This is a genomic window from Alkalihalobacterium sp. TH-98, from assembly GCF_057473385.1.
This window is the reverse complement of the sequence record NZ_JBYCKM010000048.1, coordinates 1-56,674: the sequence shown is the minus strand read 5'-3', so window position 1 is coordinate 56,674 and position 56,674 is coordinate 1. Positions and strand designations below refer to the sequence as shown.

Below are 56,674 nucleotides of genomic sequence, written 5' to 3'. Positions count from 1 at the left end.
AGAACCCTTTTAGCGTTGTTAATGGATTTCTAATTTCATGCGCTATTGAGGCAGATAGTTGTCCTACTAATGACAGCTTCTCTGTATTCTCAATACTTTCCTCAGCAGCTTTTTGCAATGTAATATCTTTACAAATACCGTACATACCGGTTATTTTACTTTCTACTGTAATCGGAATATTTGTCACCTTACAATGAATGACTCTCCCACTTTTATGGATGACTCTGCAATTATAGGTTTGCGGAACGCCCTTAGCTGCTTCACCGAAATAATAAATAACTTTTTGTAAATCGTCATCTGCAACAAAAGGATAAAACGATTGATTCACTAATTCTGCTTCGCTATAACCTATTAATTTTTCTAAGGCCTTATTCACACTCACGTATCTACCCGCCAGATCGAATGAATAAACTGCATCTAAATTATTTTTAAAAAGTGATTGATAATGTTGGTCCCTTTGAATATTATTTCTCTTGGACTCAGTAATGTCTAGAAAATAAACCGATAGCCCCTCAAGCGAAGGATAAGCCCGCACGTCAAACCATTGCTTCATCGAAGGATAATAAAAATCAAAATTGACAGATTTTTGACCTTCCATTGCTGAAACGTAGTGGGCATAGATCGGTAATTCTAAAGCATCATCAAATTCCTCCCATACACACTTTCCTAACAGCTCTTCTTTTGAACGACTTAATATTTTCTCGGCTTCATTGTTTAAGTAAATAAAGTTCCAGTTAGAGTCTAGCGCATAAAAGCCATCCGTAATTTTATCTAATATATCGAACGTATCTAATTTGGTTATATTCATTTCATAGGGCTCCCATCGCATGTCTTGAAGTGTCAAATTACCTGCTCTACATACTTCTCTAACTTTATTAGAAACCCTTTTACTTTTTAATTAAGCATTTATATAAAAATTTTTTCAAATATTAAAACCTATGTTTGGAACATATTTACCAATATAAAAGCACCTGAATTCCTCCAGATGCTTAGTAAGATCAATCTTTTCCCCTTTGATAATACCTATTAAAAATCATTCCAAGTCCCGTTAGAGGGTTCAACTAATGACGTATTCAACCATACAGGTGTGAGATTGTTCGTTTGTCGTCGTTGACTACCTGTAGCATTTCGCGCAAGCTGAATTGCTCTCATAGCATCTATTCTGCCATATCGAATGGTTCCTCCTGAAACGGATTGGATGGAAGCTCGTTGAATGATCGATCTAATATCTCTATTACTTAACACTGGATTGGTCGACTTCATTAGTCCTGCTAGCCCACTAATAAAGGCAGCTGCTTGTGATGTTCCTGATAGAACCTTATACCCAATCAAATCTCCTGAATCCCCAGGAAAGGTTGACAGAATATCTTGACCCGGAGCAGCGACTTCCACCCATGAGCCATAGTTGGAGAATGATGAAAGCTCATTGCTTTGATTCGTGGCAGCTACCGCAAGGACTTGATTGTATGCCGCTGGATATTGCCCGCTATTTGAGGAGTTATTCCCTGCTGCTCCAACTAGTAAAACTCCGTTATTATGTGCATACTGGACCGCACTTCTGAGCGTCTCGTTTCTATCCGGTGCACCTAAACTTAAGTTGATAACATCAGCGCCATGGCTTGCAGCGTAAATAATACCTTGGGCAACATTGCTGTGTGTCCCACTGCCTGTGTCTCCTAAGACTTTTATATTCATAATGCTGGCTGAATTATAGCTCATCCCTGCCATTCCAATTCCGTTGTTTGTCGAGGCGGCAGCAATCCCAGCGATATGAGTTCCATGTCCATGAACATCTTCCACGGTTGGGGAACCTGAGAAATTCATATTATGAATGACCTTCTCCCTCAAGTCTGGGTGATGTCGGTTTACACCAGTATCTAAGATGGCAACCCTTGCTGAGGCAGGAGAAATACGTGCCAGCTCCCACGCACCTTGTGCGTTGACATTTGCTAGTCCCCATTGCCTTTCCAATAACGGATCGTTCAATGTAATAGCTGAACCATCTACTGTTTCCAATGATGAAAAATCTGTTGCACTTGTAATCGGTTCAAGCTGTATCTCGTGATCCTCCTCCACAAACCGAACATCCCGAGATGAAGCATATTTCGAGAGACATGATGTCAGCTCTTGGGTTGGTACGGTGACGACATGTATGCCAATTTCTTTGATCTCATTAATAAGCTTCACTTTCATCTCTTTGTGCATTTTCAAACAACTAGACCTTTTTGTCCCAGGCTTAAAGCATACGACTAGCTGCTTTGTTTTAGCCATTAACACCATCCCCTTTTTGAAAAATTACTATCAATGTATTCAATCATAGGAATGTATGAAGCGGTAGCTGTCCTAGAAAGCTGAAAAACAAAAAAGACCCCCAAGCAAAATAGCTTGAGAGCCTTGAAACGTAAGTATATTAACGTTTTGAGAACTGAGGTGCACGACGTGCTGCTTTAAGACCGTATTTCTTACGCTCTTTCATACGAGCATCACGAGTTAAGAAACCAGCAGCTTTTAATGACCCACGGTATTCAGGATCTACTTCTAATAACGCACGAGAAACACCATGACGGATTGCTCCCGCTTGTCCAGTATATCCACCACCAGTAACGTTAACAATAACATCGTATTGTCCAACTGCTCCTGTTTCTTGTAATGGTTGCTCAATAATTAATTTTAATACTTCTTTGTTACCGAAGTATTCATTGAATTCACGATTATTAATAACGATACGACCGTCGCCTGGCACTAAACGAACACGTGCAACAGAGTGCTTACGGCGACCTGTACCATAATATTGTACTTGTGCCAAAGTAATACCCTCCTTATTAATTAACCACGAAGCTCATATGCTTCTGGTTTTTGTGCTTGGTGCTTATGTTCGCTACCAGCGTAAACGTGTAATTTCATTCCTTGTTTACGTCCAAGTGTGTTCTTTGGAAGCATGCCTTTGATAGCAAGCTCTAACATACGCTCTGGCTTGTTTTGAAGCATTTCGCCAGCAGTCGTTTGCTTAAGTCCACCTGGGTGATTTGTGTGACGGTAGTAAATTTTGTCCTGTAATTTTTTCCCTGTAAGAACGATTTTAGATGCGTTGATGATGATTACGTGATCACCTGTATCTACATTCGGTGTAAAAATTGGTTTATGTTTACCACGAAGGATAGACGCAACTTCACTTGAAAGACGACCTAATGTTTGGCCTTCTGCATCAACTACATACCATTTACGTTCAACTTCATTTGGCTTTGCCATAAATGTTGTACGCATGATTTTCCCTCCTATTTAAAGCTTTCATAATTTTAGTTTCATTTTATGGTAATTGCATTGTTTATAATAACAAGCCTAAACAACCCGGGGCTAGTGGGTTTCATTTAGAAATACCATCTAACATCTTATAATATATATCAGCTAATGTCAACAACTTGTTACACGGGGATGAGTTGTTTTGTAAATTTCTTTTCTACTTCTTTTATTTACAGAAATTCAATAACTCATACCTTCTCATTGATAATCCACTTTCCATAAGTATAATCCGTGTCCTGGTGCTGTTTTACCAGCTTCTGTTCGATCTTTTGCAAGAATGAGATCTTTCATTTCATCGACTTCGCGTTTTCCTGTCCCTGCTTCCAATAATGTTCCGACAATAATCCGCACCATGTTATAAAGAAAGCCATTCCCAATAATGCTAAATATCAGTTCATCGTCTTGTTGTATAATATTAAGCTCATAAATGGTACGGACTTTATCAACAACAGGAGAGCCAGCCGAACAAAAAGACGTAAAATCATGTGTTCCTAGCAGTACTTTAGCAGCATCTCTCATCTTATGAACATTAAGCTCCTGTGGAAAATGGTACGTATAGTGGCGTCGAAATACATCAGGTACCTTACGATTTAACACACGATAACGATATTCTTTACGAATGACATGAAACCGCGCATGAAAATCAGCTTCTACTTCAGCTACTTGTTGGACGACAATATCATTTGGCAGATTAGCAGAAAGAGCTCGCCCCCACTTCTCTGCTGGGATATTGAGCGGTGTATCGAAGTGAATGACTTGTCCAACGGCGTGAACAGTTGCATCTGTTCTTCCGGAACCGTACACTTGAATGATTTCATTCTTATGAATTTTTTTGAGAGCTTTCTCTAACTCCCCTTGAACTGTCCTCGTTTGGGGTTGTATTTGAAATCCAGAAAACTCCGTACCATCATATGAAATGATGCATTTATAGCGTCGCATGAAATCACCTCACCTTATGCTCTTAAAAGGAATAACCCAACACCAAAACAAATGACCACGACAACCATACTTGTATCAAGCAATGACCAGTATAGCTGTCGAAGCTTTGTACGACCTTCACCGCCGCGGTAGCCTCTTGCTTCCATCGCCAAAGCTAAATCTTCAGCACGTTTAAACGAGCTGATAAACAGTGGAATAAGAAGAGGTATAAAAGCTTTCATCCGTTCTTTAAGAGGACCGCTTGTAAAGTCAACACCTCGAGCCATCTGAGCTTTTGCAATCTTTTCTGTTTCTTGAAGAAGCGTTGGAATAAACCGAAGTGAAATTGACATCATTAATGCTAATTCATGTGCAGGCAATCCAAAGCGCTTAAATGGCGATAAAATGCTTTCTAAACCATCGGTTAAGTCCATCGGTTTTGTCGTTAACGTTAAAAGTGAGGTAAAGATGACTAAAATAAGAAGTCGAAGAGAAATAAAAACACCCTGCATTATCCCTGACTCATAGATCTTAAACGGCCCCCACTGAAAAACGAGTGGTCCTTCTTTATTTAATAATAGATGAATAATAAGTGTAATAAGAACGAGTAAAAAAATAGGTTTTAAACCTTTATATATAAAACGAATAGGGACTTTTGAAATTAGAATGACAGCCAAACAAAAGCTTACGACCATCGCATATGATTCCCAGCCGTTTGCAAAGAAAACGATGATGACAAGTAAAAAAACAGCTAATAGCTTTGCGCGTGGATCTAGACGATGCAAGACTGATTTGGCTTCTACGTACTGACCTATTAAAATGTGTTGAAACATAGTGTCACCTTTTTTCAAGCATGAACTGCTTAATAAATTGCGCGACTTGATCAACAGTAAACAAGTCACGAGGCATAGGTTGTTGAAAAACTTTTTCCAATTTATTCATAAAAGCTAATGTTTCAGGGACGTCTAATCCGATTTCTTGTAAGTGATTTAAATTTGAAAACACTTTCTCGGGGCGGCCTTTAGTGACAATTTCCCCTTGATTCATTACAATGATCTGATCGGCATACAACGCAGCGTCTTCCATGTGATGGGTAACAAGTACCGTAGTGAGCTGATTTTCTTGATGCAGACGATAAAACATATCCATAATTTCACGTCGACCTTTTGGGTCTAAACCAGCTGTAGGCTCATCTAATACAAGTACTTTAGGCTCTAAGGCAAGTACGCCTGCAATCGCTACCCGGCGCTTTTGTCCGCCGCTTAATTCAAACGGAGAACGTTGTAGAAATTCTTCAGATAAACCAACAAGCGGCATAAGCATTTTTGCACGCTGTTTCGCTGCTCTTTCTGGCACACCAAAATTCATAGGACCAAAGATAATATCTTTTTCGACCGTCTCTTCAAACAATTGATGCTCAGGATATTGAAACACAAGCCCGACATTTTTGCGAAGAGTCTTTAAGTCTTTTGCCTTTTGGTTTGCGATAATCTCAGTATTTCCAATTTTAATTCGGCCTTGCGTGGGTCGAAGCAACCCATTTAAATGTTGAATTAACGTTGACTTCCCAGACCCTGTGTGACCGATAATCGCCGTATATGAGCCTGTTGGAACTTGAAATGACACTTGTTTAAGAACTTCCTTGACAAAAGGGGTTCCTTGCATGTACGTATGCCCTAACTGTTCGACTTTAATTTCCATAGTTCCTCCACAAGATCATCCATCGACAATGTCACATGATTTAAGTTGATGCCTTCTTTCAATAAGTACCGCTGTAATTTCACTGAGAATGGAACATCGAGGCTTTGATCATTCAAAAATTCTTCATCCGTTAATATTTCGTCAGGAGGACCGTCACGAACAATCTCCCCTTCACTCATAACAAGAATACGATCTGCTAGAGATGCTTCATCAATATCATGTGTAATAGAAATAACCGTAATGTTTTCTGTTTCTCTTAAATGTAAAACAGTTTGTATCACTTCTTTTCGACCTTGTGGATCTAACATGGATGTCGACTCATCTAAAACGATAACAGAAGGCTGAATCGCTATAATACCAGCAATAGCTAATCGCTGTTTCTGTCCACCAGAAAGTCGATGCGGCTCTTCGGTTAATAGGTGAGCAATTCCAACTTTTTCAGCGCTATGTTGAATTCGTTCTTCCATTTCCGTGGTTGGCACCCCGTTATTCTCAAGTCCAAAAGCAATATCATCTTTGACTGTCGTACCAACTAATTGATTTTCAGGATTTTGAAAAACAAGTCCGACATACTTACGGATTTCCCACATCTTATCTTCGTCTCTAGTATCCATTCCATTTATAATTACTTCTCCCTCTTCAGGAATAAGTAATCCATTTAAAAAACGAGACAGTGTTGACTTGCCTGAGCCATTATGGCCAATGATGGCAACCCACTCTCCCTTTTTTACAGTCAGTGATAATTTCTTTAATACTTCTTCTCCATCAGTATCATACTTATAAGTAAGGTCCTTAATTTGGATTGGATCTCCCATGAACATCACCCTAACGTTCTCTCTATATAAAAAAAGGGCTGTGAGTGGGAGCTATTCGCTCACAACCTGTCACGCCCTTTGTCGTCAAATATATATGTTGGATCAGAATTAAACTAGCTCAATAATAGCCATTGGTGCACCATCACCACGGCGAGGACCTACTTTAAGAATACGAGTATATCCACCTTGACGCTCTTCATAACGAGGAGCGATATCAGCGAAAAGCTTTTGAATTGCATCTTCACCTGTCTCTTGATTAGCTACTTCACGACGTACGAAAGATGCTGCTTGACGACGTGCGTGAAGGTCACCACGTTTACCAAGAGTGATCATTTTCTCAATGATAGGGCGAAGTTCTTTAGCTTTTGCTTCAGTAGTTTCAATTCTCTCGTTGATAATTAAATCTGTAACTAAATCACGGAATAATGCTTTACGACCAGCACTATCACGACCTAATTTTGCATATGCCATGTCTGTTTCCCTCCTTTGTAACGCTTATATGTTTGCCTAAACAGGCACGACGATTTATGGTAAAACACAAGAAAAACAGAGAACAGCACAGTGCTAAGCGTTCCCTATTAGTACCTACTCTTCTTTACGAAGACCTAAGCCTAATTCAGCAAGCTTTTCTTGAACTTCTTCAAGAGATTTGCGTCCAAGGTTACGTACTTTCATCATGTCTTCTTCTGTTTTTTGTGTTAATTCTTGTACGGTATTAATTCCAGCACGCTTTAAGCAGTTGTAAGAACGAACAGAAAGATCAAGTTCTTCAATCGTCATTTCAAGTACTTTTTCTTTTTGATCTTCTTCTTTTTCAACCATAATTTCAGCATTTTGTGCTTGATCTGTTAGACCGACAAAAATGTTTAAGTGCTCAGTTAAGATCTTTGCACCTAAGCTTACTGCTTCTTCAGGACGAATGCTTCCATCAGTCCATACATCTAAAGTGAGTTTGTCATAGTTGGTAATTTGACCGACACGTGTATTTTCGACTTGATAATTCACTCGAGATACTGGTGTGTAGATCGAGTCAATTGGGATTACTCCAATTGGTTGATCTTCAGACTTATTATCTTCTGCAGGAACATAACCACGTCCACGTTTAGCAGTTAAACGCATATGTAGTCTAGCACCACTAGATAGAGTCGCAATATGAAGATCAGGGTTTAATACGTCTACATCACTATCATGTGTTAGATCACCAGCTGTAACAACACCTTCACCTTGTGTATCAATTTCTAAAACCTTCTCTTCATCCGAGTAGATTTTTAGAGCCAGTTGCTTCAAGCTAAGAATGATAGTCGTCACATCTTCTACTACACCTTCAATGGTTGAGAATTCATGTAAAACACCGTCAATCTGAACACTCGTTACGGCAGCTCCTGGTAAAGAGGATAAGAGGATACGACGTAAGGAGTTCCCTAAAGTTGTTCCATACCCACGTTCAAGTGGCTCAACTACGAACTTCCCGTATTTAGCATCTTCGCTAACTTCAATCGTTTCAATATTTGGCTTTTCTATTTCAATCATTCAACAAACCCTCCTTCAAAACGTCGAACTCCGGTTGACCCGTAAGGATTGCCTAACCGGATTCCCCATTAGGCAGTTCCCATACGCATTACCATCGTTAATAAAAGCAAGAACCGTTTCATAGGGAAAATCTCGTCTTAACCATTATTAACACTTTTAGGAAATCTATACAAGAAATTGGATTTCTTTTATTAAACTCTACGACGTTTTGGTGGACGGCAACCATTGTGAGGAACAGGCGTAACGTCACGGATCATGCTAACTTCTAATCCTACTGCTTGAAGAGAACGAATAGCTGCTTCACGTCCTGCACCAGGACCTTTTACAGTTACTTCGATCGTTTTCATGCCGTTTTCCATTGCTGTTTTACCAGCAGCTTCAGCAGCCATTTGAGCAGCAAATGGAGTAGATTTACGTGAACCTTTAAATCCTAGGTTTCCAGCACTAGCCCATGAAATTGCGTTTCCATGTACATCAGTAATCGTAACGATCGTATTGTTGAAAGTTGATTTAATATGTGCTACACCACTTTCAACATTTTTACGTTGACGACGTTTTGTACGTGTATTAGTCTTTTTAGCCATGTTTTAACCTAACCTCCTTTACTATTTCTTCTTATTAGCTACTGTACGACGTGGACCTTTACGTGTACGAGCATTGTTTTTCGTGTTTTGTCCGCGAACTGGTAAGCCACGACGGTGACGGATACCACGGTAGCAACCGATTTCGATTAGACGCTTAATGTTTAAAGAGATTTCACGACGAAGATCTCCCTCTACTCGATATGCATCGATTACTTCACGAATTTTACCTAACTCATCTTCAGTTAAATCACGAACTCGAGTATCTTCAGATACGCCAGCTTTTTCTAGGATTTCAGATGAAAGTTTTCTTCCGATTCCATAGATGTATGTTAATGACACTACTACTCGTTTGTCACGAGGAATGTCAACACCTGATATACGTGCCATGAATTACAGCACCTCCTTGTTATTAGCCTTGTTTTTGTTTATGCTTAGGGTTTTCACAAATTACCATAACTGTACCTTTTCTACGAATAACTTTACATTTTTCGCAGATCGGCTTAACTGATGGTCTGACCTTCATTATATTTACCTCCTTATATTACGGAGTGCTCGTATCAAGCTCTCATTTGAGCATAGTAAACTATATCTAAACCGACAAATACCTAAGGATTATTTATAACGATATGTGATTCGGCCACGCGTTAAATCATATGGAGATAATTCAACAGTCACTTTATCACCTGGTAAGATGCGGATAAAGTGCATACGAATTTTACCTGATACATGAGCCAATACTTTATGACCATTTTCTAACTCGACACGGAACATTGCATTTGGTAGTGGCTCAATTACGGTACCTTCAACTTCAATTACATCCTCTTTCGCCATGAATTTACTCTCCTTCCTTCAGTAAATGATATTGTTCTAAGAACTTTTGTATCGCAAACCGCAGCTTGGCATTGGTAACACGACCAGTTTCATTAATGCTACTTTTCACTTCATCTGAGATATAATCAATGACTTTTAGGTGTTGGATATTCTTTTTCTTAGCTTTATCGTATTTGCGATAATCACCATCTGCAATCAAAACAAAGCGATGGTCTATTATACCAACTACTATACAAAACCGTTCCCGATCACGACCTCTTATTACTTCAACGACTTGACCAATAACTGGTAGCGATTCAGGATCTTTCATCTTCCATCACCTTCATAATTACACTTTTGTCAGTATTTCATACCCAGTTTCTGTGATAGCAATCGTATGCTCAAAGTGCGCACAGTTTTTTCTATCGGTAGTAACTACAGTCCAATTATCTGCTAGAGTTCGTACATAGCGAGTTCCAGCGTTGACCATTGGTTCAATGGCAAGGACCATACCAGGTTTTAATCGAGGGCCTTTACCTGGCGGACCATAGTGTGGAATTTGTGGATCTTCGTGTAAGTTTTGACCTACACCATGACCTACATATTCTCTTACTACTGAATATCCATGAGCTTCTACATATGTTTGTATCGCATGTGAGATATTCGAAAGTCTTTCTCCTGGTTTAGCTTCCTCTAACCCTTTGTATAGAGATGTTTCTGTTACATCCATTAGGTTCTGGTCACTTTCTGTAATTTCACCGACAGCATAAGTCCATGCAGAGTCACCATGATATCCATTGTATTGAGCACCTATATCAATACTAATAATATCTCCAGCCTTGAGAACACGTTTCCCTGGTATACCATGCACCAACTCTTCATTTACTGAAGCACAGATACTACCCGTAAATCCATTGTAACCTTTAAAGGATGGTACCGCATCATAGGAACGAATCAATTTCTCGGCAATGTTATCTAATTCCTTGGTAGTAATACCAGGTTGGATATGCTTTTTTAGCTCCTGATGTGTGAGGGCAACGATCTTACCCGCCTCGCGCATAATGGCGATCTCACGTTCAGTCTTACAAATAATCATGCATTTATTCCTTTCAGAAGTTGGTCAATGTTTTCAAACACTTGCCCAATCTCTTGTAACCCATCGATATCACGAAGTACACCTTTTTCTGAGTAGAAATCAAGAAGTGGTTTACTTTGCTTAATATTAACTTCAAGGCGTTTCTTTACCGTTTCTGGTTTATCATCATCTCTTTGAATCAATTGGCTACCGTCAACGTCACAGATTCCTTCAACCTTTGGAGGGTTGAATATAACATGATATGTTCTCCCTGATGTAGGTGAAACTCTTCTTCCCGTAAGTCGGTCCATAAGAATCTCTTCTGGAACCTCGATATTAATAACATAGTCAATTCTTCTCTCGAGAGATGCTAGCATCTCATCTAAAGCTTCTGCCTGAGCGACTGTACGTGGAAATCCATCTAATAGAAAACCTTTTTCGCAGTCTGCTTGACTTAAACGCTCACGAACAATACCGATAGTAACTTCATCAGGTACTAACTCGCCTGCATCCATAAATGACTTTGCTTTCATACCTAGTTCAGTTTCATTCTTAATTGCTGCACGGAACATATCTCCTGTAGAGATGTGTGGAATTCCATAGTTCTCAACAATTCTTTCTGCTTGAGTACCTTTCCCAGCACCCGGAAGCCCCATTAATATTAAATTCATTTTCTTCCCCTCCATTACCGAATTGATAACTATAACACTAAGGGAAACTACTTTTTCCCTTAGTTTCTAGTTACTTTATGAATCCTTTGTAATGACGTTTAATTAACTGACTCTCAATTTGTTTCATCGTATCTAATGCTACACCAACGACAATTAATAATCCAGTTCCGCCAATTTGAATCGCAGGAGGTAATCCCATGAAAGCCGTAAAGAAGACTGGAATAATTGAGACAACAGCTAAGAATAATGCTCCAACTAGTGTCAGTCGATACAGGATACGTGTAATATATTCCTGCGTCGTCTTTCCTGGTCGTATACCAGGGATATAACCGCCTTGCTTCTTCAGATTGTCTGCTAATTGCTCAGGATTAACCTGAATAAACGTATAGAAATAAGTAAACCCAATGATGAGCAATGCATAAAGTATCATGCCGTACGGGTTATTAATATCAAAAATAGTTGCAACCCAATGAGCTACTGTATTTTCGCCACCAAAGAAACCAGCGATCGTTGGTGGAAACATAAATAATGATAAAGCAAAAATTACAGGAATAACCCCAGCTGCATTTACCTTAATTGGTAGATGCGTTGACTGTCCGCCAACAGGACTTCTTCCAACAAGACGCTTTGCATACTGAACTGGTACTTTACGTAAAGCCTGTTGAACGTATATTACTCCTACAATAATCGCAAGCACTGCAAGAAGTAAAAGTAATACTGTGACAATGCTTAAAAACAGTTGTTCGCCAGCATTTTCAATTTGTATAGCATAAATTTGGTTCACAGCATTTGGAATACCAGCAGCTATACCTGCAAAGATGATAATCGATATACCGTTACCGACTCCTTTTGCAGTGATTTGTTCCCCAAGCCACATTAGAAATGCCGTTCCCGCCGTAAGTACGAGTGCAATAAATAAATAGGTAGGAACAGTTGGGTTAGGAATTAATCCTGGGAAGATCGTATTGAAACCAATAGACATTCCTAGTGCTTGTATAAAACCTAACACAATTGTTCCATAACGAGTGACTTGAGCCAATTTCCGACGACCTGCTTCACCCTGTTTTGCCCATTCTGCAAACTTAGGCACTACATCCATTTGAAGTAACTGTACAACAATGGATGCGGTGATATACGGCATAATTCCCATAGCAAAAATCGAAAAGTTACCTAATGCTCCACCGCCAAATGTATTTAAAAATCCAAAAGCATTTGCTTGATCGTAGAAATTTAAAACATCTTTATTCGAACCCGGTACAGGAATAAATGTACCGATCCGAAATACAATAAGCATTAATAGTGTGAAGATAACCTTTCGTCTTAAGTCACCAACGCGCATAATGTTGGAGATCGTCCGGAACATTAAATCACCTCAGTTTTTCCGCCAGCAGCTTCGATAGCTTCTACAGCAGTAGCAGAGAACTTATTAGCTTTAACTGTAAGTTGCTTCTCAAGCTTGCCGTTACCAAGGATCTTAATACCATCCTTAACGTTCTTAACTACACCAGTTTCGATTAATAGCTCAGGTGTAACTTCAGTTCCTGCATCAAAACGGTTTAGCGTCTCAAGGTTTACAATCGTAAACTCTTTGCGAGTAGGGTTTGTGAATCCTCGTTTTGGTAAACGACGGAAGATTGGGTTTTGCCCACCTTCAAATCCTGGACGAACTCCTCCACCTGAACGTGCATTTTGCCCTTTGTGTCCACGACCAGCTGTTTTACCGTTACCAGAACCGATACCACGTCCAACGCGGTTACGTACCTTGCGAGACCCTTCTGCAGGTTTCAACTCATGAAGTTTCATGTTGCCACCTCCTCTTAAGTAAGTTTCAATTACGCATCGATTTCTTTAACTGTTACTAAATGTGCTACTTTGTTAACCATACCACGAATAGCAGCGTTATCTTGTTGCACTACAGTTTGATGCATCTTGCGTAAGCCTAAAGTTTTTACAGTAATACGTTGGTCCTCAGGACGTCCGATAACACTTCTAGTGAGGGTAATCTCTAACTTTTTAGCCACGTCTTTTCCCTCCTTATCCTAGCAGTTCTTCTACTGATTTACCACGTAATTTAGCAACCTCTTCAGCGCGCTTAAGTTCTTTAAGACCTTCCATAGTTGCACGAACCATATTAATAGGGTTATTTGATCCTAATGATTTAGATAGAATATCACCAACACCTGCAAGCTCTAGTACTGCACGTACAGGTCCACCAGCGATAACCCCAGTACCCTCTGATGCTGGCTTAAGTAATACACGTCCTGCACCGAAGTGACCTAAGATTTGGTGTGGAATTGTTGTACCAACTACAGGTACTTCAATTAAGTTCTTCTTTGCATCTTCAATTGCTTTACGAATCGCTTCAGGAACTTCTTGAGCTTTACCCATTCCAAAGCCGACATGACCGTTTTTATCACCAACAACTACTAATGCAGCAAAGCGGAAACGACGTCCACCTTTTACTACTTTAGCTACGCGGTTAACGGCAACAACTTTTTCTTCAAGCTCCAACGTATTTGCATCGATACGCATTTAGTTTCCCTCCTTTTTACATTAAAATTGTAATCCAGCTTCACGAGCTGCATCAGCTAATACTTGAACACGTCCGTGATATAAATAACCCCCACGGTCGAATACGATAGTCGTGTGCCCATTTTCAACTGCACGCTTAGCTACAAGTTCTCCAACAGCTTTAGCTGCTTCTTTATTTCCACCGTTCTCTAAGTTAAGTTCTTTATCTAAACTTGACGCAGATGCTAATGTTACACCGTTCACATCATCAATTAGCTGTGCGTAAATGTGTTTAGAAGAACGGAAAACATTTAAACGTGGACGTTCAGGAGTACCTGTGATCGTGCGACGAACGTGAGCATGTCTTTTCTTACGCGCCAAATTTTTGTCAGGCTTCGTAATCATTGAACGTCATTCCTTTCCGTTAACTATTTATTATTTACCAGTTTTACCTTCTTTACGACGTACATATTCACCCTCATAACGGATTCCTTTTCCTTTATAAGGCTCAGGTAAACGTACAGAACGGATGTTAGCTGCAATAGCACCTACACGCTCTTTATCGATACCTTTAACAAGTACTTTTGTATTAGAAGGAACTTCGATTTCGATACCTTGCTCAGGCTCGATCTCTACTGGGTGAGAGTAACCTACGTTTAATACTAATTTCGAGCCAGATTTGGTTGCACGGTAACCTACCCCGATTAACTCTAGTCCCTTTTCGTATCCTTTTGTTACACCTTCAACCATGTTACTAACGATACTACGAGTTGTTCCGTGTAAAGAGCGGTGTTCCTTGTTATCACTTGGACGTTCGATAACAATTTGGTTCTCCTCTACTTTAACATCCATTTCTGGGTGTACATTACGGCTAAGTTCACCTTTAGGTCCTTTAACTGTAATTACGTTGTCGTTAAGAGTAACTGTTACTCCACTTGGAACTTCAATTGGTTTCTTACCAATACGTGACATATCTTACACCTCCAATCTTACCTTTATTGATTACCAAACGTAAGCTAAAACTTCTCCGCCTACTTGTTGTTGACGTGCATCTTTATCTGTCATAATACCTTTAGATGTTGAAACGATAGCAATACCTAAACCGCCTAATACGCGTGGTACTTCCGTAGCTTTTGCGTATACACGTAGTCCAGGCTTACTAATACGTTTTAATCCAGTAATAACTCGCTCGTTGTTTGCACCGTATTTTAAGAAGATACGAATAACACCTTGCTTGTTATCTTCGATATATTCAAAGTCACGGATGAAACCTTCACGCTTTAAGATTTCAGCGATTTGTTTTTTGATGTTAGAAGCAGGTACTTCTAATTTCTCGTGACGAACTACGTTCGCATTACGGATGCGAGTTAGCAAATCTGCAACAGGATCTGTCATGACCATCTATATTACCTCCTTCCCATTTAAGGGTTTACCAGCTAGCTTTTTTAACGCCAGGAATTTGACCTTTATAAGCAAGTTCTCTAAAGCAAATACGGCATAATTTAAACTTTCTCATTACAGAATGCGGGCGTCCGCAACGTTCGCAGCGAGTGTACTCTTGTACTTTGTACTTCTGCTGGCGTTTCTGTTTTGCGATCATTGATTTCTTCGCCAAAGTTTTCCCTCCTCTTCGGCTTAGCCGATTATTTTTGGAATGGCATGCCCATTTGTGTTAATAACTCACGAGCTTCTTCATCCGTGTTAGCAGTCGTTACAATAACGATATCCATACCACGTACTTTATCAACTTTATCATAATCGATTTCAGGGAAGATCAATTGTTCTTTCACACCTAGTGTGTAGTTTCCACGACCATCGAAAGCTTTTTTCGAGATCCCACGGAAGTCACGTACACGTGGTAATGAAACTGTAATTAATTTATCTAAGAAATCGTACATGCGCTCACCGCGTAGTGTAACTTTCGCACCGATCGGCATACCTTCACGTAACTTGAATCCTGCGATTGATTTTTTTGCTTTTGTAATTAACGGCTTTTGACCAGCGATTTGTGTAAGTTCTTCAACTGCTTTGTCTAAAGCTTTAGGGTTAGCAACAGCATCACCAACACCCATGTTAATAACGATCTTTTCTACTTTAGGCACTCCCATTACTGATGGGTAGTTGAACTTTTCAACTAAAGAAGAAACGATCTCACTTTTATACTTCTCTTTTAAACGAGTCATACGATTGACCTCCTTTCAACACTGACTACTTATCTAGTGCTTCGCCAGATTTTTTCGCAATACGTACTTTTTTACCATCTTCTACTTTATAACCAATACGAGTTGGTTCGCCCGTTTTAGGGTCAATAATCATTACGTTAGAAACGTGAATTGCAGCTTCTTTGCTTACAATCCCACCCTGAGGGTTATCTTGAGAAGGTTTAGCATGTTTTTTAACAATGTTAACACCTTCAACAAGTACACGGTCCTTCTTAGGGTATGCTTCTAAAATAACGCCTTGTTTACCTTTATCTTTACCAGATATCACTTTTACTGTGTCGCCTTTTTTAACGTGCATGTAATCATCGCACCTCCTTATAAAAGGGATGATGTATATTATAGTACTTCCGGAGCTAAAGAAACGATTTTCATAAATTGCTTTTCACGAAGCTCACGTGCAACTGGTCCGAAGATACGAGTTCCACGAGGACCTTTGTCATCACGTACAATTACCGCTGCGTTTTCATCAAATTTAATGTAAGATCCGTCTGTACGACGTACGCCGCTCTTAGAACGAACGATAACCGCCTTAACAACGTCACCTTTCTTGACAACGCCGCCTGGTGTTGCTTGTTTTACAGAACAAACGATAATGTCACCGACGTTAGCAGTTTTACGGCCTGAACCACCTAAAACTTTAATACATAGAACTTCACGAGCTCCAGAGTTGTCAGCAACTTTTAAACGACTCTCCTGTTGAATCATACGATCTTACCTCCCTTCAGGTTAAAAAGAATAAGTTAGATAATAACTGCTTCTTCTACTACTTCTACTAAACGGAAGCGTTTGTCTTTAGATAATGGACGAGTCTCCATAATCTTAACAATATCGCCAACTTTAGCTGTGTTTTCTTCATCATGGGCCTTGAACTTTTTAGAGTACTTTACGCGTTTCCCATATAAACGATCTTTCTTATATGTCTCAACAAGAACACTAATTGTTTTATCCATTTTATCTGAAACTACGCGTCCGATGTACACTTTGCGTTGGTTGCGTTCCATTTAAGCAAACCTCCTCTCAAATTAGCCGTTGTTAATCCCAAGTTCTCTCTCGCGCAACACTGTTTTTGCACGAGCAATTGCCTTACGAACTTCACGAATGCGGGTTGGATTATCCAACTGGCCAGTCGCTAATTGAAAGCGAAGGTTGAATAATTCTTCTTTAAGTGACTTCGTTTTTTGTTCAATTTCAGATGTCGTTAGGTTACGAAGATCATTAGCTTTCATTTGCGTCACCACCCACTTCTTCGCGTTTTACAAATTTACATTTAACAGGTAACTTGTGAGAAGCTAAACGTAATGCTTCACGTGCTACCTCTTCAGATACTCCAGAAATCTCAAACATAATCTTCCCTGGCTTTACTACTGCTACCCATCCTTCAGGAGCACCTTTACCAGAACCCATTCGAACCTCTAAAGGCTTTGCAGTATAAGGTTTAGAAGGGAAAATTTTAATCCAAACTTTACCGCCACGTTTCATGTAACGTGTCATTGCAATACGCGCTGCCTCAATTTGACGGTTAGTAATCCATGAAGCTTCTAGCGCTTGTAAACCATATTCACCGAAATGAACTTCCGTTCCGCCTTTTGCACGACCACGCATTTTACCACGGTGTTCACGACGGTATTTTACACGTTTTGGCAATAACATAATTATTTGCCCCCTTCCTCTTTTTTCGTTCCTTTCGTTGGAAGGACTTCACCACGATAAATCCAGATCTTAACGCCTAATTTACCGTAAGTTGTATCTGCTTCTGCAGTTCCATAATCGATGTCTGCACGAAGCGTGTGAAGTGGAACAGTACCTTCGCTATAGTGTTCTCCACGAGCGATATCAGCGCCACCTAGACGACCTGATACTTGTGTTTTAATTCCTTTAGCACCAGCACGCATAGTACGTTGTAGTGCTTGCTTCATTGCACGACGGAAAGAAACACGGTTTTCTAATTGACGAGCAATGTTTTCAGCTACTAATTTAGCATCTAAATCAGCATTTTTAATCTCAAAGATATTGATATGAACTCTTTTACCAGTTAGTTCATTTAAAGCTTTACGAAGTGCTTCTACTTCAGAACCACCTTTACCGATAACCATTCCAGGCTTAGCCGTATGAACAGTTACATTTACACGGTTTGCAGCACGTTCGATTTCGATCTTAGATACAGATGCATCTTTTAAACGTTTTTCGATGTACTCACGAATTTTAATATCTTCGTGTAGTAAGTCTGCATAGTCCTTTTCAGCGTACCATCTTGACTCCCAGTCACGAATGACACCGACACGAAGTCCTACCGGATTGACTTTTTGACCCACGCTTATCCCTCCTTCTTTTCTGAAACGACGATTGTAATGTGGCTTGTGCGCTTGTTAATACGGCTAGCGCGACCCATTGCACGTGGACGGAAGCGTTTCAAAGTAACGCCTTCATCAACGAATGCTTCACTGATATATAAGTTATTTGGTTCCATTTCATAATTGTGCTCTGCGTTTGCGATTGCAGAATTTAAAAGCTTTTCTACAATTGGAGAAGCAGCTTTTGGTGTATGGCGCAGGATAGCGATTGCTTCACCGACTTGCTTTCCTCGGATTAAGTCCACAACTAGACGAACTTTACGAGGAGCCACACGCACTTGTTTAGCTACAGCTTTAGCTTGTTGCATTGTCAAGGACCTCCCCTCTTAATTAACGTCTTGTTTTCTTGTCATCAGCTGCATGACCTTTATACGAACGTGTAGGTGCGAATTCACCTAGTTTGTGTCCGACCATGTCTTCTGAAACATATACTGGAACATGTTTACGACCATCGTAAACTGCAATTGTATGCCCGATAAACTCAGGGAAAATAGTTGAACGACGAGACCAAGTTTTAATAACCTTTTTCTCATTGTTTTCGTTCATAACTTCGACCTTCTTCATTAAATGATCATCGACAAAAGGTCCCTTTTTTAAACTACGGCCCATGAATAAACCTCCCTTCGTGATTGACCCACGGTTCGAATGAACCGTGAAACAACCCCGTTATTTTTTGCGACGACGTACAATGTACTTATCTGAAGCTTTGTTTTTCTTACGTGTTTTGTAACCAAGTGTTGGTTTACCCCAAGGAGACATTGGTGATTTACGTCCGATTGGAGCACGACCTTCACCACCACCGTGTGGGTGATCGTTAGGGTTCATTACAGATCCACGAACAGTTGGGCGCTTACCTAACCAACGAGAACGACCTGCTTTACCAATGTTAACTAGTTCATGCTCATCGTTTCCTACAGAACCGATTGTTGCACGACAAGTTGATAAGATATAACGAGTTTCACCTGATTTTAAACGAACTAATACGTAATCTCCTTCTTTACCAAGAAGTTGAGCTTCTGCACCAGCAGAACGTACTAATTGTGCACCTTTACCAGGCTTCAATTCGATATTGTGGATAACTGTACCAACAGGAATATTAATTAAAGGAAGAGCGTTCCCTACTTTAATATCTGCAGTTGCACCTGACTCGATAGTCATTCCAACTTTTAATCCTTTTGGAGCGATGATGTAACGCTTTTCACCATCAGCATAGTTGATTAGTGCAATGTTAGCTGTACGGTTTGGGTCGTATTCGATCGTAGCAACGCGGCCTGGAATACCATCTTTGTTGCGTTTGAAATCGATAATACGATACTTACGTTTGTGTCCGCCACCTTGATGACGTACAGTTAATTTACCTTGATTATTACGACCACCTTTATTGTGTAAAGGCGCTAATAATGACTTTTCTGGTTTGTCAGTTGTGATTTCTGAAAAATCTAGTACTGACATTCCACGACGACCGGCACTGGTCGGTTTATACTTTTTAATCGCCATCTTGATTTCCCTCCTTCTCTGTTAAACTTATACACCTTCAAAGAATTCTAATTCTTTGCTTTCTGGTGTTAATGTAACAATTGCTTTTTTGCGTTTTGCAGTATACCCTGCGTGACGACCGAAACGCTTGAATTTACCTTTGTAGTTCATCGTAGCAACTTTCTGCACTTTCACTCCAAAGATCTCTTCAATTGCACTCTTAATTTCAGTTTTATTCGCGCGAGTGTCCACTTCAAACGTGTACTTCTTCTCAGACATTAAATCAGTTGAACGTTCTGTAATTACGGGGCGCTTAATGATATCACGAGCGTTTGACATTACGCTAGCACCTCCTCTACCTTTTCAACTGCACCTTTAGTAATGATTAGCTTATCGTGCTTAAGAACATCAAGTACATTTACTCCTTCAGCAGAAACAAATGATACACCTGGAATGTTACGAGCAGATAATGCTACAGCATCATTGTAGTCGGCAGTTACAATTAATGCTTTACGATCTACAGATAAGTTCGATAAGATCGCAACCATTTCTTTTGTTTTTGGTGCGTTTAATGCTAATTCTTCTAGAACAACAATCTCAGCAGCCTTTACCTTACTAGAAAGAGCTGACTTGATTGCTAAACGGCGTACTTTTTTAGGTAATTTATAACCGTAATCACGTGGTGTTGGACCAAATACTACTCCTCCACCTACCCATTGTGGTGAACGGATTGACCCTTGACGAGCGCGTCCAGTTCCCTTTTGGCGCCATGGCTTTCTTCCACCGCCGCGTACTTCAGAACGTCCTTTTGTCTTATGAGTACCTTGACGTAAAGATGCTTGTTGCATGACTACTGCGTCATGTAGAACATGCTCATTTGGTTCAATACCAAATACTGCATCAGATAATTCAATATCCCCAACTTGTGAGCCGGATTGATTAAATAATGCTACTTTAGGCATGATGTGTCCTCCTTTCCATTAAACGTTAGTCGTTTTTAACCGCACTTTTAACAGTTACGTAGCTCTTTTTAGCACCTGGTACATTACCTTTTACTAAAAGAAGGTTACGATCTGTATCTACTTTAACGATTTCTAAATTTTGTACTGTAATTTGCTCTCCACCCATGCGTCCAGGTAAAGCTTTACCTTTAAATACTCGGTTTGGAGCTACAGGACCCATTGAACCAGGGCGACGATGATAACGAGAACCGTGAGACATAGGTCCACGAGATTGGTTGTGGCGCTTGATCGCACCTTGGAAACCTTTCCCTTTTGAAGTTCCTGTTACGTCTACTACGTCACCTACGTTAAATGCGTCTGCCTTGACTTCTTGACCAACTTCAAACGCAGTAAGTTCTACGTTTCGAATTTCTTTCACGAAGCGCTTAGGTGCTGTGTTTGCTTTGTCAGCGTGTCCTTTTTCAGGCTTAATCACACGGTTAGCTTTTTGATCATCAAAACCTAATTGAATTGCTTCATAACCATCATTTTCAACAGTTTTCTTTTGAAGAACAACGTTCGGAGTAACTTCAATTACAGTTACAGGAATTACATCACCGTTTTCTGCAAACACTTGAGTCATACCGATTTTCTTCCCTAAGATTCCTTTGGTCATTAGTCACACCTCCTGTGTTTTCACTCAATATATTTTTTTGCCATTATTTTATAGTTAAATTTACGAAATGTATTAATGAACTAACCAAACTTTACATATGTTAATATTAAAGTTTGATTTCGATATCAACGCCAGATGGCAGGTCTAATCTCATTAATGCATCAACAGTTTGTGGTGTTGGGTTAACAATATCGATTAAACGCTTATGCGTGCGCATTTCGAATTGCTCACGAGAATCTTTATACTTGTGTACCGCACGAAGAATTGTATACACACTCTTTTCAGTTGGAAGCGGGATCGGTCCAGAAACACTAGCCCCAGAACGCTTCGCTGTATCTACAATTTTCTCTGCCGATTGATCAAGGATTCTATGATCGTAAGCTTTAAGACGGATGCGAATTTTTTGTTTTGCCATTTAAGCCCCTCCTTTATCGTCCATTTTAATAAACAGACATACTCCGCGAAAATTTCCTCACACCCTGCCATGGCAATGGGGCCGGGTGTGTCAGCAACCTTTCGCATCATCGCTGTCACAGACCAACATTCAATATTATATATAACTTATCAAGTAAATGCAAGTATATTTTTCTGTCGATCACACTTTTACTATTATATAGACATAATCAACTAAATTCAAGTCATGTTATCAAGTTTATATCTTCCATTATTATCATCCATTTAATATGTAAACCCAATATCCAAAAGAACCTTCTATATGTTACACATATTTAACAAAAAACATTATGATCCATGATGACACGAGGATAAAGAGTTCTGAAAAATAGGTGGAGGTTCCGTTAACTTTGGCAAAGATCATTCTGTTAAAGTTGAACGATTTACAATCTGCTATGCATGAAAAGGAATTCACTGTAATCAATAATATTTATATCCAGCTAAAAGCCTGTGAGTAACATGGAATAACACTACATACAAAGTTAATCACACATTTCCTTCATCTTAGTAATAGGGTACCTTACAAGTTCCCACCATTAATGTATTAACTCGTAATTATTATGAACAATCACTTACACAATAAACATCGAATGTTTCTTATATGTACAAGCTCTCTTTTTTAGTAGAAAAAAAGTTCCCCGATTATATCGAGGAACTTCTTATATCTTAATTACTCTTGGATTGAAGCTACAACGCCAGCTCCAACTGTACGTCCACCTTCACGGATTGAGAATTTAGTTCCTTCTTCAATCGCGATTGGTGAAATTAGTTCAACAGTCATTTCGATGTTGTCACCAGGCATAACCATTTCTACACCTTCAGGAAGGTTACAAATACCAGTTACATCAGTTGTACGGAAGTAGAACTGTGGACGGTAGTTTGTGAAGAATGGAGTGTGACGTCCACCCTCTTCTTTAGAAAGTACATAAACCTCAGCTTTGAACTTTGTGTGTGGAGTGATTGTACCTGGCTTAGCAAGTACTTGACCACGTTGGATGTCATCACGAGATACACCACGAAGAAGTGCACCAATGTTGTCACCAGCTTCAGCATAGTCAAGAAGCTTACGGAACATTTCTACTCCTGTTACTGTAGTTTTGCTAGACTCTTCAGCAAGACCGATGATTTCAATCTCTTCACCAACTTTAACTTGCCCACGCTCAACACGTCCAGTAGCAACTGTACCACGACCAGTGATTGAGAATACATCCTCAACTGGCATCATGAATGGCTTTTCATTATCACGCTCTGGAGTTGGGATGTAAGAATCTACAGCATCCATTAGCTCATAGATTTTAGCTTCCCAAGCTTCGTCTCCTTCTAAAGCTTTAAGAGCAGAACCTTGGATAACTGGTACATCGTCACCAGGGAAGTCATACTCATTAAGAAGGTCACGAACTTCCATTTCTACTAACTCAAGTAGTTCTTCGTCGTCAACCATGTCGCATTTGTTTAAGAATACAACGATGTAAGGAACACCTACTTGACGAGAAAGTAAGATATGCTCACGAGTTTGTGGCATTGGACCATCAGCAGCAGATACTACTAAGATCGCACCATCCATTTGTGCAGCACCAGTGATCATGTTCTTAACGTAGTCAGCATGTCCTGGGCAGTCAACGTGTGCATAGTGACGTGTTTCAGTTTCATACTCAACGTGTGCAGTTGAGATTGTGATTCCACGCTCACGCTCTTCTGGAGCTCCATCGATTTGATCATATGCACGAGCTTCCGCTCCACCTTTTTTAGCTAAAGCAGTTGTAATAGCAGCTGTTAAAGTAGTTTTACCATGGTCAACGTGTCCGATTGTACCAATGTTAGCATGTGTTTTCGAACGGTCAAATTTAGCTTTTCCCATTTTACTTTTCCTCCCTTAAATACATATCAATTATTATGGATATGAAAGGTGAAATACCCATATATTATCACCTTTCTTAGCTTACAATAAACTTATTTAAGAAACAATCTTTAATGGATTTTATTGTCCAGTTTGTTTCTTAATGATTTCTTCAGAAACGCTCTTTGGTACTTCTTCATAGTGATCAAAGTGCATTGTGTAGTTTCCACGTCCTTGTGTACGTGAACGTAGAGAAGTAGCATATCCGAACATTTCAGCAAGTGGAACCATTGCACGTACTACTTGTGCGTTCCCACGAGCTTCCATACCTTCAACGCGTCCACGACGAGCAGTAACATCACCCATGATGTCACCCATATACTCTTCTGGAACTACTACTTCTACTTTCATCATTGGCTCTAAAATTGCTGGAGCACAATGTGATTTTGCGTTTTTAAGAGCCATAGAACCTGCAATCTTAAATGCCATCTCATTTGAGTCAACATCATGGTATGAACCATCAAAGATTGTAGCTTTTAAATCTAATAGTGGGTAGCCTGCAAGCATACCATTTTGTAATGCTTCTTCAATTCCAGCTTGAACAGCTGGGATGTATTCACGAGGAACAACACCACCAACAACTTTGTTTTCAAATTGGAATCCAGCACCTTCTTCAAGTGGTTCAAATTCAATCCAAACGTGTCCGTATTGTCCACGTCCACCCGATTGACGAACGAACTTACCTTCAACTTTAGCCGCTTTACGGATTGTTTCACGGTAAGATACTTGAGGAGCACCAACATTAGCTTCAACTTTGAATTCACGACGCATACGGTCAACGATGATATCAAGGTGTAGCTCACCCATACCAGCGATGATTGTTTGGCCAGTTTCCTCATCTGTATGTGTACGGAATGTTGGATCTTCTTCTGCAAGTTTAGCAAGAGCCATACCCATTTTGTCTTGGTCAGCTTTTGACTTTGGTTCAACAGAAAGTGAAATTACTGGTTCTGGGAACTCCATTGATTCAAGAATAACTTGATTCTTTTCATCACATAGAGTATCACCAGTTGTTGTATCTTTAAGACCAACTGCAGCAGCGATATCACCAGCATATACTGTTGAAATCTCTTCACGACTGTTAGCATGCATTTGAAGAATACGTCCAACACGTTCACGTTTACCTTTTGTTGAGTTAACAACATAAGAACCTGAGTCTAATGTTCCAGAATATACACGGAAGAATGTAAGCTTACCAACATAAGGGTCAGTCATAACTTTAAATGCTAAAGCAGAGAACGGACCTTCATCACTTGATTCACGAGTTGTTTCTTCCTCAGAATCCGGTAAGATACCTTTAATAGCCGGTACATCTAGCGGTGATGGTAAGTAATCTAGAACAGCATCTAACATTAATTGAACACCTTTGTTCTTGAATGCTGTACCACAAATAACTGGGAAGAAGTTAACAGAACAAGTAGCAGTACGAATTCCTGCTTTTAGTTCCTCAATCGTAATTTCTTCACCTTCTAAGTATTTCATCATTAACTCTTCGTCTTGTTCAGCAACAGCTTCTATTAACCTAGTACGGTATTCTTCCGCTTGAGCTTTATACTCTTCAGGAATTTCACCTTCAGTGATTTCTGTTCCTAAGTCATTCGCATAGAATCTGGTTTTCATTTCTACTAAGTCAATAATTGCATGGAACTCGTCTTCAGCACCAATTGGTAATTGAATTGGATGCGCATTTGCACCTAGTCGGTCATGCAATGTTTTTAATGAATACAAGAAATCTGCACCCGTCTTGTCCATTTTGTTTACGAAAACAACACGTGGTACACCATAAGTAGTGGCTTGACGCCATACTGTTTCAGTTTGAGGTTCAACACCTGATTGTGCATCAAGTACTGCAACCGCTCCGTCTAACACACGTAAAGAACGTTCTACTTCTACAGTGAAGTCTACGTGACCTGGTGTATCAATAATGTTAACTCGGTGACCTTTCCATTGGGCAGTAGTCGCAGCTGAAGTGATTGTAATACCACGTTCTTGCTCCTGTGCCATCCAGTCCATTTGAGATGCACCTTCATGAGTTTCACCAATTTTATGAATACGACCAGTGTAGAATAAGATACGTTCTGTTGTTGTAGTTTTACCGGCATCAATGTGGGCCATGATGCCGATATTACGTGTATTCTTTAAGGAGAACTCTCTTGCCATAGTGTATTTCTCCTTTCAATCATTAAAATGATTATTAGAATATTTTTTGTCTTGATTTTACCAACGATAGTGAGCAAACGCTTTGTTAGCTTCAGCCATCTTATGCGTGTCTTCACGTTTCTTAACTGATGCACCAGTGTTGTTTGCTGCATCAAGAATTTCGTTAGCTAAACGCTCTTCCATCGTTTTTTCTCCACGAAGACGAGCATAGTTTACTAACCAACGAAGTCCTAACGTAGTACGACGCTCAGGTTTAACTTCGATAGGTACTTGATAGTTAGCTCCACCTACACGGCGTGCTTTAACTTCAAGAACTGGCATGATATTTTTTAACGCTTGATCGAAAACTTCCATAGGGTCATTTCCGCTACGCTCTTTTACTAGTTCAAAAGCGTTATAAAGGATGCTTTCAGCAACACCCTTCTTACCGTCAACCATGATACGGTTGATAAGGCGAGTTACTAATTTTGAATTATAAAGAGGATCTGGTAAAACATCTCTCTTTGCTACTGGTCCTTTACGAGGCATTATTTCCCCTCCTTTCGTCTTGTAAACCTATTTTTTATTATTTCTTAGCTTCTTTTGGACGTTTTGTTCCATACTTAGAACGACCTTGCATACGATTTTGAACTCCTGCTGTATCAAGAGCACCACGTACGATATGATAACGTACCCCTGGTAAGTCTTTTACACGTCCACCACGAATTAGAACAACACTGTGCTCTTGTAAGTTGTGACCGATACCTGGAATGTATGCAGTAACCTCAATTCCGTTCGTTAAACGTACACGAGCATATTTACGAAGAGCTGAGTTCGGCTTCTTCGGCGTCATTGTACCTACACGAGTACATACACCACGCTTTTGCGGTGAAGACTGGTTAGTTTGAGCTTTAATAAAGCTGTTATAACCTTTGTTTAATGCAGGAGAGTCTGACTTCTTAACTTTCGCTTGACGTCCCTTACGGATAAGTTGATTAATAGTAGGCATTGTTTTTCCTCCTTTCGTAAAGAAATTGTTAAGACCACTGATCCTGGTGGTTCTTTTTTAAACAAAAGTAAAGTTTTTGCCAAGCGATCGACATCACATTGGCAAAAACGTTATTACTTTGTCAGTGTTACAGTGGCAGCTCCAACATCAATTCCACAAACTTTTCCAAGTTTCTTCATGGAATCAACTGCTGTTATCGGTACGCCTTTTTTCTGAGCTAACAATTGAACCTTAGTAACAACTCTAGCATCAGCGTCATTGGCTATGATGACCTCTATTGCGTTCCCTTGTTCGAGAGCTTTGATCGTTTGTTTAGTACCTATGACAACATTTTCTGCCTGTGTCACTTTTTCATAAGACATCTTTTAAATCCTCCAAAGCTACAGGGTTTCTCAGGCACACTACGATATAATATCACTCTAAATTTACGATGTCAACTCTGATTTATAAATTTATTCTGGTGCTGCAACTTCTTCCATCGGCTCTAATTGGTCTAGTTCTTCCTGTTTATCGTGTTCAGAAATGATTTTCAGGTTACGATAACGTGTCATTCCTGTTCCGGCCGGAACTAGTTTACCAATAATTACATTTTCTTTAAGGCCTAGTAATTCATCTCTCTTACCTTTAATCGCGGCATCAGTTAGAACTCTTGTCGTTTCTTGGAATGATGCTGCTGATAAGAACGATTCTGTTTCTAATGAAGCTTTCGTAATACCTAATAACACCGGACGACCTGTTGCAGGACGTTCACCTTCAAGAAGTACTTTTTCATTTTCATCATTAAATTGGTGGATATCAATTAGAGCACCTGGAAGAACAGCTGTTTCACCGTTGTCAACGACTCTAATTTTTCTTAACATCTGACGGACCATTACTTCGACGTGTTTGTCACCAATTTCTACCCCTTGCATACGATAAACTTTTTGTACTTCACGAAGCAAGTATTCTTGAACACCTTTTACACCTTTTACGTGTAGAAGTTCTTTAGGGTCAATCGAACCTTCCGTAATACTTTGACCCGGAACTAGTGCATCTCCTTCGATTACTTTAATTCTCGCACCGTAAGGGATCGCATAGTTTCTAGTTTCCATTTCCCCTTGAACAACAACTTCGCGTTTGTCTGAGCTATCATTTACAGAAACAACCGTTCCTTCAATTTCAGAGATCACAGCCTGACCTTTAGGGTTACGAGCTTCAAACAACTCTTGAATACGCGGAAGACCTTGAGTAATATCGTCCCCTGCTACCCCACCTGTATGGAAGGTACGCATCGTAAGCTGTGTTCCTGGCTCACCAATTGATTGTGCAGCGATAATACCGACTGCCTCACCAACTTCGACATCACTACCAGTGGCCAAGTTACGTCCATAACACTTTTTACAAACGCCATGTCGAGTATCACATGTAAATACGGAACGAATCGTAACCTTTTCGACTCCTGAATCAACGATGTTTTTCGCGATATCTTCGTCAATTAATTCGTTTTTATCAATAAGAGTTTCACCAGTCTCTGGATGACGAATAGATTGGAACGAGAAGCGTCCTACAAGACGATCATATAAATTCTCGATCACTTCTGTTCCCTCTTTAATCGCTTCAACAACAAGTCCACGGTCTGTACCACAGTCATCTTCTCGGACAATGACATCTTGTGCAACGTCAACAAGACGACGAGTTAGGTAACCTGAGTCTGCTGTTTTTAATGCTGTATCGGCTAGACCTTTACGAGCACCATGCGTAGAGATAAAGTACTCTAATACTGTTAAACCTTCACGGAAACTTGATTTAATCGGTAACTCGATAATACGACCAGACGGATTGGCCATTAGACCACGCATTCCTGCTAACTGTGTAAAGTTAGATGCGTTACCACGGGCACCAGAGTCACTCATCATAAAGATTGGGTTAAGGTGATCTAAAGATTTCATTAGTTTTTCCTGAATGATATCTTTGGCTTCACTCCAAATTGAGATGACTCGATCGTATCTTTCTTCCTCTGTAATTAAACCTCGACGGAATTGCTTAACTACACGCTCTACCTTTTCTTCAGCCTTCGCTAAGATTTCTTTCTTTTCAGCTAATACAACGATGTCAGCTACACCTACTGTAATACCTGCTTTCGTTGAATATCTGAAACCAAGGTCTTTCATGCGGTCAAGCATTTTGGAAGTCTCTGTAATTTTAAACTGTTTAAATACTTGAGCAATGATATTCCCTAAGAAACCTTTTTTAAATGGTGCTACAATGTCACGCTCTGCAAAAACTTCTTTTACATTTGTTGTCATTGGAACCATATATTTTTCAGGTAATGCTTCTTCTAAGTTCTTCCCAGTTGGTTCATTAACATATGGGAACGATTCTGGAAGAATTTCATTGAAGATAATCTTACCCACCGTCGTCAATAAAAGCATACTATATTGCTCTTCAGAAAACGTTGTTTTATTTAGTGAAGCAACCGGAATTGCAATTCGGCTGTGTAAGTGAACATACCCATTTTGATATGCAATTAACGCTTCGTTAGGGTCTTTAAAGATTGAACCTTCACCTTTGGCTCCAGCTCTTTCTAACGTTAGGTAATAGTTCCCTAATACCATATCCTGTGAAGGTGTAACTACTGGTTTACCATCCTTAGGATTAAGGATGTTCTGAGCAGCTAGCATTAATAAACGAGCTTCAGCTTGCGCTTCAGCTGATAAAGGTACGTGAACAGCCATTTGGTCACCATCAAAGTCAGCATTATATGCCGTACAAACTAATGGATGAAGTTTAATCGCACGACCTTCAACAAGTGTCGGTTCGAATGCTTGAATACCTAATCTGTGAAGAGTTGGGGCACGGTTTAGTAGGACCGGATGCTCTCTAATTACCTCTTCTAGCACATCCCAAACTTCAGGTTGAATACGTTCAACTTTACGCTTGGCACTTTTGATGTTGTGTGCTAAACCTTTACTTACTAACTCTTTCATTACAAATGGCTTAAATAACTCTAAAGCCATTTCCTTAGGAAGTCCGCACTGATACATTTTTAAGTTTGGACCTACAACGATAACCGAACGGCCAGAGTAGTCTACACGTTTTCCTAAAAGGTTTTGACGGAAACGTCCTTGCTTTCCTTTTAACATGTGAGAAAGTGATTTTAATGGCCGGTTTCCTGGTCCTGTAACTGGACGACCACGACGTCCGTTATCAATTAACGCATCTACAGCCTCTTGTAGCATACGTTTTTCATTTTGTACGATAATATTTGGAGCACCTAAATCTAATAGACGCTTTAGACGGTTATTACGGTTTATTACACGACGATAAAGATCGTTTAAATCTGAAGTCGCAAAACGACCACCATCTAACTGAACCATTGGACGCAATTCTGGTGGAATAACAGGAAGTACATCTAGGATCATCCAAGAAGGTTCATTTCCTGAATGTCTAAAAGCTTCAAGAACTTCAAGACGCTTAATAGCTCTCGTTCTGCGTTGACCTTGTGCAGTAGCAAGCTCTTCTTTAAGAATGTCTACTTCTTTATCAAGATCGATATCAGCAAGTAACTTCTTAATCGCTTCTGCTCCCATTTGCGCAGTGAAAGAACGTCCATATTTATCACGATATGTACGATATTCTTTCTCAGAAAGTAGTTGTTTTTTCTCTAATGGCGTATCGCCTGGTTCCGTAACAACATAAGAAGCAAAATAAATAACTTCTTCAAGTGAACGTGGAGACATGTCAAGGACAAGACCCATACGACTAGGGATTCCTTTAAAATACCATATATGAGAAACTGGTGCCGCTAATTCAATATGACCCATTCTCTCACGACGAACTTTAGCACGAGTAACTTCAACACCACATCGGTCACATACAACACCTTTGTAGCGTACACGCTTATATTTACCACAATGACATTCCCAGTCTTTTGTAGGACCGAAAATTCTTTCACAAAATAGGCCGTCTTTTTCAGGTTTGAGCGTACGATAGTTAATTGTCTCTGGTTTCTTTACTTCTCCACGTGACCAAGAGCGGATCTTGTTAGGTGAAGCGAGACCAATCTTCATAAACTCAAAATTATTTACATCTATCAAGGGGCCAACCTCCCTTTCCATCTTAAGGTTTTTAAGGTTGAAATGGTGAGGACAACTTAAATGATTATGATAGTCTAAAAACAGCACTACTTAATCTCAAGTAAGTTATCCTCTTAAAGCCTCTAATCTATTTAGCCATTAGATTCTGTCGTTTCAATATTTAAATTTAGCTTCTCATTCGCCTGTTCGTCTTCATCATCCAGTTCACGCATTTCAATTTCTTCTTCGTTACTAGATAACATCTTAACGTCCATTCCTAAACTTTGAAGCTCTTTGATTAATACTTTAAATGATTCTGGCACTCCTGGTTCTGGTACATTTTCACCTTTAACGATGGCTTCATACGTCTTAACACGTCCTACTACGTCATCGGACTTAACCGTTAAGATTTCTTGTAATGTATAAGCAGCACCGTAAGCTTCAAGTGCCCAAACCTCCATCTCACCAAAACGCTGACCACCGAATTGTGCTTTACCACCTAGTGGTTGTTGCGTCACGAGTGAGTATGGTCCAGTAGAACGAGCATGTAGTTTATCATCAACCATGTGAGCAAGTTTGATCATATACATGATCCCTACAGATACACGGTTATCTAAAGGCTCACCCGTACGTCCATCAAACAATACTGTTTTACCGTCTCGAGCCATACCAGCTTCTTCAAGAGTTTCCCAAACATCTTCTTCACTTGCACCATCGAATACCGGGGAAGCCACGTGGATTCCTAAGTAACGTGCTGCCATTCCTATGTGAAGTTCAAGCACTTGTCCGATGTTCATACGAGAAGGTACCCCTAGAGGGTTTAACATGATGTCCACCGGTGTACCATCTGGTAAATAAGGCATATCTTCTTCTGGTAAAATTCTTGAGATAACCCCTTTGTTACCATGGCGACCCGCCATCTTGTCACCTTCATGAATTTTACGTTTTTGAACGATATAAACCCTTACTAATTGGTTAACACCTGGAGGTAATTCATCGCCGTCTTCACGGTTAAAGATTTTTACATCAAGTACAATCCCGTCTCCACCATGTGGTGCACGTAATGATGTATCACGAACTTCTCGGGCCTTTTCACCGAAGATCGCATGTAAAAGTCTTTCTTCTGCTGTTAGTTCTGTTACCCCCTTAGGAGTTACTTTACCAACGAGAATATCACCGTCTTTTACTTCAGCCCCTACACGAATAATTCCTCGCTCATCAAGGTTTTTAAGTGCATCTTCACCAACGTTAGGAATATCACGTGTAATCTCTTCTGGACCGAGCTTCGTATCACGAGCTTCAGACTCATACTCTTCAATATGAACAGATGTATATACATCATCTTTAACTAAACGCTCACTTAGAATAATCGCATCCTCATAGTTATAACCTTCCCAAGTCATGAATGCGACCATAACGTTACGACCTAAAGCCATTTCACCTAATTCCATTGAAGGACCATCTGCAACGATTTCACGTTTTTCTACGATGTTTCCTTCACTGACAATCGGTACTTGGTTATAGCACGTTCCTTGGTTAGAACGAACAAATTTTTGAAGACGATATTTATCTAAATCACCTTTAATTTCTTTTCCGTCTACCTCTTCTAGACGACGAACCCAAACTTCACGAGCTGTAACACGTTCAACAAGCCCACGGTGCTTAGCTACAATCGCTGCACCAGAGTCTTTTGCAGATACGTGCTCCATTCCTGTACCAACAATCGGCGATTCAGGACGAAGTAACGGAACTGCTTGACGTTGCATGTTCGCACCCATAAGTGCACGGTTCGAGTCATCGTTTTCTAAGAACGGTATACAAGAAGTCGCTGCTGAAACTACCTGTTTAGGAGATACATCCATGTAATCGACGCGCTCTCTAGATACAACAATGTTTTCCCCTTTAAAACGGGAGATAATATTTTCATCTAAGAAAGATCCATCATCACCAAGCTTCATATTCGCTTGGGCTACGATGTAGTTATCTTCTTCGTCAGCTGTTAAGTAATCAATTTGTGCCGTTACTTTTCCAGTCTCAGGGTCAACACGACGGTATGGTGTCTCCATAAAGCCAAACTCGTTTACTTTCGCATAACTCGAAAGTGAGTTGATTAACCCGATGTTTGGTCCCTCAGGTGTTTCAATTGGACACATACGACCATAGTGAGAATAGTGAACGTCACGTACTTCAAACCCAGCACGCTCACGTGTTAAACCACCTGGCCCTAATGCAGATAAACGACGTTTATGTGTTAATTCAGCTAAAGGATTAGTTTGGTCCATGAACTGAGATAACTGAGAGCTTCCAAAGAACTCTTTAATTGACGCAATTACTGGACGGATATTAATTAACGCTTGTGGCGTAATCATATTTGGATCCTGAATTGACATACGTTCACGCACTACTCTTTCCATTCTTGAAAGACCGATACGGAACTGATTTTGTAGTAACTCACCTACAGATCTTAAACGTCGGTTACCTAAGTGGTCGATATCATCTGTATCCCCAACACTATGTAATAGGTTAAAGAAATAGTTAATAGAAGCAATAATATCCGACGGTGTAATGTGTTTTACACTTTGCTCCACCATTCCATTCCCGATTACTTGAATAACCTGCTCATTTTCATGATCATCTGGAGAGTAAATCTTAATCGCTTGAAGCTGCACGTCACCTTCTTCTACAACTCCACCAGAAACCCCAACTTGCTTAAAGCCTACGTTGTTTTCTAGATATGGAATAATTCGATCAAGTGTACGACGATCTAGCAATGTACCTTCATCTGCAATTACTTCACCTGTCTCAGGATCAACTAATGTTTCTGCTAGACGTTGGTTGAACAAACGGTTTTTAATGTGAAGCTTTTTGTTAATCTTGTAACGACCTACACTCGCTAAATCATAACGCTTCGGATCAAAGAACCTTGACTCTAATAGACTTTTCGCATTATCTACAGTAGGAGGTTCACCTGGACGTAAACGCTCATAAATTTCTAATAGCGCTTTTTCCGTACCATCAGTGTTATCTTTTTCTAACGTATTGCGTAAGTACTCATCTTCTCCTAGAAGATCAATGATCTCTTGATCAGATCCAAAACCTAGCGCACGCAAAAGAACCGTAACAGGTATCTTCCTAGTACGATCTATTCTCACATACACAATATCTTTGGCATCTGTTTCAAGCTCTAACCATGCTCCACGGTTAGGAATAACAGTTGCAGTAAACCCTTTCTTACCGTTTTTATCTATTTTTTCGCTATAATAAACACTTGGTGAACGAACAAGCTGCGAAACAATTACGCGCTCTGCACCATTAATAACGAACGTACCTGTTTCCGTCATTAACGGGAAATCACCCATAAATACTTCTTGCTCTTTTACTTCACCAGTTTCCTTGTTAATTAAACGAACTTTCACACGCAAAGGAGCAGCATATGTAACATCTCGTTCTTTTGATTCATCTACTGGATATTTTGGTTCTCCTAAACTGTAGTCGATAAACTCTAAGACTAGATTCCCTGTAAAATCCTGAATCGGTGAGATGTCTTGAAACATTTCTCGCAAACCCTCATCAAGAAACCATTGATAAGAAGCAGTTTGAATTTCAATTAAGTTTGGTAATTCCAATACTTCTTTAATTCTCGCATAGCTTCTTCGTTGGCGGTGGCGTCCATACTGAACTAGTTGACCTGTCAACTGATTCACCCCTCAAATCTCGCTTATTATAATGTTCTTCACTCAACGGATCATATCCATTGAGCTATAAGAGTAGCTGGATAATAATGTTATCGCAACTATTTCCTACCATTACGACGATTATATAAGTATAACCAACCATATCCATTTTATACAGTAAAATTTACTTGATTTACTTTACTAAATGTGTCTGAAAATTGGCAGTTATACGCATTAAATAACAATAACACAACTGAATATCATAGTCAATTTTTTTCTGCGCGAATTATAAAATAACCTTTTTTCTTTTCAACAACCTCAACTGTAGCAAATAACGTCTTTAACTTTTCAATGGTAGATGGCGCCCCTTGCTTTTTCTGTATAACAATCCATAACTGCCCACCCGAAACTAACCTCGCATGTGCTTGTTCATAGATTTGATGTACCGTGTCCTTCCCTGCCCGAATAGGTGGATTTGTTAAAATGGCAGCGAAGTCGTTCTTCTCAATTGCATCAAAAAGATTACTTTGAAAAACCTCAACATTACTAATTTTATTTTCAGCGGCATTTTCCTTTGACAGCTGTACGGCACGTTCATTAATGTCAGCCATGTAGACTGTTCGAACATTATTTTCTTTTGCCAAAGCTAAGCCAATGGGACCGTAGCCGCACCCCATGTCTAAGAGATCACCTTCTACATCAGGAAATTGAAAAGCCTCTATTAATAGACGACTCCCAAAGTCTATCTCTTTTTTAGAAAATACCCCTGCATCTGAAATAAATCGCAACGCGTTTCCTCTAAGATCGAAAGTAAAACGATTTCTATTACTTTCAACACTAGGTGTTTCCGAATAATAATGATTGGTCATCTTAACAACCCCACATTTCATCTTAACTTTACTCTTTTCATTGGCTCTATCATCGAAAGAATAGAGTCTACTTTAATTATGGTCTAAAGAGGGATACTTATAGTCATTAAAATGAAAAAAACCGGGTGCGGCTCAGCCTCACCCAGTCTGTTTTTTTATGAAATTACTTAACTTCTACAGAAGCACCAGCTTCTTCAAGTTTAGCTTTCATTTCTTCAGATTCTTCTTTAGAAACGCCTTCTTTAATTGGAGCTGGAGCGCCATCTACCATAGCTTTAGCTTCTTTTAAGCCAAGACCAGTGATTTCACGTACTACTTTAATAACGTTGATTTTAGATCCGCCAGCACTTGTAAGAATTACGTCGAATTCAGTTTGCTCAGCAGCAGCGTCGCCACCAGCAGCGCCACCCATAACAGCTACAGGAGCAGCTGCAGTTACACCAAACTCTTCCTCGATTGCTTTTACTAAGTCGTTTAATTCTAATACAGTCATTTCTTTGATTGCTTCTAAGATTTGCTCTTTACTCATGATAAATCCTCCTAATCAGATCTTTAATATTTTATCCGAAACTTAAGTTACTGAAACAATTATGCACCTTGCTCTTCTTTTTGTTCTGCAACAGCTTTTGTAGCCAATGCAAAGTTACGAACAGGAGCTTGAAGTACGCTAAGCAACATAGAAAGTAAACCTTCGCGAGATGGAAGTTCCGCTAAAGCTTTTACTTCTTCAACAGTCGCAATACGACCTTCGATTACACCAGCTTTAATTTCAAGAGCATCATGTTTCTTTGCGAACTCATTGATGATTTTTGCAGGTGCAACAACATCCTCAGCACCAAAAGCAATTGCAGTTGGTCCAACTAGTTGTGCGTCTAACTCAGTTAATTCTACTTCAGCTGTCGCACGACGTGCCATCGTATTTTTATATACTTTGAACTCGACGCCCGCTTCACGAAGTTGTTTACGAAGTTCAGTAACTTCTGCTACGTTTAATCCACGATAGTCAACGATAATTGTTGATTTGCTATCACGAAGTTTAGTAGCGATCTCTGTTACGACTTCTTGTTTTTTTGCAAGTACGCTCATTCTTACACCTCCTATGGTTCTTTCATACCGTTCAGAAGCCAATATAAAAACCTCCGCATATAGACATACGGAGGTCATGTTAGTCATAGATATAACATAAATGACAACCTCGGTAGGGAATTAAGCGATTAACGCACCTACTGTCTACGGTATGGATTGCTATTAATAACTCGATTAATAGAACACCTAAATTAGTATACTCTATCGATCGACTAATGTCAATAATTTATTTAGCAACAGATGCTACGTTAACTTTTACACCAGGACCCATTGTTGATGCAACAGCAATGTTCTTCATGTAAGTACCTTTTGCTGCAGCAGGTTTAACTTTGTTTAGAGTATCAACAATTGTAGTTAAGTTCTCAACTAGTTTGTTTGTTTCAAAAGAAACTTTACCAATTGGGCAGTGGATATTTCCAGCTTTATCTACACGGTACTCTACTTTACCAGCCTTAATTTCATTAACAGCCTTTTCTACTTCGAAAGTAACTGTTCCTGTTTTAGGGTTTGGCATTAAACCTTTTGGTCCTAATACACGACCAAGTTTACCAACTTGACCCATCATGTCAGGAGTCGCAACGATTACATCAAAGTCAAACCAACCTTGGTTGATTTTGTTAATGTAATCTTCATCTCCAACATAATCAGCGCCAGCAGCTTCTGCTTCTTTCGCTTTTTCACCTTTAGCAAATACTAACACACGTTGAGTTTTACCTGTACCATTTGGTAGTACAACTGCTCCACGAATTTGTTGATCTGCTTTCTTAGGATCTACACCAAGACGTACAGCGATTTCAACTGTCTCATCAAACTTAGCAGTAGATGCTTTTTTTACAAGCTCAATTGCTTCTTCAGCAGAATAAACTTGATCACGGTCTACTAATTTCGTAGCTTCTTGATATTTTTTTCCTCGTTTAGCCACTTTCTTTTCCTCCTCGTTTGTGGTTTTATCGGTAGTACCTCCCACTAATAAAGGTTGCGAACCTAACAAAATGTTAGGTAAGGATTCCTCCTAATCGCAACCTCCTGCAACAAACATTAGTCCTCGATAACGATTCCCATGCTTCTAGCTGTTCCTTCAACCATACGCATTGCTGCTTCTACATCAGCTGCGTTTAGGTCAGGCATTTTTGTCTCAGCGATTTCACGTACTTTGTCACGCTTAACAGTTGCGACTTTAGTACGGTTCGGTTCACCAGAACCAGACTCGATACCAGCTGCTTTCTTAAGAAGAACTGCAGCAGGTGGAGTTTTAGTGATAAATGTAAAAGAACGGTCTTCAAATACCGTAATTTCAACCGGAATGATTAAACCAGCTTGATCAGAAGTACGAGCATTGAACTCTTTACAGAAGCCCATAATGTTTACTCCAGCTTGTCCTAGTGCAGGTCCAACTGGTGGTGCTGGGTTTGCTTTCCCTGCTGGAATTTGTAACTTAACCATTTTAATAACCTTTTTAGCCACGCGACACACCTCCTTAGTCCGTGATGTGGTAACCGGGTTTTGACCCTCCCACTCATTAAACAGGTATTCACTTTTTTGAATACCCATATCAAACAAAACAATATTATCACTTTGAAACTAAGATATCAAGTTCTTTTAAAAACTATTTATATCCAATTTAGTATCAAAAGATAATAAAGCACCCATAATAAGACACTCAAACAAGACAACATCTGAAAAAAATTAAAGCCCCCAAACTCAAGGGGCTTATGATCAGATTACCTTTTCAACTTGAGTAAACTCCAATTCAACCGGGGTTTCTCGACCGAACATATTGACGTGTACTTTAACTTTTCTTTTATCAGCTTGAATTTCTTCAATCGTACCGATAAAGTTCGCAAAAGGACCTTCAATTACTCTTACTGACTCTTTAATTTCAAAGTCAATATCAGCTCTCGGTTCATCAACACCCATTTGTTTTAAAATTCCTTCTACTTCTTCTGGCAGTAAAGCAGTCGGCTTAGAACCCGCCCCTGCTGACCCTACAAACCCCGTAACTCCAGGCGTGTTACGAACAACATACCAAGAATCATCGGTCATAACCATTTCAACAAGTACATAACCAGGAAACACTTTCTTTGTAACAGATTTACTTTTTCCATTCTTAATTTCAGTTTCTTCTTCAACTGGAACAAGAACACGGAAAATTTTATCTGTCATATCCATTGTTTCGACTCGCATCTCAAGGTTAGTTTTCACTTTGTTTTCGTAACCAGAATAAGTGTGAACAACATACCAGTTTTTCTCCATACATCTTAGGACTAAACTTGTCCTTCCCTCCTCTATGGATAAACTCCAAGAATTACTCGATCAACTTTTATCCTAAAATTAAACGAAGCAAACTTGAAATCCCTAGATCAACTACTGCAAAAAAGACTGAAATAAAAGCAACTGTTCCGAGTACGACTAACGTATAACGTGTCAACTCTTTGCGCGTCGGCCAAGTTACTCGTTTCAATTCAGCCATCACTTGACGTAAAAATTTCCAAATGCTTGTTCTTTCACGGTCAGCCAATCATGACACCTCCAGCACTCATCACTTGAGTAAGCAACCATTTATTAAATAATAAAAAAGACTTGCTGTCTTTTTATTTTGTTTCTTGGTGAAGTGTATGTGTTTTGCAAATTTTGCAAAACTTCTTCATTTCAATGCGGACCGCTTGGTTCTGCATATTCTTATCTGTTGTGTAATTTCTTGATTTACATTCTGAACAGGCTAGTACAGCTTTTTTCCGCATCGAGCACCTCCGAAAAAAACAATTAAGAAATGCTTACATTCTTTTAAACTCTATCATAACGGCTAATTAGTGTCAATAAAGCAATTGGGGTCCATTTCCATTATGTGCATAAAAACAAAAAAATAAACATAAGGCTAACTCTGCTCCAACTTACACCTTTGTATCCAGTGTACACTTTCACTTTAGCAACCTTATGCTTAGTTTCTTATTTTATAAACTTATTCCTTTTAATTCAACGTACCGCTCTAACTTCCTCTTAACTCTTTGTAGTGCATTGTCTATTGATTTCACATGCCGATTTAAGTCTGCTGAAATTTCTTGGTACGACCGTCCGTCTAGGTACAACATCAAAACTTTACGTTCCAATTCACTTAAAATCTCACCCATCTTAAGCTCTATGTCATCAAATTCTTCTTGATTTATGAGTAATTCTTCAGGATTAGTCACTTTAGTGCCGCAAATGACATCAAGGAGCGTTCGATCTGATTCTTCATCATACAATGGTTTATCAAGGGATACATACGAATTTAGTGGAATATGTTTTTGACGGGTTGCTGTTTTAATAGCTGTAATAATTTGTCTCGTAATACAAAGTTCAGCAAATGCTTTAAACGAAGAGAGCTTGTCCTCTTTGTAGTCACGTATCGCCTTATAAAGACCAATCATACCTTCCTGTACAATATCTTCGTGATCAGCACCAATTAAAAAATAAGATCTCGCCTTTGCTCGTACGAAATTCTTATACTTATTAATCAAGTACTCTAAAGCCGCACTATCTCCCTCTCTAACCTTCTCCACTAATAATTCATCTTCAGCTTGTCCTATATTCGGGTGTATCGTCTCCTTGATTTGAGTGCTCACAAAAATCCCTCCGACCATGACTGATGTTTAGATATAAAATTATTATATAGTACCTTTTTTGGAAGCGTCAACCACTCATGAGTCGCCTCGACGCCATTTTTCAAAAATTTCAGCCATCTCCTTAGAAAGTGAAATTCTTGTCGAAATTACTGGTTTTCGCCTGTTTTCGACATCTTTTTTAATGCCTTTTTCCGCTGTCTCAATTTCAATTTGAAGCTCACGAGCAGACTTCCTTAGTGCCCCGCTACCAAAAATGACAGACTGTTCAGTAAAGTCGGATGTAGCTACATAAACTCGAGTTACGACGTTTTTAAGTTCCTTTACTAGTTTTTCGATTCGCTCATCAGCTGTTTCATTCTCTCGGGTATAAATCACTTGCACTCGATGATTTTTATACTTTTTACCTACTCCAGGAACCATATGGGCATCAAACACTAACATCACTCTAATTCCTGTATAAGCTTGGTACTCTGCCATCTTTTCAATTAACTGATCTCTAGCAAGATTTAAGTCCTTGTTCTTTAATATCCTTAGCTCAGGCCACGCCCCAATGATGTTATAGCCATCCACTAATAAAATATCTTTCATTTTAGCTCCTGCCTAATGGGCTGCGGTGACGGTATACCTCGTACATTAAAAGACTTGCTGCTACAGAAGCATTTAAAGATGTTACTTGACCGACCATCGGTATTTTTACTAGAAAGTCACATTTCTCCTTAATCAAGCGACTTATTCCCTTACCTTCACTTCCAATAACTAGACCAATGCCCATATTAAAGTTCGCTTGCCTATAATCTTCAGTTCCTTGGGCATCGGTCCCTGCAAACCATAAACCTTTATCTTTCAATTCGTCCATGGTACGAGCTAAATTAGTTACACGTACAACTGGCACGTGTTGAATCGCTCCCGTTGAAGCTTTTGCAACAGCTTGAGTTAACCCTACCGCTCTTCGTTTAGGTATAATCACACCATGAGCTCCAACCGCATCAGCTGTTCTTAGAATAGAACCTAAATTATGCGGGTCTTCTATTTCATCTAAAACGAGAAAGAACGGATCTTCATTCCGCTCTCTAGCTCGATTAAATAAATCATCCATTTCAGCATATTGATAAGCGGCAATTGAAGCAACTACACCTTGATGGTTCGGTGAGTCAACGAGTTGTTCAAGCTTTCGTTTAGGTACATGTTGAACAATTACGCCATTTTCTTTTGCAAGTTGCAGCACTTTAGTAACTTGTCCCTTTTGAGTGCCTTCACCTATCCAGATTTTATTAATCGGATGAGATGCTTTTAGTGCCTCTATAACTGGATTTTTTCCCATAATGAATTCTACTTCTTTACTCATAACCGAACTAGCCCTCTCTTTCTATTAAAAAGAACATCCTTTGAATAATTTCATCCAATCGATTTTGATTACCTAATAGATAATGATATCCGAGTAACGCTTCGAAAGCCGTACTGTAACGGTACGTATTATGATCTGTATTTTTAGGGATTGTTCCTGATTTAGCATTTCGACCTCTCATAATGACACTTTGTTCTTCTTCTGAAAAAAAGTTTTCTTCAAGTAACGTACCAATTACTTTAGCTTGTGCCTTAGCTGAAACATAACGAGTTGCCTCATGATGAAGCTTATTAGGTCTTGTTTTTCCAATTGCAATTAAGTGGCAGCGTACATAGGTGTCTAAGATGGCATCACCCATGTACGCTAATGCTAATGCATTTAACTGTTTAGCATCGATACTATGATCACTGATTTTCATTGAATTATGACCTCTTCCAGCGAACGCCTTGTGGTGTATCTTCAAGAATAATTCCTTTTGCTTTTAATTCATCTCTAATTTGATCCGCTAAGGCAAAGTCACGGTTTTTTCGAGCATTTGTACGATCTTCAATTAACTGTTCAATTTCCTCATCTAGTAATTCTTTCATTACCTCTAGTTTGATCCCTAATACAGAACCTAATTCAGTTAATTGCTTATGAAATGCTTCTAAAACAGTTTTTGAAGTCTGTTCTTCACGTAAATAGACATTCGCTTCTTTTGCGAGATCAAACAGAACCGATATTGCATTCGCCGTATTAAAGTCATCGTCCATTTCTTTTATAAAACGCTCTTTATAACTATCTACTTTTCCAATCCACGTTTCAACTTCTTTCCCTAAATCTGCACTTTCAGCTAAACGATGTTTGAGGTTTTCAACTGTAGTTTGAAGTCGCTCCAGCCCATTTTTTGCACTTTCTAACAACTCACCACTGAAATTAATCGGACTTCTATAGTGAGCAAGCAACATGAAGAACCTTACGACATCTGGTGAATGTTGTTGAATAATGTCATGTACCAGTACAAAATTTCCGAGTGATTTCGACATTTTTTCGTTATCTATTTTAATATAACCATTATGAATCCAATAATTTGCCATCGTTTTCCCAGTTAAAGCTTCAGATTGAGCAATTTCATTCTCATGATGAGGGAAGGTTAAGTCCTGACCACCGGCATGGATATCAATTGTATCCCCTAAATATTTTTTTACCATCGCTGAACATTCAATATGCCAGCCTGGTCTTCCTTTCCCCCAAGGACTATCCCAAGAAATTTCATTCTCTTTTTCTGCTTTCCATAGCGCAAAATCTAGTGGATCCTCTTTTCCTAAATCTACTTCAATACGCGCTCCTGACTGAAGGTCTTCAACGGACTGATCGGATAGCTTTCCGTATCCATCAAATTTTCTCGTTCGGTAATAAACATCACCATTGACTTCATAAGCGTATCCTTTATCCATTAAAGCTGAGATAAAATCGATGATCTCTGGTATCGTTTCTGTTACTCTTGGATGATGATCGGCTTTTTCAACGCCTAATGCACAAGTATCCTCGTGATAGGCATGGATAAATCGCTCAGCAATGGTTGGTACATCTTCCCCTAGTTCCTTTGCAGCACGAATTAGTTTGTCATCCACATCGGTAAAATTTGAAATATACGAGATTTCATATCCGCGGTATTGGAAATAACGACGAACAACATCGAAGACGATAGCTGGTCTTGCATTACCAATATGAATGTAATTATAGACAGTAGGTCCGCAAACATACATCTTTACTTTACCTTCTTCAATTGGAACAAACTTCTCTTTTTTTCTAGTGAGTGTATTATATAAATAGATTGCCATAAGCAATTCAACTCCTAATCCTAGTCTTTTTCAATTACCTGTTTTCGCTTATAATATTCAATTTCCGTTCGAAGTGCGTCAATTTGATCTTCTAATTCACGAAACTTATCGGAAATCGGATCTGGTAAATTATGATGATCTAAATCCCCTTTTACTTTCACTCCATTCTGAAGAACGACTTTACCCGGTATACCAACGACGGTAGAATTTTTAGGGACCTCCTTGAGAACAACAGACCCCGCTCCAATTCTCGCATTTTCTCCAATTGTAAATGATCCTAAAATCTTTGCTCCTGAGGCAATTAAGACATTATCCTCGATCGTTGGGTGGCGCTTTCCTTTTTCTTTACCAGTTCCGCCTAATGTTACACCTTGATAAATGGTTACATTATCACCAATCTCACAGGTTTCCCCAATAACTACTCCCATTCCATGGTCAATAAATAAGCGCTGACCGATTTTGGCCCCTGGATGAATTTCAATTCCTGTAAAAAAGCGACTAATCTGTGAAATCGACCGTGCGAAAAAATACATCTTTCGTTTCCAAAACCAGTGTGCCAGCCGATGAGACCAAATGGCGTGGACACCAGAATAGGTGAAAATGACTTCTAAACGACTTCTGGCCGCCGGATCTTGTTCAAATACGACATCAATATCATTTTTTAATGTTTGAAAAACTTTCTTCATACGTACCTCCCCCATCGCCTTGTTGACTTAAATGGTGAAAAGCGCATAGAAAAAAGCGTCTCTGTGCATATGCACAGAGACGCTTTCGGCGCGGTTCCACTCTGTTTAAGCAATGTATAATTGCTTCTCCTCTTCTACGATAACGGCGTAACCGCTCTTACCTACTTAAACGTTCAATAAGAGACTCTAAGGCGCAACTTCAGAACGACTAATCTTAAACCACTTTCAGCCTGGGTGGTTCTCTCTGAAAAGACAGCTACGTTCCTACTCTACCTTGTCTTCGTTTTAACTTGTTTAGTTATGTTGTAACGCTTGCTTCAGACGCTGAATGACCATCTCTTTTCCAAGCAGCTCAAGAGTATCTGGAAGATCGCGTCCGTGCGTTTGTCCTGTTGTCGCTACACGGATTGGCATAAATAACTTTTTCCCTTTATGCCCCGTTGCTTTTTGTGTCGCTTTTGTCGCCTTATTAATGTTTTCTGCCGTATATGTTTCTGTTGCTTCAAGCTCATTAATAAACTGTTGCAATACTTCTGGAACTTGCTCTTCAGCTAGTATTCCTTTTGCTTCTTCATTATAATCGATTTCTGATTTGAAAAACAACTCTGTAAGCTCAACGATTTCAGCACCGTAAGACATTTGCTCTTGATACAATCCAATTAAGCGATTTGCCCAATCTTTTTGCTCAGCAGTCATCTCTTCCGGAAGTCTGCCCGCACGAATTAAATGCGGTAAAGCGAGTTCAACTACACGATCTAAACCAGCTTCTTTCACGTATTGGTTGTTCATCCATGCTAACTTATCCGTATCAAATACAGCTGGGGCTTTCGCTACTCTATCTAAGCTGAATTGCTCAATTAGCTCAGCTTTTGTAAACTTTTCTTCTTCTCCAACTGGGGACCACCCTAATAACGCCAGGAAATTCACGATCGCTTCAGGCAGGTAGCCTAAATCACGGTACTGCTCTACAAATTGAATAATTGATTCATCACGCTTACTCATTTTTTGACGGTCTGGGTTCAAGATAAGTGAAGCATGAGCAAATTTGGGTACTTCCCAGCCAAATGCCTCATAAAGCATCGCCTGGCGCGGTGTATTTGATAAGTGCTCTTCCCCGCGAATTACGTGGGAAATTTTCATTAAATGATCATCAACTACTACTGCAAAATTATACATCGGAATCCCATCTTTTCTAGCAATAACAAAGTCACCGATTCCATCCGACTCAAAACTTACTTCGCCACGAACCGCATCATCAATCACATATGCTTTACCTTCTGGCACACGGAAGCGCACAACTGGTTTAAGACCTTTTTCTTCGTACGCTTTTCTTTGCTCCTCTGTTAAATCCCGGTCTCTGCCACTATATTTCGGATTTTCGCCTCGAGCAATTTGAGCTTCGCGTTCTGCTTCAAGTTCTGCTTCCGTCATATAACAATAGTACGCTTTCTTCTCATCAATGAGCTGTTGGAGATATTTTTTATAAATATCTATTCGCTCCATACAACTATATGGACCGTATTCACCACCGATATCTACACTCTCATCCCAATCAATTTGAAGCCATTTTAAGCTCTCTAACAGCTTCTCCTGGGCATTTTCTACATTTCTTGCTTGATCTGTATCTTCTATACGTAAAATAAACTTCCCGCCTTGATTTCTAGCGTATAAATAATTAAAAAGAGCGGACCTTGCTCCTCCAATATGTAAGTGCCCTGTAGGACTAGGGGCAAAACGTACTCTCACTTCATTTGACATAGTGACACCTTCCATTCTCTCGTTTCGCATAGTTATTCTGTAACATATTATTACGAACTGAAGCTTTTCGGTCAAGAGTTTTAGAAAACTTAACGCAAAGAAACACGTTTCAGTAGTAGCTTGTATTCCTATTACTGTTTAGTCTTTTGTTAGTAATATAACAGCTTGAGCTGCGATACCTTCTCCTCTGCCAGTAAAACCAAGTTTTTCAGTTGTCGTTGCTTTTACATTTACTTGATCAATAGTACCTTCTAATAGTTGGGCAATTCGTTCTCTCATTCGGGAAATGTGCGGTGCCATTTTGGGCTGTTGGGCAATAATCGTACAATCAATATTTCCCAGTGAATAACCATTCATTTTTACAATTTTCCAGACTTGTTCCAGCAACTTTGCTGAATCCGCATCTTTATATTCAGGATCTGTATCAGGAAAGTGTTTTCCGATATCCCCCTCCCCGATTGCACCTAAAGCCGCATCAGCAATTGTATGTAACAAAACATCTGCATCTGAATGACCCAGTAAGCCTTTCTCATAGTCTATTTCAATTCCACCAATAATAAGTGGACGTCCTTCTACTAATTGATGAACATCAAAGCCTTGTCCCACTCTAATCATCATTCTTTCCCCTTTCGACTCGCTAATATTGCTTCGGCAAATAATAGATCTTCTGGTGTTGTTAATTTCATATTTAAATAGTCACCTTCAACTATTGCCACAACTTCACTCATATTTTCAACCAAACTTGCATCATCTGTTCCTAAGAAAGACTGTTGTTTCGCCAGCTCATGTGCTTTTTTTATAAGTGACAGACGAAAAGCTTGTGGGGTTTGAACAGCCCACAAGCTTGAACGCTCCATCGTTTCCTCGACTTTGCTTTCAGTTACTTTTTTAATCGTATCTTTTACAGGAACTGCTATAACAGCTGCTCCGGTTTCATTTGCACATAGAACTAATTCGTGGATTTTCGTTTGTTCAATAAAAGGGCGAGCACCATCATGAATGAGGACGATCGTTTCATCTTTTATCACGTCTAATCCATTAGCAACACTATACTGTCTTTCCGATCCACCCATCACATAGTCATTCACTTTTTGAAGATTATAATGTTGAACTAAATTCATCATGACTTCTTTCTCTTCTTTATTAGTAACTAGAATGATTTCGCTACACCATGGATCTTTTTCAAATACAAGAAGAGTATGAATAATAAGTGGCATGCTAGATAATTGCAAAAATTGTTTATTTTGTCCTGCTTTCATTCGTTTTCCTTGCCCTGCTGCAGGAATAACTACTGAATAGTTCATAATTTCCTCACCACTCGCACTAAATTTCTATAATGCTTTTTCAAGTAATTTAGGCTTAGCAAAAATCATCCGTCCTGCGCTTGTTTGAAGAACACTTGTAACAATAACATCAATTTGTTTGCCAATGTAATCTCGACCACCTTCAACGACGATCATTGTTCCATCATCCAAGTAAGCAACGCCTTGATTGTGCTCTTTTCCATCTTTTATCACTTGAACATTTAATTCTTCACCAGGAAGAACAACTGGCTTAACTGCATTTGCTAAGTCATTAATATTTAAAACAGGTACACCTTGCAACTCGCAAACTTTATTTAAATTAAAGTCATTTGTTACAACAACTCCTGAAAGCAATTTCGCCAGCTTCACTAACTTGCTGTCGACTTCTTGAATCTCATCAAAATCGCCTTCATAGACTTCTACTTTGATCGGTAATTCTTTTTGGATTTTATTCAAAATATCCAATCCGCGGCGACCACGGTTTCGTTTTAATACATCTGAAGAGTCCGCAATATGTTGTAATTCTTCCAATACAAACTCAGGAATGATTAATGTCCCCTCTAAGAAACCAGTCTTACAAATATCTGCAATGCGACCATCGATAATAACACTAGTATCTAATAATTTCATCGTGCCACTTCGTTCTTTTTCGACGTCTCCATCTTTCTTTTTGTCTTTACGTTGTGCGACCGAAAAGAGATTTATAAGTTCATCACGCTTTTTAAATCCAATTTGAAAACCAAAGTAACCCAGGAAAAAAGTAATAAAGATCGGTAAAACTGAGCTGATCACAGGTACTTGGATGGCGTCAATGGGGATTCCGATTAAATAGGCAACAATTAAACCTACGATAAGACCCATTGTCCCAAAAAGTACGTCGGTTATTGGTGCTTTAACAATGGCTTCTTCCATCAACTTCATCAAACCAACGATATAATCAGCTAACCAAAAAGTAGAAAGATAAAAAATAATTGCTCCAAAAACAGCTCCTGCATAAGAACTCATAACCCAATTTGGCAACTCACCAAAATTAAGGATTTCAATTAAATCCGGAATGAATAGAAACCCTAGTGTCCCTCCTATTAGGACAAAAAATAGTTGGACTATTCGTTTTAGCATGATTTCACCTCCTTTTACTATTATAGACAAACTTTTTCTTTTGAAACGTGTCAACCTATATTTTCCACAAATTCACATAATAATTTGTAAGTGGTATACAATTAACCGTATCAGATGTACTTGTTCAATGTCAATTTAAAACTCTATATTATATATCTATCTCCTAAATTCGTCAACATATTACAACTAGAATGCTCTTTTTGTCGAAATAGATTATATATGCCGATCTATAAATAATTGTTCCTGAATTCGGTTTAACCCATGTTTGATCATCTTCGCACGCGCTTCTCCAATTCCTTCAACTTCATCAAGCTCTTTAATAGATGCAACCATAATTTGACTTAAATCTCCGTATGTATCTATTAAATTTTCTATCACAAGAGATGGTAAACGTGGAATTTTGTATAGAATACGATATCCCCTAGGGCAGACGGTCTGCTCTTGAATATTGAAGTTTTTCGAGTATCCTAACAACTTAACGACAAGCTGCTCATCTAATAATTCTTCGTTTGACAACTTCTGTAAATCTTTTAACGTTTCGTAAGCATCTTGTGATTTTTCTTTAACGTAGTCCTTAATTAAAAGAACTGCTTCTTTTTCAATATTAGAGACCAGTTCATTCAGCTGCATTGTAATAAGTCGCCCTTCACTGCCAAGCTCGTTTACATAGTTTAAGATTTCATTTTTTATGCGTAATACCATTTGTACTCGATGAATGACTTGAAACACTTCTTGAAACGTGACAAGTTCCTCAAACTCTAATGCCCCTAAATTTGTAATACCTTGATCTAATACCGTTTTGTATTTTTCTAACGTCTGAATCGCTTGGTTAGCCTTCGTTAAGATAACGCCAATATCTCGTAATGAATATTGATGCTCTCCTTTATACAGCGTAATAACATTACGGCGTTGTGATATCGAGATGACTAAGTTGCCTGTTTGCTTCGCAACTCGCTCAGCTGTTCGATGACGAATACCTGTTTCATTCGAAGAAATTGAGTTATTAGGGTTAAGTTGCGTATTGGCGTATAAGATGCGTTGTCCATCTTCACTTAAAATGATCGCTCCATCCATTTTAGCTAGTTCATATAAGTATGCCGGTGAGAACTCACAATCGATAAAAAAACCGCCATCTACGATATTTTGCATCTCTGCGTTGTACCCTAAAACAATTAATCCGCCCGTTTTGGCTCTTAATACATTATCAATACCATCTCTTAATGCTGTCCCTGGCGCTACTAGTTTTAAAATATCGGTGATAAACTTTCCTTTTTTTCGTTCTTCCATTTTTAGCCTCCTAGTGCAACATCTAGAGCATCTTCAAGCGTTTCCACCCCAATGACTTGAATACTTTTTGGGATCGTCCAGCCTCCGATATTTTTCTGAGGAATAATCGCTCGCTTGAAACCAAGCTTTGCCGCCTCATTAATTCGTTGCTCAATTCTAGCTACTCGTCTAACTTCTCCTGTTAAACCTACTTCCCCAATCATTACATCTGTTGGCTGCGTCGATTGATTTCTAAAGCTGGATGCAATACTTAACGCAATAGCTAAATCTATAGCTGGCTCATCTAAACGAACTCCGCCGGCCACATTTAAATAGGCATCTTGGCTTTGTAATAGCAATCCGACTCGCTTTTCTAATACTGCCATTAAGAGAGACACTCGATTATGGTCAATTCCGGTAGCCATTCTTCTAGGGTTACCAAAGCTGGTTGGCGAAACAAGTGCTTGAATTTCTACTAAGACAGGCCTTGTTCCCTCCATCGAAGCTACGACTGTCGAACCCGCAGCTCCTTCTGTTCTTTCTTCCAGAAAGATTTCAGATGGATTGACGACTTCTTCCAGTCCGCCTTCCTTCATCTCAAATATCCCAATTTCATTCGTTGAGCCAAAGCGATTTTTCACTGCTCTCAATATTCGATAGGTATGGTGCCTTTCTCCTTCAAAGTAAAGAACGGAATCTACCATATGCTCTAATAGTTTAGGACCGGCAATTGAACCTTGTTTAGTAACGTGTCCGACGATAAAAATGGCAATTCCCTTCGTTTTGGCAATTCTCATAAACGCTGCAGTACATTCTCTGACTTGTGAAACACTCCCTGGTGCAGAAGTAACATCTTGCTGGAATACCGTTTGAATAGAATCAATCACAACGAGTGTTGGTTGAATGTCGTTGATCGCTTTCTCGATGTAATCAACATCTGTCTCTGATAGCACATATAATTGATCAGCTAAAACACCTAATCGGTCTGCTCTTAGCTTGGTTTGTTTCATAGATTCTTCTCCAGAAATATACAGCACTTTATAAGAATTCTTAGCTAACTGATAAGAAAGTTGAAGTAAGATCGTGGACTTCCCAATACCAGGATCTCCACCAACTAATACGAGTGAGCCCGGCACTATACCCCCGCCCAAAACGCGATTTAACTCTTTCATTTCAGTACTAATTCTTTCCTCAAGTTCATTTTCTACTTTTGTGATAGATTGTGGTCGACTTGAAGTTTCGGTACGCTCTCCGGTAACAAAGCTCCGTCCTTTCGTCGCAGACTCAACAAATTCCTCCACCATTGTATTCCAGCTTTGACAGCCTGGACATTTACCCATCCATTTCGTTGATTCATAACCACATTCTTGACATACAAACTTCGTTTTCTTTTTCGCCATTCTGTTCCCCTCTTTATAACCTACTCTTATGTTAATTGTATCATGAATGGTTTTTAGAAAAACATGACTTATTAACAAAAGAACGTATAAGTCGACGGCTTTTCCTACTGTATCCTAGATGATTGAAAAAGAACTGAAGGAGAAAGTATCTCCCCCAGTTCCCGTCCTTTGAACTATTACTTTTAGACTTGTGCACTTTCTTTTGTTTCAACGACAAGCTCATTATCTTTTACATCGATAATCGCTTTTTGTCCTTTTTTAATATTTCCTTTTAACAATTCTTCAGATAGACGGTCTTCGACTTGTTTTTGCAGGGCTCGACGCAATGGACGTGCTCCATACTCTGGGTCAAAGCCTTCATCCGATATTTTGTCTTTGGCTGCTTCAGTTAATTCAAATTGAATTCCTTGTTCAGCAAGACGCTTTTCTAGCTGTTCAGCCATTAAACTAATGATCTCACGGATATGTTTCTTCTCAAGAGAGTGGAAGACAATGATCTCATCGATACGATTTAGGAATTCTGGACGGAAGCTGTTTTTTAGCTCAGTCATTACTTTGCCTTTCATATCTTTATAGTTTTGATCTTCACTATCTACCGTGAAACCTAATGATTTATTTTTACGAAGGGTACTAGCACCTACGTTAGACGTCATAATAACAGCTGTATTTCTAAAGTCTACTGTACGGCCTTTAGAGTCCGTTAGTCTTCCGTCTTCTAGTACTTGTAGTAAAATATTAAATACCTCAGGGTGCGCTTTTTCAATTTCGTCTAGTAATATAACAGAATATGGATTACGGCGTACTTTCTCGGTTAACTGTCCACCCTCATCATGACCTACATACCCTGGAGGCGAACCAACTAGACGACTTGTTGCATGCTTTTCCATATATTCAGACATATCGATACGAATAAACGCATCTTCATCGCCAAATAACGTTTCTGCAACTGCACGGGCAAGTTCAGTTTTACCTACACCTGTAGGCCCCAAGAAGATAAATGAACCAATAGGACGTTTTGGATCTTTTAAACCAGCACGTGCACGACGAACCGCCTTAGAAATAGCTTTTACAGCCTCTCCTTGACCAATTACACGTTTGTGAAGAATTTCTTCCATACGAAGAAGGCGATCTGTTTCTTCTTCTACTAGTCTTGATACAGGAATTCCTGTCCAGCTCGTGACGACTTGGGCAATATCTTCTACAGTTACTTCTGTATTTTCCTGCCCTTGTTTCTTTTTCCATTCATTTTTCATGGTATCTAGTTCTTCTCGTAAACGTTGCTCGGAGTCACGTAATGAAGCAGCTTTTTCAAATTCTTGGCTTTGAACCGCTGCATCCTTTTCTTTTCTAGTTTCTTCAAGTCGTCCTTCAAGTTCCTTTAAGTTTGGTGGTGCAGTATAGGAACGTAAACGGACTTTTGAAGCCGCTTCATCAATTAAATCAATCGCCTTATCTGGTAAAAAGCGGTCAGAAATATAACGATCGGACAATTTAACTGCTTCTTCAATCGCAGCGTCTGTAATCGTTACACGGTGATGTGCCTCATAACGGTCACGTAACCCTTTTAAAATTTGAACAGACTCATCATTTGTCGGCTCATTGACTTGGATTGGCTGGAAACGACGCTCTAAAGCCGCATCTTTTTCAATGTACTTACGGTATTCATCTAGAGTAGTGGCACCAATACATTGTAATTCTCCGCGAGCAAGTGAAGGCTTTAAAATATTTGATGCATCAATTGCTCCTTCAGCTCCCCCTGCCCCAATAAGAGTATGAAGCTCATCAATAAATAAGATCACGTTACCAGCTTGACGAATTTCATCCATTACTTTTTTCAAACGATCTTCAAACTCACCACGATATTTTGTACCGGCTACAACCGTACCCATATCTAAAGTCATTACACGTTTATTACGTAATGTTTCTGGAACTTCGTTATTTATAATTGCCTGTGCTAGACCTTCTGCAATCGCTGTTTTACCAACCCCTGGTTCACCAATTAGAACTGGATTGTTTTTTGTACGACGGCTAAGAACTTGGATGACACGCTCAATTTCTTTACTTCTCCCAATCACAGGATCTAGCGCTTCTTCTTTTGCAATAGCAGTAAGATCACGTGCTAGACTATCTAGCGTTGGTGTGTTGGCATGTGCAGTTGTTCCAGATTGTTGGTTACCACCTGATGCTTCACTGCTTCCTAGCAACTGTAGTACCTGTTGGCGAGCTTTATTTAAGCTAACTCCTAAATTGTTCAGTACACGAGCTGCTACACCTTCTCCTTCACGAATTAATCCTAATAAAATATGTTCAGTCCCAACGTAGGAATGACCTAATTTCCTTGCTTCATCCATTGAAAGTTCAATGACTTTTTTTGCACGTGGAGTGTAGTGGATTGTCTTAGTTCCTTCTTGACCAGTACCGATTAAAGTTTCTACTTCATTTTGGATTTTATCTGAACCTAGACCTAATGCTTGTAGGGCTTTGGCTGCAATACCTTCTCCTTCACGAATAAGACCTAGTAGAATATGTTCAGTCCCAATATTATTATGACCAAGACGGATCGCCTCTTCTTGTGCTAACGCCAATACTTTTTGAGCTCTTTCTGTAAATCTTCCAAACATCATATTCATCCACCTCCAAGATTATTTCCGGACGTCTTCTAGTTTGAGACGTTCTCTAATTAGTGCTGCTCTTCGCTCATCTCTTTGATTTGGAGAGAGCGTTTCCCCGGCGAACTGCTGTAAAAATCCTGGCTGAGTTAATATCATAAGTTCATTAAGGATATTGCCTGATATACCTTCAATTAAACCTAGATCAATTCCCAATCGTACTTCTGATAAGCGCTGTGCTGCTTCCTTTGACTCCATAATCCTGCTATTTGATAAAACTCCAAAAGAACGATGGACACGATCCTCTAACTGTATTTTTGAGGATTGTAATAACATTTCTCTTGCTGAGCGCTCTTGTTGAATTAATTGCATAACCACTCCACGTAAATCTTCAACAATATCTTGTTCTGATTTTCCTAGCGTCATTTGATTTGATATTTGGAACAAGTTCCCTAAGGCTTCACTACCTTCACCGTAGATTCCACGAACAACTAAACCTAGTTGATTAATAGCTGGTAGTATCTTATTTAATTGTTGTGTCATAACCAAGGCAGGAAGGTGCATCATAACTGAAGCTCTCAAGCCAGTTCCTACATTCGTTGGACAGCTAGTTAGATACCCTCTTTTTTCATCAAAAGCATACGTCAACTTATCTTCAATCCAATCATCTAATCCACTAGCAAGTACAAGCCCTTCGCTTAACTGAAATCCAGAAAACAAACATTGGATCCGAAGATGATCTTCTTCATTAATCATGATGCTAACTGCTTCATCCTCACTCAATAGAACAGCACCATGCTTTGACTCTTCTGATAAATGAGGACTGATCAAATGCTTTTCAACCAGAACTTTCTTTACATTCGCTTTTAAATCATCCATATGGAGTAACTCTAGTTGGCCAACTGAGTTATATGGGTTTTTCATTAACTTTGTGCTAATGTGGTTAACAATTAACTTTGCTTCCTCCATTGTAGCCAAAATAGGGAACGTAAAATCTTTTAGGTTCCTAGCTAATCTTATTCGGCTACTCAGCACAATATCCGAATCTGGTCCATCTTTTTTCATCCAAGGGCTAATTGCTTCACTAATAAAACGTTCAAGTGACATAAATTACTCCTCCCCTTGATTGAATATAGATTTTTCTAATGAACGGATTTGATCTCTTACAGTCGCGGCTTCTTCAAATTCTTCTTTCGTAATATGCTGTTGTAACGCGTCTTTTAACGTATTAATCTTCCTGCGAACCTCTATAGTTCCACCGATTCTTTTAGGTATTTTCCCTGAGTGTGAGTGATTACCGCTATGGACTTTCTTTAAAATAGGATCAAGTTTATCACTAAAGGTTTGATAACAAGTGGCACACCCAAATCTACCAGTTCGAACAAACTGTTCATAGGACATTTTACATTTTTCACAAGTTAATGGCTGTCTTGGATTTACTCCTGATGTTTGCCCTTTAGAAACGGGTTGTTCGAAGTTTAATAACCCTGATAACAATTGATGAATAGAAAAACTATTAGACCCTGGAAAGTACTCTCCTTTTTCTTTCGCACAATGTTCACATATATGGAACTCGGTTTTTTCACCGTTTATAATTTTAGTGAAGTGTAAAGTGGCAGGGCGTTTATTACACTCCTGACAAATCATGGCAACCACCTCTCCCTTCAAACATTAGATACGGATTGTATGAGAAGAAAACATAGCTACTCTCGATATTTTAAAGTTTGGAGCATTGATTTGAGAACATTCGCCCGAATATAATCCCGCAGTAAAGGGTTATTCGTATTAAATAATGTGGGATCAATCACACTAAACATTAAATTCGCTTCACGTTTAGATACAGCACCCTCTTCGTATAACCTTGAAATCAAGTCTTCTGCATTGGCTTGACTTACCTTTTCACCAATGAGTTGAATCATATGTTCAAAGAGATCTGCTTTATTGTGCGCTTTTACCTTTATTATTCGAATGTAGCCGCCTCCGCCGCGTTTACTTTCAACAATATAGCCTCTTTCAATGGTAAAGCGTGTACTGATCACATAATTTATTTGTGATGGAACACATTGAAATTGTTTCGCAAGCTCGCTTCTTTTAATTTCTATAAGCTCCCCATCACTATTCGTTAAAATACTTTTTAAATACTGCTCAATAATATCAGAGATATTTCTCATCATGCCCCCTCCCTTGACTTTGACTATATTTGACTATATTAATTATAAAAAAAATAACAGAGAGTTGCAAACACATACACCTATAATTATTGCCTAAAATATGAGTTTCATTCGATTTATGTATCTTAAAGATTTATTTCGAGATTAACCTGTCAAAATCCTCTTTCCTGATAACACAAATTAGCAGAAACATTATAGATTATCCGCGAATGTTAGTACCTTATGCTCAAACTTTGGAATTGTAACAAAACCTCCATTTTCTCGACCTAATACATACTCCTTCGAATTCGAATTCGAATTCGACTTTAATTAGAAAAGCACAACCCGTTTGGATTGTGCTTTTTGCTTAGCGGCGTCCCTCTAAACCTTTCTTTTGTACAGGGACGTGATCCTTGAAGTATCACCTTTGGTCGATCCTCATGATGTTCTACGAATAGAAAGAGTTCCTCTCACTGGGGTAGACAGCTTCGTGAAGACTAGGTCATTGGCAAGATCGATGTTCGTCTTCCGTTTGTGGTCTGAGAGGCCCTTATTTCTACTAAAATCATAGTTTTGATGACTATGAGGACTGAGAGGCTCTTATTTACATAATATCATGTGATATCCCGAAATTTTCATGCAATAAGGGCCTGTGAGTCCGCTAAATGGACCAACAGGGCATTTTTTTCACAAATAACGGCTTCTGAGTCCTCTTATACATAAAAAGCGTGATTTAGCCAACCCTTTATCAATAAAGGCAAATTAAAAAAGCACAACCCATTTGGATTGTGCTTGGTGCCTAGCGACGTCCTACTCTCACAGGGGGAAGCCCCCAACTACCATCGGCGC

At 39.3% G+C, this 56,674-nt stretch carries 70 protein-coding genes and 2 other annotated features (1 of these 72 cut by a window edge); all 70 genes read right to left on the bottom strand.

The genetic code is table 11. From position 1 onward, the window contains the following. Positions 1-808, bottom strand: partial view of a PAS domain S-box protein gene (locus AC2VNP_RS19985; RefSeq protein WP_486919007.1) — the 5' portion only. The gene continues 575 nt to the left of window position 1, outside the view; 808 of the gene's 1,383 nt are visible here — the first part of the coding sequence; it begins with the start codon at positions 806-808; its stop codon lies off the left edge, out of view. Positions 809-1,026: 218 nt separating this feature from the next. Further along, complete coding sequence (locus AC2VNP_RS19980; RefSeq protein WP_486919006.1) at positions 1,027-2,271, bottom strand: S8 family peptidase; 1,245 nt, start codon at positions 2,269-2,271, stop codon at positions 1,027-1,029. Positions 2,272-2,410: 139 nt separating this feature from the next. After that, positions 2,411-2,806: a 30S ribosomal protein S9 gene (gene rpsI / locus AC2VNP_RS19975; protein WP_275120383.1), complete on the bottom strand. Its 396-nt coding sequence runs from the start codon at positions 2,804-2,806 to the stop codon at positions 2,411-2,413. Positions 2,807-2,826: 20 nt separating this feature from the next. Then, on the bottom strand, positions 2,827-3,264 hold the full coding sequence (rplM, locus tag AC2VNP_RS19970; protein ID WP_486919005.1) for a 50S ribosomal protein L13: 438 nt from the start codon (positions 3,262-3,264) through the stop codon (positions 2,827-2,829). Positions 3,265-3,498: 234 nt separating this feature from the next. Beyond that, a complete protein-coding gene (gene truA / locus AC2VNP_RS19965; RefSeq protein WP_486919004.1) occupies positions 3,499-4,239 on the bottom strand; it encodes a tRNA pseudouridine(38-40) synthase TruA in 741 nt (246 codons plus the stop codon). Positions 4,240-4,253: 14 nt separating this feature from the next. Next, a complete protein-coding gene (locus AC2VNP_RS19960; protein WP_486919003.1) occupies positions 4,254-5,051 on the bottom strand; it encodes an energy-coupling factor transporter transmembrane component T family protein in 798 nt (265 codons plus the stop codon). A gap of 4 nt (positions 5,052-5,055) precedes the next feature. Next, complete coding sequence (locus tag AC2VNP_RS19955) at positions 5,056-5,919, bottom strand: energy-coupling factor ABC transporter ATP-binding protein (protein WP_486919002.1); 864 nt, start codon at positions 5,917-5,919, stop codon at positions 5,056-5,058. After that, positions 5,895-6,734: an energy-coupling factor transporter ATPase gene (locus tag AC2VNP_RS19950; protein ID WP_486919001.1), complete on the bottom strand. Its 840-nt coding sequence runs from the start codon at positions 6,732-6,734 to the stop codon at positions 5,895-5,897. The genes AC2VNP_RS19955 and AC2VNP_RS19950 overlap by 25 nt, the downstream gene beginning before the upstream one ends. A 108-nt stretch (positions 6,735-6,842) precedes the next feature. Further along, a complete protein-coding gene (gene rplQ, locus AC2VNP_RS19945; RefSeq protein ID WP_275120377.1) occupies positions 6,843-7,205 on the bottom strand; it encodes a 50S ribosomal protein L17 in 363 nt (120 codons plus the stop codon). A gap of 114 nt (positions 7,206-7,319) precedes the next feature. Next, complete coding sequence (locus AC2VNP_RS19940; protein WP_486919000.1) at positions 7,320-8,264, bottom strand: DNA-directed RNA polymerase subunit alpha; 945 nt, start codon at positions 8,262-8,264, stop codon at positions 7,320-7,322. Between the two features lie 191 nt (positions 8,265-8,455). Beyond that, the gene (rpsK, locus tag AC2VNP_RS19935) at positions 8,456-8,848 is read right to left on the bottom strand and encodes a 30S ribosomal protein S11 (protein ID WP_075388570.1); all 393 of its coding nucleotides are present in this window, start codon (positions 8,846-8,848) and stop codon (positions 8,456-8,458) included. Positions 8,849-8,869: 21 nt separating this feature from the next. Beyond that, a complete protein-coding gene (rpsM, locus tag AC2VNP_RS19930; protein ID WP_275120374.1) occupies positions 8,870-9,235 on the bottom strand; it encodes a 30S ribosomal protein S13 in 366 nt (121 codons plus the stop codon). Positions 9,236-9,257: 22 nt separating this feature from the next. Continuing rightward, positions 9,258-9,371, bottom strand: coding sequence for a 50S ribosomal protein L36 (gene rpmJ / locus AC2VNP_RS19925; RefSeq protein WP_003322638.1), 114 nt, complete (start codon positions 9,369-9,371; stop codon positions 9,258-9,260). An 89-nt stretch (positions 9,372-9,460) separates the two neighbouring features. Then, a complete protein-coding gene (gene infA / locus AC2VNP_RS19920) occupies positions 9,461-9,679 on the bottom strand; it encodes a translation initiation factor IF-1 (RefSeq protein ID WP_003322635.1) in 219 nt (72 codons plus the stop codon). A 4-nt stretch (positions 9,680-9,683) separates the two neighbouring features. Beyond that, a complete protein-coding gene (locus tag AC2VNP_RS19915) occupies positions 9,684-9,989 on the bottom strand; it encodes a KOW motif-containing protein (protein ID WP_486918999.1) in 306 nt (101 codons plus the stop codon). 18 nt (positions 9,990-10,007) lie between these two features. Then, on the bottom strand, positions 10,008-10,754 hold the full coding sequence (gene map, locus AC2VNP_RS19910; RefSeq protein WP_275120372.1) for a type I methionyl aminopeptidase: 747 nt from the start codon (positions 10,752-10,754) through the stop codon (positions 10,008-10,010). Then, complete coding sequence (locus tag AC2VNP_RS19905) at positions 10,751-11,404, bottom strand: adenylate kinase (RefSeq protein WP_486918998.1); 654 nt, start codon at positions 11,402-11,404, stop codon at positions 10,751-10,753. Before AC2VNP_RS19905 ends, map begins: the two co-directional genes overlap by 4 nt. 70 nt (positions 11,405-11,474) lie before the next feature. Next, entirely contained in the window at positions 11,475-12,767 is a 1,293-nt protein-coding gene (gene secY / locus AC2VNP_RS19900; RefSeq protein ID WP_486918997.1) for a preprotein translocase subunit SecY, read from the bottom strand. Then, positions 12,767-13,207 (bottom strand): 50S ribosomal protein L15, encoded by a 441-nt coding sequence (gene rplO, locus AC2VNP_RS19895; protein ID WP_216831072.1) that lies wholly within the window; start codon positions 13,205-13,207, stop codon positions 12,767-12,769. Before rplO ends, secY begins: the two co-directional genes overlap by 1 nt. A 29-nt stretch (positions 13,208-13,236) precedes the next feature. After that, on the bottom strand, positions 13,237-13,425 hold the full coding sequence (gene rpmD / locus AC2VNP_RS19890) for a 50S ribosomal protein L30 (RefSeq protein WP_275120368.1): 189 nt from the start codon (positions 13,423-13,425) through the stop codon (positions 13,237-13,239). Between the two features lie 13 nt (positions 13,426-13,438). Then, a complete protein-coding gene (gene rpsE / locus AC2VNP_RS19885; protein ID WP_486918996.1) occupies positions 13,439-13,936 on the bottom strand; it encodes a 30S ribosomal protein S5 in 498 nt (165 codons plus the stop codon). Positions 13,937-13,957: 21 nt separating this feature from the next. Continuing rightward, on the bottom strand, positions 13,958-14,320 hold the full coding sequence (rplR, locus tag AC2VNP_RS19880; RefSeq protein ID WP_486918995.1) for a 50S ribosomal protein L18: 363 nt from the start codon (positions 14,318-14,320) through the stop codon (positions 13,958-13,960). Between the two features lie 30 nt (positions 14,321-14,350). Beyond that, entirely contained in the window at positions 14,351-14,887 is a 537-nt protein-coding gene (gene rplF, locus AC2VNP_RS19875) for a 50S ribosomal protein L6 (protein WP_486918994.1), read from the bottom strand. Between the two features lie 30 nt (positions 14,888-14,917). Further along, positions 14,918-15,316 (bottom strand): 30S ribosomal protein S8, encoded by a 399-nt coding sequence (gene rpsH / locus AC2VNP_RS19870; RefSeq protein ID WP_209125326.1) that lies wholly within the window; start codon positions 15,314-15,316, stop codon positions 14,918-14,920. 28 nt (positions 15,317-15,344) lie between these two features. Continuing rightward, positions 15,345-15,530 carry a type Z 30S ribosomal protein S14 gene (locus tag AC2VNP_RS19865; protein WP_075388582.1) on the bottom strand — a complete coding sequence of 62 codons (186 nt, stop codon included), beginning with the start codon at positions 15,528-15,530 and terminating at the stop codon, positions 15,345-15,347. Positions 15,531-15,558: 28 nt separating this feature from the next. Next, complete coding sequence (rplE, locus tag AC2VNP_RS19860; RefSeq protein WP_275120364.1) at positions 15,559-16,098, bottom strand: 50S ribosomal protein L5; 540 nt, start codon at positions 16,096-16,098, stop codon at positions 15,559-15,561. Between the two features lie 25 nt (positions 16,099-16,123). Continuing rightward, positions 16,124-16,435 carry a 50S ribosomal protein L24 gene (gene rplX / locus AC2VNP_RS19855; protein ID WP_216831078.1) on the bottom strand — a complete coding sequence of 104 codons (312 nt, stop codon included), beginning with the start codon at positions 16,433-16,435 and terminating at the stop codon, positions 16,124-16,126. A 38-nt stretch (positions 16,436-16,473) separates the two neighbouring features. Further along, positions 16,474-16,842: a 50S ribosomal protein L14 gene (rplN, locus tag AC2VNP_RS19850; protein WP_209125324.1), complete on the bottom strand. Its 369-nt coding sequence runs from the start codon at positions 16,840-16,842 to the stop codon at positions 16,474-16,476. A gap of 35 nt (positions 16,843-16,877) precedes the next feature. Next, positions 16,878-17,138 carry a 30S ribosomal protein S17 gene (rpsQ, locus tag AC2VNP_RS19845; protein WP_275120363.1) on the bottom strand — a complete coding sequence of 87 codons (261 nt, stop codon included), beginning with the start codon at positions 17,136-17,138 and terminating at the stop codon, positions 16,878-16,880. Positions 17,139-17,159: 21 nt separating this feature from the next. Then, positions 17,160-17,363: a 50S ribosomal protein L29 gene (gene rpmC, locus AC2VNP_RS19840; protein WP_209125354.1), complete on the bottom strand. Its 204-nt coding sequence runs from the start codon at positions 17,361-17,363 to the stop codon at positions 17,160-17,162. Next, positions 17,353-17,787, bottom strand: a complete 435-nt coding sequence (gene rplP / locus AC2VNP_RS19835) for a 50S ribosomal protein L16 (RefSeq protein ID WP_017729591.1) — start codon at positions 17,785-17,787, stop codon at positions 17,353-17,355. Before rplP ends, rpmC begins: the two co-directional genes overlap by 11 nt. A 2-nt stretch (positions 17,788-17,789) precedes the next feature. Continuing rightward, entirely contained in the window at positions 17,790-18,449 is a 660-nt protein-coding gene (gene rpsC / locus AC2VNP_RS19830) for a 30S ribosomal protein S3 (protein WP_275120362.1), read from the bottom strand. A 2-nt stretch (positions 18,450-18,451) separates the two neighbouring features. Next, positions 18,452-18,796: a 50S ribosomal protein L22 gene (rplV, locus tag AC2VNP_RS19825; protein ID WP_275120361.1), complete on the bottom strand. Its 345-nt coding sequence runs from the start codon at positions 18,794-18,796 to the stop codon at positions 18,452-18,454. Positions 18,797-18,818: 22 nt separating this feature from the next. Beyond that, the gene (gene rpsS / locus AC2VNP_RS19820) at positions 18,819-19,097 is read right to left on the bottom strand and encodes a 30S ribosomal protein S19 (RefSeq protein ID WP_216831080.1); all 279 of its coding nucleotides are present in this window, start codon (positions 19,095-19,097) and stop codon (positions 18,819-18,821) included. A 57-nt stretch (positions 19,098-19,154) separates the two neighbouring features. Continuing rightward, positions 19,155-19,985 carry a 50S ribosomal protein L2 gene (gene rplB, locus AC2VNP_RS19815; RefSeq protein ID WP_486918993.1) on the bottom strand — a complete coding sequence of 277 codons (831 nt, stop codon included), beginning with the start codon at positions 19,983-19,985 and terminating at the stop codon, positions 19,155-19,157. A gap of 27 nt (positions 19,986-20,012) precedes the next feature. Continuing rightward, a complete protein-coding gene (rplW, locus tag AC2VNP_RS19810) occupies positions 20,013-20,303 on the bottom strand; it encodes a 50S ribosomal protein L23 (protein WP_275120359.1) in 291 nt (96 codons plus the stop codon). Beyond that, positions 20,303-20,926: a 50S ribosomal protein L4 gene (rplD, locus tag AC2VNP_RS19805; protein ID WP_486918992.1), complete on the bottom strand. Its 624-nt coding sequence runs from the start codon at positions 20,924-20,926 to the stop codon at positions 20,303-20,305. The genes rplW and rplD overlap by 1 nt, the downstream gene beginning before the upstream one ends. Before the next feature lie 25 nt (positions 20,927-20,951). Then, entirely contained in the window at positions 20,952-21,581 is a 630-nt protein-coding gene (gene rplC, locus AC2VNP_RS19800; protein WP_486918991.1) for a 50S ribosomal protein L3, read from the bottom strand. 106 nt (positions 21,582-21,687) lie between these two features. Then, entirely contained in the window at positions 21,688-21,996 is a 309-nt protein-coding gene (gene rpsJ / locus AC2VNP_RS19795; protein ID WP_275120356.1) for a 30S ribosomal protein S10, read from the bottom strand. Positions 21,997-22,704: 708 nt separating this feature from the next. After that, on the bottom strand, positions 22,705-23,892 hold the full coding sequence (tuf, locus tag AC2VNP_RS19790) for an elongation factor Tu (protein ID WP_275120355.1): 1,188 nt from the start codon (positions 23,890-23,892) through the stop codon (positions 22,705-22,707). 120 nt (positions 23,893-24,012) lie between these two features. Then, on the bottom strand, positions 24,013-26,091 hold the full coding sequence (gene fusA / locus AC2VNP_RS19785) for an elongation factor G (protein WP_486918990.1): 2,079 nt from the start codon (positions 26,089-26,091) through the stop codon (positions 24,013-24,015). A gap of 57 nt (positions 26,092-26,148) precedes the next feature. Beyond that, entirely contained in the window at positions 26,149-26,619 is a 471-nt protein-coding gene (gene rpsG, locus AC2VNP_RS19780) for a 30S ribosomal protein S7 (protein ID WP_216831087.1), read from the bottom strand. Positions 26,620-26,656: 37 nt separating this feature from the next. Further along, positions 26,657-27,079: a 30S ribosomal protein S12 gene (rpsL, locus tag AC2VNP_RS19775; RefSeq protein ID WP_216831088.1), complete on the bottom strand. Its 423-nt coding sequence runs from the start codon at positions 27,077-27,079 to the stop codon at positions 26,657-26,659. A gap of 113 nt (positions 27,080-27,192) precedes the next feature. Then, positions 27,193-27,441, bottom strand: a complete 249-nt coding sequence (locus AC2VNP_RS19770) for a 50S ribosomal protein L7ae-like protein (protein WP_486918989.1) — start codon at positions 27,439-27,441, stop codon at positions 27,193-27,195. Positions 27,442-27,531: 90 nt separating this feature from the next. After that, the gene (gene rpoC / locus AC2VNP_RS19765; protein ID WP_486918988.1) at positions 27,532-31,155 is read right to left on the bottom strand and encodes a DNA-directed RNA polymerase subunit beta'; all 3,624 of its coding nucleotides are present in this window, start codon (positions 31,153-31,155) and stop codon (positions 27,532-27,534) included. A gap of 131 nt (positions 31,156-31,286) precedes the next feature. Then, positions 31,287-34,829 (bottom strand): DNA-directed RNA polymerase subunit beta, encoded by a 3,543-nt coding sequence (gene rpoB / locus AC2VNP_RS19760; protein WP_486918987.1) that lies wholly within the window; start codon positions 34,827-34,829, stop codon positions 31,287-31,289. Between the two features lie 245 nt (positions 34,830-35,074). Continuing rightward, complete coding sequence (locus AC2VNP_RS19755) at positions 35,075-35,677, bottom strand: class I SAM-dependent methyltransferase (protein ID WP_486918986.1); 603 nt, start codon at positions 35,675-35,677, stop codon at positions 35,075-35,077. 163 nt (positions 35,678-35,840) lie between these two features. Further along, on the bottom strand, positions 35,841-36,206 hold the full coding sequence (gene rplL, locus AC2VNP_RS19750; RefSeq protein ID WP_275120349.1) for a 50S ribosomal protein L7/L12: 366 nt from the start codon (positions 36,204-36,206) through the stop codon (positions 35,841-35,843). A 59-nt stretch (positions 36,207-36,265) separates the two neighbouring features. After that, positions 36,266-36,763, bottom strand: coding sequence for a 50S ribosomal protein L10 (gene rplJ, locus AC2VNP_RS19745; RefSeq protein ID WP_486918985.1), 498 nt, complete (start codon positions 36,761-36,763; stop codon positions 36,266-36,268). A gap of 35 nt (positions 36,764-36,798) precedes the next feature. Next, positions 36,799-36,931 (bottom strand) — a sequence feature (ribosomal protein L10 leader region). Between the two features lie 58 nt (positions 36,932-36,989). Continuing rightward, a complete protein-coding gene (gene rplA, locus AC2VNP_RS19740; RefSeq protein WP_486919017.1) occupies positions 36,990-37,730 on the bottom strand; it encodes a 50S ribosomal protein L1 in 741 nt (246 codons plus the stop codon). Between the two features lie 71 nt (positions 37,731-37,801). Further along, positions 37,802-38,227 (bottom strand): 50S ribosomal protein L11, encoded by a 426-nt coding sequence (gene rplK, locus AC2VNP_RS19735; protein WP_275120347.1) that lies wholly within the window; start codon positions 38,225-38,227, stop codon positions 37,802-37,804. 252 nt (positions 38,228-38,479) lie between these two features. Further along, positions 38,480-39,016, bottom strand: coding sequence for a transcription termination/antitermination protein NusG (nusG, locus tag AC2VNP_RS19730; protein WP_486918984.1), 537 nt, complete (start codon positions 39,014-39,016; stop codon positions 38,480-38,482). Positions 39,017-39,083: 67 nt separating this feature from the next. Beyond that, positions 39,084-39,281: a preprotein translocase subunit SecE gene (gene secE / locus AC2VNP_RS19725; RefSeq protein WP_486918983.1), complete on the bottom strand. Its 198-nt coding sequence runs from the start codon at positions 39,279-39,281 to the stop codon at positions 39,084-39,086. A gap of 73 nt (positions 39,282-39,354) precedes the next feature. Beyond that, positions 39,355-39,504, bottom strand: a complete 150-nt coding sequence (gene rpmG / locus AC2VNP_RS19720) for a 50S ribosomal protein L33 (RefSeq protein ID WP_275120344.1) — start codon at positions 39,502-39,504, stop codon at positions 39,355-39,357. Between the two features lie 210 nt (positions 39,505-39,714). After that, positions 39,715-40,383 (bottom strand): RNA polymerase sporulation sigma factor SigH, encoded by a 669-nt coding sequence (sigH, locus tag AC2VNP_RS19715; protein WP_486918982.1) that lies wholly within the window; start codon positions 40,381-40,383, stop codon positions 39,715-39,717. 57 nt (positions 40,384-40,440) lie between these two features. Next, entirely contained in the window at positions 40,441-40,953 is a 513-nt protein-coding gene (locus AC2VNP_RS19710) for an NYN domain-containing protein (RefSeq protein WP_486918981.1), read from the bottom strand. Position 40,954: 1 nt separating this feature from the next. Next, positions 40,955-41,710, bottom strand: a complete 756-nt coding sequence (gene rlmB, locus AC2VNP_RS19705) for a 23S rRNA (guanosine(2251)-2'-O)-methyltransferase RlmB (RefSeq protein WP_486918980.1) — start codon at positions 41,708-41,710, stop codon at positions 40,955-40,957. Positions 41,711-41,717: 7 nt separating this feature from the next. Next, positions 41,718-42,128 carry a Mini-ribonuclease 3 gene (locus AC2VNP_RS19700; protein WP_486918979.1) on the bottom strand — a complete coding sequence of 137 codons (411 nt, stop codon included), beginning with the start codon at positions 42,126-42,128 and terminating at the stop codon, positions 41,718-41,720. Between the two features lie 4 nt (positions 42,129-42,132). After that, positions 42,133-43,533, bottom strand: a complete 1,401-nt coding sequence (gene cysS, locus AC2VNP_RS19695; RefSeq protein WP_486918978.1) for a cysteine--tRNA ligase — start codon at positions 43,531-43,533, stop codon at positions 42,133-42,135. A gap of 20 nt (positions 43,534-43,553) precedes the next feature. Continuing rightward, complete coding sequence (gene cysE, locus AC2VNP_RS19690) at positions 43,554-44,219, bottom strand: serine O-acetyltransferase (RefSeq protein ID WP_486918977.1); 666 nt, start codon at positions 44,217-44,219, stop codon at positions 43,554-43,556. A 72-nt stretch (positions 44,220-44,291) separates the two neighbouring features. Then, positions 44,292-44,509 (bottom strand) — a binding site (T-box leader). Between the two features lie 4 nt (positions 44,510-44,513). Further along, on the bottom strand, positions 44,514-45,977 hold the full coding sequence (gene gltX, locus AC2VNP_RS19685) for a glutamate--tRNA ligase (RefSeq protein ID WP_486918976.1): 1,464 nt from the start codon (positions 45,975-45,977) through the stop codon (positions 44,514-44,516). 138 nt (positions 45,978-46,115) lie between these two features. After that, entirely contained in the window at positions 46,116-46,592 is a 477-nt protein-coding gene (ispF, locus tag AC2VNP_RS19680; protein ID WP_486919016.1) for a 2-C-methyl-D-erythritol 2,4-cyclodiphosphate synthase, read from the bottom strand. Further along, positions 46,592-47,281: a 2-C-methyl-D-erythritol 4-phosphate cytidylyltransferase gene (gene ispD / locus AC2VNP_RS19675; RefSeq protein WP_486918975.1), complete on the bottom strand. Its 690-nt coding sequence runs from the start codon at positions 47,279-47,281 to the stop codon at positions 46,592-46,594. Before ispD ends, ispF begins: the two co-directional genes overlap by 1 nt. A gap of 27 nt (positions 47,282-47,308) precedes the next feature. After that, the gene (locus tag AC2VNP_RS19670) at positions 47,309-48,400 is read right to left on the bottom strand and encodes a PIN/TRAM domain-containing protein (RefSeq protein ID WP_486918974.1); all 1,092 of its coding nucleotides are present in this window, start codon (positions 48,398-48,400) and stop codon (positions 47,309-47,311) included. A gap of 213 nt (positions 48,401-48,613) precedes the next feature. Next, positions 48,614-49,687, bottom strand: a complete 1,074-nt coding sequence (gene disA, locus AC2VNP_RS19665; protein WP_486918973.1) for a DNA integrity scanning diadenylate cyclase DisA — start codon at positions 49,685-49,687, stop codon at positions 48,614-48,616. A 2-nt stretch (positions 49,688-49,689) separates the two neighbouring features. Next, positions 49,690-51,066 carry a DNA repair protein RadA gene (gene radA / locus AC2VNP_RS19660; RefSeq protein WP_486918972.1) on the bottom strand — a complete coding sequence of 459 codons (1,377 nt, stop codon included), beginning with the start codon at positions 51,064-51,066 and terminating at the stop codon, positions 49,690-49,692. Positions 51,067-51,248: 182 nt separating this feature from the next. Beyond that, positions 51,249-53,690, bottom strand: coding sequence for an ATP-dependent protease ATP-binding subunit ClpC (gene clpC / locus AC2VNP_RS19655; protein ID WP_486918971.1), 2,442 nt, complete (start codon positions 53,688-53,690; stop codon positions 51,249-51,251). 18 nt (positions 53,691-53,708) lie between these two features. Further along, positions 53,709-54,782 carry a protein-arginine kinase McsB gene (gene mcsB / locus AC2VNP_RS19650; protein WP_486918970.1) on the bottom strand — a complete coding sequence of 358 codons (1,074 nt, stop codon included), beginning with the start codon at positions 54,780-54,782 and terminating at the stop codon, positions 53,709-53,711. Between the two features lie 3 nt (positions 54,783-54,785). Beyond that, positions 54,786-55,322 carry a protein-arginine kinase activator protein McsA gene (gene mcsA, locus AC2VNP_RS19645; protein WP_486918969.1) on the bottom strand — a complete coding sequence of 179 codons (537 nt, stop codon included), beginning with the start codon at positions 55,320-55,322 and terminating at the stop codon, positions 54,786-54,788. Positions 55,323-55,378: 56 nt separating this feature from the next. Then, on the bottom strand, positions 55,379-55,846 hold the full coding sequence (locus AC2VNP_RS19640; protein WP_275120395.1) for a CtsR family transcriptional regulator: 468 nt from the start codon (positions 55,844-55,846) through the stop codon (positions 55,379-55,381). Positions 55,847-56,674: the final 828 nt, after the last annotated feature.

Coding starts and splice junctions, on each gene's coding strand:
- AC2VNP_RS19940 (WP_486919000.1), bottom strand. CDS start 8,264: ATGATTGAAATAGAAAAGCCAAATATTGAAACGATTGAAGTTAGCGAA.
- fusA (WP_486918990.1), bottom strand. CDS start 26,091: ATGGCAAGAGAGTTCTCCTTAAAGAATACACGTAATATCGGCATCATG.
- rplM (WP_486919005.1), bottom strand. CDS start 3,264: ATGCGTACAACATTTATGGCAAAGCCAAATGAAGTTGAACGTAAATGG.
- rpsM (WP_275120374.1), bottom strand. CDS start 9,235: ATGGCACGTATATCAGGTGTTGACATTCCTCGTGACAAACGAGTAGTA.
- rpsJ (WP_275120356.1), bottom strand. CDS start 21,996: ATGGCAAAACAAAAAATTCGCATCCGTCTTAAAGCTTACGATCATAGA.
- rpsE (WP_486918996.1), bottom strand. CDS start 13,936: ATGCGTATCGATGCAAATACGTTGGAGCTTGAAGAAAAAGTTGTTGCC.
- tuf (WP_275120355.1), bottom strand. CDS start 23,892: ATGGGAAAAGCTAAATTTGACCGTTCGAAAACACATGCTAACATTGGT.
- rplQ (WP_275120377.1), bottom strand. CDS start 7,205: ATGGCATATGCAAAATTAGGTCGTGATAGTGCTGGTCGTAAAGCATTA.
- rpsH (WP_209125326.1), bottom strand. CDS start 15,316: ATGGTCATGACAGATCCTGTTGCAGATTTGCTAACTCGCATCCGTAAT.
- ispD (WP_486918975.1), bottom strand. CDS start 47,281: ATGAACTATTCAGTAGTTATTCCTGCAGCAGGGCAAGGAAAACGAATG.
- infA (WP_003322635.1), bottom strand. CDS start 9,679: ATGGCGAAAGAGGATGTAATTGAAGTTGAAGGTACCGTAATTGAGCCA.
- AC2VNP_RS19960 (WP_486919003.1), bottom strand. CDS start 5,051: ATGTTTCAACACATTTTAATAGGTCAGTACGTAGAAGCCAAATCAGTC.
- rplF (WP_486918994.1), bottom strand. CDS start 14,887: ATGTCACGTATTGGTAAGAAACCAATTGAAGTTCCAAGTGGAGTAACA.
- rplD (WP_486918992.1), bottom strand. CDS start 20,926: ATGCCTAAAGTAGCATTATTTAATCAATCCGGCTCACAAGTTGGGGAT.
- rpsG (WP_216831087.1), bottom strand. CDS start 26,619: ATGCCTCGTAAAGGACCAGTAGCAAAGAGAGATGTTTTACCAGATCCT.
- rplJ (WP_486918985.1), bottom strand. CDS start 36,763: ATGAGCGTACTTGCAAAAAAACAAGAAGTCGTAACAGAGATCGCTACT.
- rpmC (WP_209125354.1), bottom strand. CDS start 17,363: ATGAAAGCTAATGATCTTCGTAACCTAACGACATCTGAAATTGAACAA.
- nusG (WP_486918984.1), bottom strand. CDS start 39,016: ATGGAGAAAAACTGGTATGTTGTTCACACTTATTCTGGTTACGAAAAC.
- AC2VNP_RS19980 (WP_486919006.1), bottom strand. CDS start 2,271: ATGGCTAAAACAAAGCAGCTAGTCGTATGCTTTAAGCCTGGGACAAAA.
- AC2VNP_RS19955 (WP_486919002.1), bottom strand. CDS start 5,919: ATGGAAATTAAAGTCGAACAGTTAGGGCATACGTACATGCAAGGAACC.
- AC2VNP_RS19755 (WP_486918986.1), bottom strand. CDS start 35,677: ATGACCAATCATTATTATTCGGAAACACCTAGTGTTGAAAGTAATAGA.
- rpsQ (WP_275120363.1), bottom strand. CDS start 17,138: ATGGAACGCAACCAACGCAAAGTGTACATCGGACGCGTAGTTTCAGAT.
- mcsA (WP_486918969.1), bottom strand. CDS start 55,322: ATGATTTGTCAGGAGTGTAATAAACGCCCTGCCACTTTACACTTCACT.
- cysE (WP_486918977.1), bottom strand. CDS start 44,219: ATGAAGAAAGTTTTTCAAACATTAAAAAATGATATTGATGTCGTATTT.
- ispF (WP_486919016.1), bottom strand. CDS start 46,592: ATGATTAGAGTGGGACAAGGCTTTGATGTTCATCAATTAGTAGAAGGA.
- AC2VNP_RS19640 (WP_275120395.1), bottom strand. CDS start 55,846: ATGAGAAATATCTCTGATATTATTGAGCAGTATTTAAAAAGTATTTTA.
- AC2VNP_RS19710 (WP_486918981.1), bottom strand. CDS start 40,953: ATGAAAGATATTTTATTAGTGGATGGCTATAACATCATTGGGGCGTGG.
- rpmG (WP_275120344.1), bottom strand. CDS start 39,504: ATGCGGAAAAAAGCTGTACTAGCCTGTTCAGAATGTAAATCAAGAAAT.
- AC2VNP_RS19950 (WP_486919001.1), bottom strand. CDS start 6,734: ATGGGAGATCCAATCCAAATTAAGGACCTTACTTATAAGTATGATACT.
- sigH (WP_486918982.1), bottom strand. CDS start 40,383: ATGGTCGGAGGGATTTTTGTGAGCACTCAAATCAAGGAGACGATACAC.
- truA (WP_486919004.1), bottom strand. CDS start 4,239: ATGCGACGCTATAAATGCATCATTTCATATGATGGTACGGAGTTTTCT.
- disA (WP_486918973.1), bottom strand. CDS start 49,687: ATGGAAGAACGAAAAAAAGGAAAGTTTATCACCGATATTTTAAAACTA.
- gltX (WP_486918976.1), bottom strand. CDS start 45,977: ATGTCAAATGAAGTGAGAGTACGTTTTGCCCCTAGTCCTACAGGGCAC.
- rplR (WP_486918995.1), bottom strand. CDS start 14,320: ATGATTACGAAGCCTGACAAAAATTTGGCGCGTAAGAAAAGACATGCT.
- rplP (WP_017729591.1), bottom strand. CDS start 17,787: ATGTTATTGCCAAAACGTGTAAAATACCGTCGTGAACACCGTGGTAAA.
- rplB (WP_486918993.1), bottom strand. CDS start 19,985: ATGGCGATTAAAAAGTATAAACCGACCAGTGCCGGTCGTCGTGGAATG.
- rpmJ (WP_003322638.1), bottom strand. CDS start 9,371: ATGAAGGTCAGACCATCAGTTAAGCCGATCTGCGAAAAATGTAAAGTT.
- rlmB (WP_486918980.1), bottom strand. CDS start 41,710: ATGAGTAAAGAAGTAGAATTCATTATGGGAAAAAATCCAGTTATAGAG.
- rpsK (WP_075388570.1), bottom strand. CDS start 8,848: ATGGCTAAAAAGACTAATACACGTACAAAACGTCGTCAACGTAAAAAT.
- rpsS (WP_216831080.1), bottom strand. CDS start 19,097: ATGGGCCGTAGTTTAAAAAAGGGACCTTTTGTCGATGATCATTTAATG.
- rplV (WP_275120361.1), bottom strand. CDS start 18,796: ATGCAACAAGCTAAAGCTGTAGCTAAACAAGTGCGTGTGGCTCCTCGT.
- AC2VNP_RS19670 (WP_486918974.1), bottom strand. CDS start 48,400: ATGCTAAAACGAATAGTCCAACTATTTTTTGTCCTAATAGGAGGGACA.
- AC2VNP_RS19905 (WP_486918998.1), bottom strand. CDS start 11,404: ATGAATTTAATATTAATGGGGCTTCCGGGTGCTGGGAAAGGTACTCAA.
- mcsB (WP_486918970.1), bottom strand. CDS start 54,782: ATGTCACTTGAACGTTTTATTAGTGAAGCAATTAGCCCTTGGATGAAA.
- rplX (WP_216831078.1), bottom strand. CDS start 16,435: ATGCACGTTAAAAAAGGCGACACAGTAAAAGTGATATCTGGTAAAGAT.
- secY (WP_486918997.1), bottom strand. CDS start 12,767: ATGTTCCGGACGATCTCCAACATTATGCGCGTTGGTGACTTAAGACGA.
- cysS (WP_486918978.1), bottom strand. CDS start 43,533: ATGGCAATCTATTTATATAATACACTCACTAGAAAAAAAGAGAAGTTT.
- AC2VNP_RS19770 (WP_486918989.1), bottom strand. CDS start 27,441: ATGTCTTATGAAAAAGTGACACAGGCAGAAAATGTTGTCATAGGTACT.
- clpC (WP_486918971.1), bottom strand. CDS start 53,690: ATGATGTTTGGAAGATTTACAGAAAGAGCTCAAAAAGTATTGGCGTTA.
- rplN (WP_209125324.1), bottom strand. CDS start 16,842: ATGATTCAACAGGAGAGTCGTTTAAAAGTTGCTGACAACTCTGGAGCT.
- rplL (WP_275120349.1), bottom strand. CDS start 36,206: ATGAGTAAAGAGCAAATCTTAGAAGCAATCAAAGAAATGACTGTATTA.
- rplO (WP_216831072.1), bottom strand. CDS start 13,207: ATGAAACTTCATGAGTTGAAACCTGCAGAAGGGTCTCGCAAGGTACGT.
- rplW (WP_275120359.1), bottom strand. CDS start 20,303: ATGTCAAACGCTCGTGATATCATTAAGCGCCCCGTAATTACAGAACGT.
- rplE (WP_275120364.1), bottom strand. CDS start 16,098: ATGACTCGTTTAAAAGAGAAGTATAAAAGTGAGATCGTTTCTTCTTTA.
- rplC (WP_486918991.1), bottom strand. CDS start 21,581: ATGACCAAAGGAATCTTAGGGAAGAAAATCGGTATGACTCAAGTGTTT.
- map (WP_275120372.1), bottom strand. CDS start 10,754: ATGATTATTTGTAAGACTGAACGTGAGATCGCCATTATGCGCGAGGCG.
- AC2VNP_RS19700 (WP_486918979.1), bottom strand. CDS start 42,128: ATGAAAATCAGTGATCATAGTATCGATGCTAAACAGTTAAATGCATTA.
- radA (WP_486918972.1), bottom strand. CDS start 51,066: ATGGCGAAAAAGAAAACGAAGTTTGTATGTCAAGAATGTGGTTATGAA.
- AC2VNP_RS19915 (WP_486918999.1), bottom strand. CDS start 9,989: ATGAAAGATCCTGAATCGCTACCAGTTATTGGTCAAGTCGTTGAAGTA.
- rpsL (WP_216831088.1), bottom strand. CDS start 27,079: ATGCCTACTATTAATCAACTTATCCGTAAGGGACGTCAAGCGAAAGTT.